The organism is Myxococcales bacterium (genome assembly GCA_016706225.1).
Taxonomy (GTDB): Bacteria; Myxococcota_A; Polyangia; order Polyangiales; family Polyangiaceae; genus JADJKB01.
Map to the genome: position 1 here is coordinate 172,716 of JADJKB010000008.1, position 57,671 is coordinate 230,386.

41 protein-coding genes and 1 pseudogene (1 of these 42 only partly in view) are annotated in these 57,671 nt (G+C 67.9%); 20 read left to right on the forward strand and 22 right to left on the reverse strand.

All coding sequences use genetic code 11. The features are described from left to right. On the forward strand, positions 1 to 538 hold the final stretch of the coding sequence (argH, locus tag IPI67_14855) for an argininosuccinate lyase (GenBank protein ID MBK7581475.1). Its footprint begins 794 nt before the window's first position; 538 of the gene's 1,332 nt are visible here — the last part of the coding sequence; its start codon lies off the left edge, out of view; its stop codon occupies positions 536 to 538. On the opposite strand, the gene IPI67_14860 is transcribed toward argH, so the two are convergent. Continuing rightward, on the reverse strand, positions 510 to 1,541 hold the full coding sequence (locus IPI67_14860; GenBank protein MBK7581476.1) for a hypothetical protein: 1,032 nt from the start codon (positions 1,539 to 1,541) through the stop codon (positions 510 to 512). The genes argH and IPI67_14860 overlap by 29 nt on opposite strands. Positions 1,542 to 1,619: 78 nt before the next feature. On the opposite strand from IPI67_14860, the gene IPI67_14865 reads away from it, so the two are divergent. The 4 genes from IPI67_14865 to thiL are packed head-to-tail and all read left to right on the forward strand — an operon-like array spanning position 1,620 to position 4,814. Then, entirely contained in the window at positions 1,620 to 2,348 is a 729-nt protein-coding gene (locus tag IPI67_14865) for a gliding motility protein (protein ID MBK7581477.1), read from the forward strand. Further along, on the forward strand, positions 2,345 to 2,869 hold the full coding sequence (locus IPI67_14870; protein MBK7581478.1) for a PocR ligand-binding domain-containing protein: 525 nt from the start codon (positions 2,345 to 2,347) through the stop codon (positions 2,867 to 2,869). Before IPI67_14865 ends, IPI67_14870 begins: the two co-directional genes overlap by 4 nt. A gap of 2 nt (positions 2,870 to 2,871) precedes the next feature. Further along, positions 2,872 to 3,756: a HAMP domain-containing histidine kinase gene (locus IPI67_14875; protein ID MBK7581479.1), complete on the forward strand. Its 885-nt coding sequence runs from the start codon at positions 2,872 to 2,874 to the stop codon at positions 3,754 to 3,756. Further along, the gene (gene thiL, locus IPI67_14880) at positions 3,753 to 4,814 is read left to right on the forward strand and encodes a thiamine-phosphate kinase (protein MBK7581480.1); all 1,062 of its coding nucleotides are present in this window, start codon (positions 3,753 to 3,755) and stop codon (positions 4,812 to 4,814) included. The genes IPI67_14875 and thiL overlap by 4 nt, the downstream gene beginning before the upstream one ends. 651 nt (positions 4,815 to 5,465) lie before the next feature. Here thiL and IPI67_14885 read toward each other — a convergent pair. From IPI67_14885 to IPI67_14895, 3 genes are all read right to left on the reverse strand, one after another. After that, positions 5,466 to 5,840: an acyltransferase gene (locus IPI67_14885; GenBank protein ID MBK7581481.1), complete on the reverse strand. Its 375-nt coding sequence runs from the start codon at positions 5,838 to 5,840 to the stop codon at positions 5,466 to 5,468. Positions 5,841 to 5,964: 124 nt separating this feature from the next. Continuing rightward, positions 5,965 to 6,498, reverse strand: coding sequence for a hypothetical protein (locus IPI67_14890; GenBank protein MBK7581482.1), 534 nt, complete (start codon positions 6,496 to 6,498; stop codon positions 5,965 to 5,967). A 211-nt stretch (positions 6,499 to 6,709) separates the two neighbouring features. Then, a complete protein-coding gene (locus tag IPI67_14895) occupies positions 6,710 to 9,940 on the reverse strand; it encodes a vitamin B12-dependent ribonucleotide reductase (protein ID MBK7581483.1) in 3,231 nt (1,076 codons plus the stop codon). Positions 9,941 to 10,523: 583 nt separating this feature from the next. Here IPI67_14895 and IPI67_14900 point away from each other — a divergent pair. After that, entirely contained in the window at positions 10,524 to 12,200 is a 1,677-nt protein-coding gene (locus tag IPI67_14900; GenBank protein ID MBK7581484.1) for a serine/threonine protein kinase, read from the forward strand. 24 nt (positions 12,201 to 12,224) lie between these two features. On the opposite strand, the gene IPI67_14905 is transcribed toward IPI67_14900, so the two are convergent. The 3 genes from IPI67_14905 to IPI67_14915 form a co-directional block, all read right to left on the reverse strand. Next, positions 12,225 to 13,886, reverse strand: coding sequence for an AMP-binding protein (locus tag IPI67_14905; GenBank protein ID MBK7581485.1), 1,662 nt, complete (start codon positions 13,884 to 13,886; stop codon positions 12,225 to 12,227). Between the two features lie 71 nt (positions 13,887 to 13,957). After that, the gene (locus tag IPI67_14910) at positions 13,958 to 15,550 is read right to left on the reverse strand and encodes a polyamine aminopropyltransferase (GenBank protein ID MBK7581486.1); all 1,593 of its coding nucleotides are present in this window, start codon (positions 15,548 to 15,550) and stop codon (positions 13,958 to 13,960) included. Positions 15,551 to 15,584: 34 nt separating this feature from the next. Then, positions 15,585 to 15,809: a DUF350 domain-containing protein gene (locus tag IPI67_14915; GenBank protein ID MBK7581487.1), complete on the reverse strand. Its 225-nt coding sequence runs from the start codon at positions 15,807 to 15,809 to the stop codon at positions 15,585 to 15,587. Positions 15,810 to 15,970: 161 nt separating this feature from the next. Here IPI67_14915 and IPI67_14920 point away from each other — a divergent pair, with 161 nt between their 5' ends. The 5 genes from IPI67_14920 to IPI67_14940 all read left to right on the forward strand — a co-directional run bounded on the left by IPI67_14920 (position 15,971) and on the right by IPI67_14940 (position 21,453). Then, the gene (locus tag IPI67_14920; protein MBK7581488.1) at positions 15,971 to 16,786 is read left to right on the forward strand and encodes a hypothetical protein; all 816 of its coding nucleotides are present in this window, start codon (positions 15,971 to 15,973) and stop codon (positions 16,784 to 16,786) included. Positions 16,787 to 16,839: 53 nt separating this feature from the next. After that, a complete protein-coding gene (locus IPI67_14925) occupies positions 16,840 to 17,865 on the forward strand; it encodes a hypothetical protein (protein MBK7581489.1) in 1,026 nt (341 codons plus the stop codon). After that, complete coding sequence (locus IPI67_14930; protein ID MBK7581490.1) at positions 17,849 to 19,159, forward strand: hypothetical protein; 1,311 nt, start codon at positions 17,849 to 17,851, stop codon at positions 19,157 to 19,159. The genes IPI67_14925 and IPI67_14930 overlap by 17 nt, the downstream gene beginning before the upstream one ends. A gap of 226 nt (positions 19,160 to 19,385) precedes the next feature. Next, entirely contained in the window at positions 19,386 to 20,831 is a 1,446-nt protein-coding gene (locus IPI67_14935; GenBank protein MBK7581491.1) for an FAD-dependent oxidoreductase, read from the forward strand. A 196-nt stretch (positions 20,832 to 21,027) separates the two neighbouring features. Continuing rightward, entirely contained in the window at positions 21,028 to 21,453 is a 426-nt protein-coding gene (locus tag IPI67_14940) for a four helix bundle protein (protein ID MBK7581492.1), read from the forward strand. A 50-nt stretch (positions 21,454 to 21,503) separates the two neighbouring features. On the opposite strand, the gene IPI67_14945 is transcribed toward IPI67_14940, so the two are convergent. After that, a complete protein-coding gene (locus tag IPI67_14945) occupies positions 21,504 to 25,070 on the reverse strand; it encodes a chitobiase/beta-hexosaminidase C-terminal domain-containing protein (GenBank protein ID MBK7581493.1) in 3,567 nt (1,188 codons plus the stop codon). Positions 25,071 to 25,430: 360 nt separating this feature from the next. On the opposite strand from IPI67_14945, the gene IPI67_14950 reads away from it, so the two are divergent. From IPI67_14950 to IPI67_14970, 5 genes and pseudogenes are all read left to right on the forward strand, one after another. After that, positions 25,431 to 26,552, forward strand: coding sequence for a hypothetical protein (locus IPI67_14950; protein ID MBK7581494.1), 1,122 nt, complete (start codon positions 25,431 to 25,433; stop codon positions 26,550 to 26,552). Positions 26,553 to 26,621: 69 nt separating this feature from the next. Next, a pseudogene (locus IPI67_14955) lies at positions 26,622 to 27,322 on the forward strand (CoA transferase subunit A). An 11-nt stretch (positions 27,323 to 27,333) separates the two neighbouring features. Further along, the gene (locus tag IPI67_14960; GenBank protein MBK7581495.1) at positions 27,334 to 27,987 is read left to right on the forward strand and encodes a CoA transferase subunit B; all 654 of its coding nucleotides are present in this window, start codon (positions 27,334 to 27,336) and stop codon (positions 27,985 to 27,987) included. A 267-nt stretch (positions 27,988 to 28,254) separates the two neighbouring features. Then, positions 28,255 to 28,698 carry a hypothetical protein gene (locus IPI67_14965; GenBank protein ID MBK7581496.1) on the forward strand — a complete coding sequence of 148 codons (444 nt, stop codon included), beginning with the start codon at positions 28,255 to 28,257 and terminating at the stop codon, positions 28,696 to 28,698. Positions 28,699 to 28,781: 83 nt separating this feature from the next. Further along, positions 28,782 to 31,502 carry an SUMF1/EgtB/PvdO family nonheme iron enzyme gene (locus IPI67_14970; protein ID MBK7581497.1) on the forward strand — a complete coding sequence of 907 codons (2,721 nt, stop codon included), beginning with the start codon at positions 28,782 to 28,784 and terminating at the stop codon, positions 31,500 to 31,502. A 23-nt stretch (positions 31,503 to 31,525) separates the two neighbouring features. Here the strand turns inward: IPI67_14970 and IPI67_14975 are convergent, their stop codons facing one another. Genes IPI67_14975 through IPI67_14985 form a run of 3 tightly spaced genes read right to left on the reverse strand, consistent with a single transcriptional unit; the run spans position 31,526 to position 35,911 of the window. Further along, complete coding sequence (locus tag IPI67_14975; protein MBK7581498.1) at positions 31,526 to 32,404, reverse strand: site-specific DNA-methyltransferase; 879 nt, start codon at positions 32,402 to 32,404, stop codon at positions 31,526 to 31,528. After that, entirely contained in the window at positions 32,397 to 33,251 is an 855-nt protein-coding gene (locus IPI67_14980) for a penicillin-insensitive murein endopeptidase (protein MBK7581499.1), read from the reverse strand. Before IPI67_14980 ends, IPI67_14975 begins: the two co-directional genes overlap by 8 nt. Next, the gene (locus IPI67_14985) at positions 33,248 to 35,911 is read right to left on the reverse strand and encodes a 1-acyl-sn-glycerol-3-phosphate acyltransferase (GenBank protein MBK7581500.1); all 2,664 of its coding nucleotides are present in this window, start codon (positions 35,909 to 35,911) and stop codon (positions 33,248 to 33,250) included. Before IPI67_14985 ends, IPI67_14980 begins: the two co-directional genes overlap by 4 nt. 52 nt (positions 35,912 to 35,963) lie before the next feature. On the opposite strand from IPI67_14985, the gene IPI67_14990 reads away from it, so the two are divergent. Both IPI67_14990 and IPI67_14995 read left to right on the forward strand, forming a co-directional pair. Further along, on the forward strand, positions 35,964 to 37,388 hold the full coding sequence (locus IPI67_14990) for a hypothetical protein (GenBank protein ID MBK7581501.1): 1,425 nt from the start codon (positions 35,964 to 35,966) through the stop codon (positions 37,386 to 37,388). A 19-nt stretch (positions 37,389 to 37,407) separates the two neighbouring features. Continuing rightward, entirely contained in the window at positions 37,408 to 37,953 is a 546-nt protein-coding gene (locus IPI67_14995; protein ID MBK7581502.1) for a DJ-1/PfpI family protein, read from the forward strand. Here IPI67_14995 and IPI67_15000 read toward each other — a convergent pair whose 3' ends face one another. The 5 genes from IPI67_15000 to IPI67_15020 all read right to left on the reverse strand — a co-directional run bounded on the left by IPI67_15000 (position 37,954) and on the right by IPI67_15020 (position 46,084). Continuing rightward, positions 37,954 to 38,964: an ABC transporter ATP-binding protein gene (locus IPI67_15000; protein MBK7581503.1), complete on the reverse strand. Its 1,011-nt coding sequence runs from the start codon at positions 38,962 to 38,964 to the stop codon at positions 37,954 to 37,956. It lies immediately after the preceding gene. A gap of 125 nt (positions 38,965 to 39,089) precedes the next feature. Next, entirely contained in the window at positions 39,090 to 40,100 is a 1,011-nt protein-coding gene (locus IPI67_15005; protein MBK7581504.1) for an ABC transporter ATP-binding protein, read from the reverse strand. A gap of 92 nt (positions 40,101 to 40,192) precedes the next feature. Continuing rightward, entirely contained in the window at positions 40,193 to 40,879 is a 687-nt protein-coding gene (locus IPI67_15010) for a hypothetical protein (protein ID MBK7581505.1), read from the reverse strand. A 97-nt stretch (positions 40,880 to 40,976) separates the two neighbouring features. After that, entirely contained in the window at positions 40,977 to 44,123 is a 3,147-nt protein-coding gene (locus IPI67_15015) for a VWA domain-containing protein (GenBank protein MBK7581506.1), read from the reverse strand. Then, positions 44,123 to 46,084 (reverse strand): VWA domain-containing protein, encoded by a 1,962-nt coding sequence (locus tag IPI67_15020; protein ID MBK7581507.1) that lies wholly within the window; start codon positions 46,082 to 46,084, stop codon positions 44,123 to 44,125. Before IPI67_15020 ends, IPI67_15015 begins: the two co-directional genes overlap by 1 nt. Positions 46,085 to 46,542: 458 nt before the next feature. Here IPI67_15020 and IPI67_15025 point away from each other — a divergent pair, with 458 nt between their 5' ends. Further along, on the forward strand, positions 46,543 to 46,737 hold the full coding sequence (locus tag IPI67_15025) for a hypothetical protein (GenBank protein ID MBK7581508.1): 195 nt from the start codon (positions 46,543 to 46,545) through the stop codon (positions 46,735 to 46,737). Between the two features lie 139 nt (positions 46,738 to 46,876). Here IPI67_15025 and IPI67_15030 read toward each other — a convergent pair whose 3' ends face one another. The 6 genes from IPI67_15030 to IPI67_15055 form a co-directional block, all read right to left on the reverse strand. Further along, complete coding sequence (locus IPI67_15030) at positions 46,877 to 47,773, reverse strand: DUF58 domain-containing protein (GenBank protein ID MBK7581509.1); 897 nt, start codon at positions 47,771 to 47,773, stop codon at positions 46,877 to 46,879. A gap of 3 nt (positions 47,774 to 47,776) precedes the next feature. Beyond that, positions 47,777 to 49,498: an ABC transporter permease gene (locus IPI67_15035; GenBank protein ID MBK7581510.1), complete on the reverse strand. Its 1,722-nt coding sequence runs from the start codon at positions 49,496 to 49,498 to the stop codon at positions 47,777 to 47,779. Next, entirely contained in the window at positions 49,495 to 50,619 is a 1,125-nt protein-coding gene (locus IPI67_15040; GenBank protein ID MBK7581511.1) for an ATP-binding cassette domain-containing protein, read from the reverse strand. Before IPI67_15040 ends, IPI67_15035 begins: the two co-directional genes overlap by 4 nt. 98 nt (positions 50,620 to 50,717) lie before the next feature. Continuing rightward, on the reverse strand, positions 50,718 to 52,817 hold the full coding sequence (locus IPI67_15045) for a hypothetical protein (protein MBK7581512.1): 2,100 nt from the start codon (positions 52,815 to 52,817) through the stop codon (positions 50,718 to 50,720). Next, entirely contained in the window at positions 52,814 to 53,854 is a 1,041-nt protein-coding gene (locus IPI67_15050) for an AAA family ATPase (GenBank protein MBK7581513.1), read from the reverse strand. The genes IPI67_15045 and IPI67_15050 overlap by 4 nt, the downstream gene beginning before the upstream one ends. A gap of 54 nt (positions 53,855 to 53,908) precedes the next feature. Next, entirely contained in the window at positions 53,909 to 55,720 is a 1,812-nt protein-coding gene (locus IPI67_15055; GenBank protein ID MBK7581514.1) for a hypothetical protein, read from the reverse strand. Between the two features lie 169 nt (positions 55,721 to 55,889). Here IPI67_15055 and panB point away from each other — a divergent pair, with 169 nt between their 5' ends. After that, complete coding sequence (panB, locus tag IPI67_15060) at positions 55,890 to 56,786, forward strand: 3-methyl-2-oxobutanoate hydroxymethyltransferase (protein MBK7581515.1); 897 nt, start codon at positions 55,890 to 55,892, stop codon at positions 56,784 to 56,786. Positions 56,787 to 57,671 lie beyond the last annotated feature (885 nt).

Sequence of the window (57,671 nt, forward strand, 5' to 3'; positions counted from 1 at the left end):
GCAGAAGAAGAACCCCGACGTGGCAGAGCTGGTGCGCGGCAAGGCTGCGCTCCTGATCGGAAGTGTGACGGCGCTGCTGGTCCTGGAGAAGAGCCTGTTCTTCGGCTACGGGCGCGATCTGCAGGAGGACAAACGCCCGATCTTCGACGCCTTCGACAACGCCATCGTCAGCGTCGCCGCTCTGACCGGTGCGATCGCGACGGCCAGCTTCAATCGTGAGCGCATGCGGGACGCCCTCGGTGGCGGCCACGTGTGTGCGACGGACGTGGCGGACTTTCTCGTCAGTCACGCGGGGCTGCCGTTCCGGGAGGCGCATCACATCGTGGGCGCCATCGTGCGGACCGCGGAGGCGCGAGGTGTGCAGATCGGCGAGCTTTCGCCCGAGGAGCTGGGCGCGGCCCACGCGGCGCTCGGAACCGACGCGGTGCGCTCGGCGCTCGATCCCGCGCTGGCCGTGGAGCGACGCAACGTGCTCGGCGGGCCGGCCAAGGCCCGGGTGCTCGAAGCGATCAGCGCCGCCCGCGAGAGCTGGGGCTGAAGCTGGCGTTCTGCTTCGGACCGTAGAACTCGAAGCGGGTGTTGCCGGGCGCGCGCTCGTCGAACGCGCCGGCTTGCCAGAGCACGCCGGTGGTCAACACGGCGGCCCCAGCGCCCACCAGCATCCAGCTCGCCCAGGCTGGAAAGCCTGGCTCCGGTGCGGGCTGAGGTGGCCCCGAGTAGACCGCGCCGTAGTGGTGTTTCCAGATGACGAGCGGGCCGCAGACGTTGTCGTGACAGGTGGCGATCTCGATTCCACCCGACGCGCTCGGTCGTGCGACCGCCCAGGCCGGACAGCGAACGTGGCTCGGCACGGAGAGCTTCTTCGCGCCGAGCCGGGTGCCTTCGAAGTCGTCCAGGCTGCACGGCAAGGGCGGTGGGACCGGCAGGGACAGTGCGCCAGGTTTTTCGATCGCGATCCAACCGGCCCACGCGAGGCGCCCGCGCTGCACGACGCGCACGTGATGCTCCCCCGCCCGGATCTGGAAGCGTTGCCGAACGCGTCTGCCATCGACGTGTACCTCGGCCGCCGCTTGCGCGCCGGGCAGCGTGACGGTCACGAGCTCGGGCGGGGTCGTGGTTGCGCCCGTTGTCTCGCCAAAGGCTGGTGCGCGCGGACCTTCGAGGGCAGTGGCCCTGCTGACGAACGCCTGCTCAGCGGTCGGGTCCGTGCGTGCGGCTACCTGGCCTTGCACGTTCAGCGCTTCCGCCATGAGCCAGGCCGACTGAGGTAGCTCCGGGTGGGCGCGCAGTGTGCGGTCGACCTCGGCGAGCCGCTCGCGGGCCGCTGCGTCGTCGAGGGAGGCCGCGGCGAGCCGCGCTTGATCGAGCAGCTCTTCGAGCTTCGAGGCCACGCTGTCGTCGTAACGGGCGCCCTCCTCCCGGTCGGGTGCCGGGGCCGAGAGGGAGGTCAGCCGCGCGCGCGCCCACGAGTCGAGGTCGGGCGTGTGGTCCGCCTGCTGGGCGGTGGCTCCGAGCCAGAGCAGCACCAGCGTGTGGCTCATGCTGTGGCCCCGGATCTCCCGAGGCAATTCTCGGGTGTCCTAAGATGAAGCGCTGCGCTAGAGTCCATCTCCCGCGCCATGCAGCTTGATTTCGCCGCTCGTGAGCTCACGATCAAGCTCGTCTACTACGGCCCGGCCCTGAGCGGAAAGACGACGAACCTCCAGGCGCTCCACGCCGCGGCAGATCCCTCGATTACCGGCCGGCTCATGACCCTGGAGACCCGCGACGACCGTACGCTGTTTTTCGATCTCTTGCCCCTGAGCTTCAAGGACAAGGGCGGCCTCTCGGTCCGGCTCAAGGTGTTCACCGTGCCCGGGCAGGTGATCCACGGCTCGACCCGGCGCCTGGTCCTGCAGGGCGCCGACGGCATCGCGTTCATCGCCGATTCGCAGGTGGCCGAGACCGAGAACAACGCAACGGCGTTCGTCGACTTGAAAGAGAACCTCAAGTCTTACGGCCTCACGCTCAAGCAGATCCCGCTGATCATTCAGTTCAACAAACGCGATCTGCCCGCGGTGCGCAGCGACGAAGAGATCGCATCGCTCGCGGCTCAGGGTCGTGAACCCGTATACCTGGCGGTGGCGACTCGGGGCGGCGGTGTGGTCGAGAGCTTCATGGGGTTGCTCTACCTGACCTGGAACGCCCTCGACGCGGAGCACGACCTGAACCGCAAGTTCGGCTTCGACGCCCAGGCGTTCCTCGAGTCCGTGGCAGCTCGTCTCGGTAACGATCGTCCCTTCTCTGAGGTGCTCGGCGCTTGTGTCGGTGGCGCCCTCGAGGTGTTGCGTCCGGAGGTCGAGCCATGACCCAGGGTGCCAGCACACTCGACGAGCTGACGATGGGTCGCGCCGTGGAGCTCGAGAGCCTCGTGGACCGCAAGGCCCTCGGTGAGCTGGCGGAGAGCGCGCGAAAGCTGTTTGGTGTCTCGCTGCGCATCTTCAGCAAGAGTGGAGCGCTGCTCGCAGACGCCAGTGTGCGTCCTTCGCTGTACGCCTACCTGGAAGAGTTCAAGCCGGGACAGGCGGCCGTTGCGTCGACAATTTCCGCGGTAAAAACCGTGGATCTCGAGGATGACCCGGAGCGCGAGCTCACGTGTGTGTCCGGCGCGCACTACGTCGTCAAGGGCATCAACTACGACGGGCGGCTGCTCGGTCGCCTGATCTTGGGTCCGTATCGCGATCCGGGCGACGCAGGCCCCAGCCCCGAGCTCTCGAAGCTGGAAGCACCGCTGGACGCGGCGCGGCTCGCGCGGGAGTGGACCGAGCTTCCAGGCGTCAGCAGAGAGCGAGCGCGGCGTCGCAGCCCATTGGCGGGGCGCTGGACCTGATCTTGTTCTCGGGCCACAAGGCGCTGCTCACGAGCAACATGCACCTGGCCAGCGTGCAGGAGAGTTATCGCGAGCTCGCGGACAAGAACGCGAAGCTCCAGCACGCATTCGATCGGCTCAAGGAGCTCGACCGGCTGAAGAGTAACTTCTTGGGCACGGTGTCCCACGAGCTGCGCACGCCGCTCACCAGCATCATCGGTTACAGCGAGATGTTGAAAGAGGGCATCGCCGGCGATCTGACCGCCGAGCAGAAGGACTTCGTCCTCACCATTTACGAGAAGGGGGAGCAACTTCTCGGCCTGATCAAGGGGCTGCTCGATCTGTCGAAGCTCGAGAGCGGGACGATGAGCCTGCGCAAAGCCGAGATCGACATCGTTCCGGTCATCCAGGACGTTGCTCAGACGCTGGCGCCGGCGGCGCGCAAGAAGTCCGTGGAGATCAGCGTCTCGGGCGAATCCGGCCTGCCCACGATCTGGGCGGACGCTGAGCGCCTTCGCCAGGTGTTGCTCAATTTGTGCGAAAACGCCCTGAAGTTCACGCCCGATGCTGGAAGCGTCCGGATCTCCGCTCGCATGTCGATGCTCGATCAGCGCGGCGACGACGAGGGCAGGGGACTGGTGCTGTTGAGCACGAAGCGCGCGGCGGTCGAGCTGCGGGTGGCTGACAGCGGGATTGGGGTGCCAGACGCGGAGAAAGAGCGCGTCTTCGACGCCTTCTATCAGGTCGACGGTAGCGCCACCCGTGAGCACGAAGGCACCGGGCTCGGGCTCTCCATCGTTCGGCGCTTGGTCGAGGCGCACGACGGTGTGGTGCGCGTCGAAGACAATACGCCGCAGGGCGCGGTGTTCGTGGTGACCTTGCCGTGCCGGCGCGCCACCATCGCGTGAGCGGGCGCGGCGCGCCGCCGACGGAGCTCGAAGCCATCGAGCTGCTCGGCCGCGTGCTCGGAAAATCTCGGCGCTCGACCCGGGTGAAGGTGGGGATCGGCGACGACGCGGCCGTCATTCAGTGCGGCGCGGAGAGCTTGGTGTGGACCGTGGACGCGTGCTTCGAGGGAGTGCACTTCGACCGGCGCTGGCTCAGCCTCGAAGACTTGGGGTTCCGGGCCTTGATGGCGGCGGCGAGTGATCTCGCGGCGATGGGCGCCATGCCCGTGGCGGCGCTCAGCCAGCTCGCTCTGCCGGCCGGCACGACCCGGAGTGAGATCGCGGCGCTGGGGCAAGGCCAAGCCAAGGCCGCCGCGCTGCTGGGTTGTCCCGTGATTGGCGGCAACATCTCGCGTGCGGGGGAGCTGTCGATCGTCACCACGGTCATCGGGCGGACGAAGCGTCCGCTCTTGCGCACCGGAGCCATCGTGGGCGATCGGTTGATGTTGGTCGGCAAGGTTGGGCGAGCGGCGCTGGGGCTGGCGATACTCGCCCGGGGACGGACTCCGAGGGACGTGAGCGAGCGAGCGTGCGTGGCGGCATGGCGACGCCCGGTCGCGTTGATCGAGGAGGGCCGGGCGGTCCGCTCGATCGCGCACGCGGCGATCGACGTCTCGGACGGCCTCGTCGGGGATGCGGCGCACCTCGCCCGAGCGAGCGGTGTGCGGGTCGTGCTCGACGAGCGGCGGCTGGTGCAGACTCTCGGGCCAGAGTTCGGGCGTGCGGCGGAGCGGGTCGGAGCGGACGCGCTCGAGCTCGCGCTCTCAGGAGGCGAGGACTACGCGCTGTTGATCACGGCGGAGCGCCGCCCGCGCTGTGCCACGGACATTGGTCGTATCGAGCGGGGTAGCGGTGTGTTCATCGAGCGGAGTGATGGCCGCCGCGAACGCCTCTCGGTTGGAGGGTTCGATCATCTGGGGCCCGGCAAACGGAAAGCGTCTCGGAGAGCATCTGGCAGCGGAGCAGACGGGCTGCGCAACCGCGGGCAGGCGGTGAAGTCGGCGCGGCGCTCGACGTAGGCGAGCGGGGCGGCGCGCTATTCCTGGGAAGGGTGGGCTGCGCTATTCCTGGGAAGGGTAGCTGCGCTATTCCTGGGAAGGGTGGGCGGCGCTATTCCTGGGAAGGGTAGCGGCGCTATTCCTGGGAAGGGTAGCGGCGCTATTCCTGGGAAGGGTAGCTGCAGCGGGGCGGCGCTATTCCTGGGAAGGGTAGCGGCGCTATTCCTGGGAAGGGTAGCGGCGCTATTCCTGGGAAGGGTAGCGGCGCTATTCCTGGGAAGGGTAGCGGCGCTATTCCTGGGAAGGAGGCGGCTAGCGGCGCTATTCCTGGGAAGGGTAGCGGCGCTATTCCTGGGAAGGGTACCTGGAAGGCGGCGCTTATTCCTGGGAAGGGTAGCTGCAAGGTAGCGGCGCTATTCCTGGGAAGGGTAGCTGCGCTATTCCTGGGAAGGGTAGCGGCGCTATTCCTGGGAAGGGTAGCTGCAGCGGGGCGGCGCTATTCCTGGGAAGGGTAGCTCGGCGCTATTCCTGGGAAGGGTAGCTCGGCGCTATTCCTGGGAAGCGGGAAGGGTAGCTGCAGCGGAACGGCTCGCTATTCCTGGGAAGGGTAGCTGCAGCGGAACGGCTCGCTATTCCTGGGAAGGGTGGCGCGGCCGGCGGTGCCGAGCGTGGTCAGCGGCAGGCTGCCGGCATGCTGGCGCCCTTCAGCGCGCCAGAGACGATGCCGGCGACGCTGGTCTTGCCCTGCGCGACGGCCGCGTTACACGCGGCAGCGGCCTGCATCATGTACATGTTCGTGGGCGGCGGCGCGCTGGCGGCGTTTTGCGCCAGGGCGTTGCAGCAGGCCTTCAGGCTGGCTGACGGTACGTAGGTTCCCTTCTTTGCGTCGGCGTCGGCGTCGGCGGCGTCGCCGTCGTCGCCCGCGTCCTCGACCTCGAGCACCAGTGGCGCGCTCGGCGTGCTGGCGGGCGCCGCGGACGGCAGAGGAGGCGGTGGCTCCTCCTTCTTGCAACCGGCATGGAACGCGATGCCCGCCGGCAGCAGCAAGCCGAGAGCGATGGGGGCGAGGAGCTTCTTGGTAATGGATTCTGAAGCTTTGATCATCGAGTCCTCCGAACGGTGCTGTCGAGTCAGACGAGAGTCAGGGCAAGGTAGTGGAAAGGTCGGGTGGTCAGCAACCGCCCGGGACTGGGACGCCTTGGAGCTGTGCCCGGATCGTGGTTCTTGCGGAGGCGGCGTTGGCCGCGCCCTTTTTTACCTGGGCGGCGATGCCGCCGCAGACCGCGGCTGCCGATTTGTACTTGTTGGTGTTGAGGCCGGGCTTCTTGGCCTCCGCCGCGAGGGCCCCGCAGCACGCTTCGATCGCCTTGGCGTCTGCGGCCGATGTCGTCGGCTTCACGGCCTCGGCGGCGTCGGCGACGCTTGCGTCTTTGGTCACGGTCGTACCCGCGTCCTTCACCACGACCCGGGGCGCGACGACCGTGGGTTTGCTGGGGTTGTCCTTGTCGGGTTCGGCGCTGGCGCTCGCCGCGGGCTCGGGCGTGGGCTCTGGTGTTTCGGGCGCGACGGTCGCGGGTGTGACTGGCACCTCGGTTGCGACCGGGGCGGGATCGGAGCTGCTCTTTTTGCACGCGAGCAGCGCAAGACCGACAACCGCGGTTACCAGTAACGTTCCCCTGGCGGAGGCCATCCTTGCCTTCAACATCGGCTCCCTTTTAGCGTAGTTTGGCAGAGTCCCCTTCTGATTTCGCCGGCACACGCGGGGCGAGCGCCGGCGCTTCTCGGGGATAACGCCTCGGATGCGCGTCAGCTTTCACGATAGGCCGTCGGGCCGATGGCCCCCACGACCCCAAGCCGACCGCTTGGGGTCCGTCCTCGTGATGCGGCCCACAGGGGTACCCGCGCTCGGGCTCGGCTCAGGAGCAGCCCATCGAGTTGCCGCAATTCAGGCACTTGTAACAAGCGCCGTTGCGCACCGTGATGTGCCCACACCCGTCACACACCGGTGCATCGCCCATCATCTCTTCGAGCTGAGCGTCGAGCGCGCCGCGGTTGTCTGCGGTGTGCGCCGGCGCCTGGGCCTGGGCCATGCTGGGCGGGGGCAGGGTCATGCTCTCCGGCGGTCCCTCCACCAACGGCGACGAGGGATCTTCGATGCTCGCGGGTGACTCCGTGGGTTTCACCTGGGCGAAGTCGTAGCGGCGCAGGTATTCGACGCCGAGCACGCGGAACATGTAGTCGACGATGCTGGTCGAGAACTTGATGTTCGGGTGTCCCGACACCACGCCGTGAGGCTCGAAGCGAGTGAACGTGAACTGCTCGACGTAGGTCTCGAGCGGCACGCCGTACTGCAGGCCCACCGACACCGCCATGGCGAAGCAGTTCATGAGTGAGCGGAAGGCCGCGCCCTCTTTGTGCATGTCGACGAAGATCTCGCCGAGCGTGCCGTCCTCGTACTCACCCGTACGCAGGAAGACCTTGTGGCCACCGACCGCGGCCTCCTGGGTGAAACCACGGCGCTTCTTGGGCAACCGCACCCGCGTTCCCTGGGGCCGAGTCACGGTGACGACTGCGCCCGCGGTACCGGTATAGTGGTCGTCCGAGGCCTGTTTGTCGTCCTTGTTCGAGGTCGACAGCGGCTGGCTCGCCTTGCAGCCGTCGCGATACAGCGCCACCGCCTTCAAGCCCAGTTTCCAGCCCTCCTCGTAGATCTCCCGCACGTCGTCCACGCTGGCGTCGCCCGGCAAGTTCACCGTCTTGCTGATGGCGCCGGATAGGAACGGCTGTACTGCAGCCATCATGCGCACGTGAGACATGGGCGCGAGGTAGCGCTGACCCGTGCGACCGCAGCGGTTGGCGCAGTCGAAGACGGCGTAGTGCTCCTCGGCCAGGTAAGGCGCGCCCTCGATGGTCATACGACCGATGATGACGTCGTTGGCCTCCTGGATTTCGGCGTCTTTGAAGCCGAGGTGCCGGAGCAGGTTGAACCCCGGTACCCCCATGCGCTCGGCCGTCACACCGAGTCGCTCGAACGTCTCTTTGCCGACCACCCACGGCGCGAACGCCAGGTGCAGATCGAAGACTCCCGGGATGGCCTGCTCGATCTTCGCCAGATCTTCGTCGGTCATGCCTCGTTGTTTGAGCGACGCGCGGTTCACGTGAGGCGCGCCCAAGAGGGTGTTCGTGCCGGAGACGTAGGCGACGATTTCGCGGATCTGAGCCTCGGGGTAGCGCAGGCGCCGGAGCGCCTCGGGCACCGATTGGTTCACGATCTTGAAATAACCGCCGCCGGCGAGCTTCTTGAATTTGACCAGGGCAAAATCGGGCTCGACGCCCGTCGTGTCGCAGTCCATCAACAGGCCGATGGTGCCCGTGGGTGCCAGCACCGTGGCCTGCGCGTTGCGATAACCGTGCTCTTCCCCGATGCGCACGGCGTCGTCCCAGGCGCCGGCTGCGGCTCGCCACAGCTCTGCCGGGCACTCGTCGCGATTGATGGCGTAGGCCGCCTCTTGGTGCAGGCGCATCACGCGCAGCATGGGCTCCCGGTTCTTCGAGAACCCAGGGAACGGCCCCTTGCTGGCCGCGATCTTGGCGCTCTGCGCGTAGGCACGACCGCACATGATGGCGGTGAGCGCCGCGGAGATGGAGCGGCCAGCGTCTGAATCGTAGGGCACGCCTTGCAGCATCAGGAGCGTGCCGAGGTTGGCGAAGCCGAGGCCGAGCGGGCGATAGTCGTGTGAGTTCTGCGCGATCTGCCGCGTCGGGTAGCTCGAGAAGTCGACCAGGATCTCCTGAGCCATGAAGAACACGTCGACAGCATGCAGGTAGCCGTCGACGTCGAAGCTGCCGTCGGCGTTCAAGAACTTGGTCAGGTTCAACGACGCCAGGTTGCACGCCGTGTCGTCCAGGAACATGTACTCCGAGCACGGGTTCGAGGCGTTGATGCGCCCCGAGTTCGGGCACGTGTGCCAGCGGTTGATGGTGGTGTCGTACTGCACGCCCGGGTCGGCGCAGCCCCACGCGCTCTCCGCGAGCATCGTCCAGAGATCCTGGGCTTCGTAGGTGTCGACGACGTCACCCGTGGTGCGGGCGATGGTCTGCCATTTTCCGCCTGCGAGGGCGGCCTTCATGAAGTCGTCCGTGACCCGCACGCTGTTGTTGCTGTTTTGCCCGCTGACCGTGCGGTAGGCCTCGCCGTTGAAATCGTTCTCGAAGCCTTGAGCGATGAGGGCTTGGGCCTTCTTCTCTTCGCGCATCTTCCAGCCGATGAAGTCGGCGATCTCCGGGTGGTCCATGTCGAGGCAGACCATCTTGGCCGCGCGTCGCGTGGTGCCGCCGCTCTTGGTGCTGCCGGCGGCGCGGTCGAACACCTCGAGGAAGCTCATCAGCCCGCTCGAGGTTCCCCCGCCGGAGAGCTTCTCCTGCTTGCCGCGGATCTGGCTGAAGTTCGAGCCGGTGCCGGAGCCATACTTGAACAGGCGCGCCTCGCTCTTCATGAGCTCGTAGATCGCCATCAGGTCGTCTTGCACGCTCTGGATGAAACAGGCCGAGCACTGCGGCTTCTCGTAGGCCGTGGCGGTCTCGCCGATGGTGTCGGTCTGCTCGCTGTACGCCCAGTTGCCGCCCGAGCCCTCGATGCCGTACTCGTGAAAGAGCCCGCAGTTGAACCACACCGGCGAGTTGAACGCGCCGTACTGGTTCACGAGCAGGAAGGTGAGCTCCGCCTCGAACGTCTCGGCGTCCTTCTTGCTCGCGAAGTAGCCCCCGAACTGCTCGCCGGCATTGCGGATGGTGTGGGCCAGGCGATGCACGACCTGGCGAACGCTGGTCTCGCCTTTGGCCTTGTCACCGTGCAGCCCCGCCTTGCGGAAATACTTGGAGACGACGATGTCGGTCGCGAGCTGAGACCACTCCGCCGGGATCTCGGCGCCCTCCATCTTGAAGACGACCGAGCCGTCCGGGTTGGTGATGACGCTCTTCCGGAGCTCGAAGGTCACTCCCTCGAAGCCGGTCTCGCCGGCCTGGGTGAAACGCCGCTCGACGACCACACCCTTCTTGCGGCGTGCCGTGGCCCGCTTCTTGGTGGGCTCCTCAGCCCCGCTCGGCTTCACGCTGCTCTCCTGACCCACGATCGTCGACTGCGCCATCCCTCGCTCCTTCACTTCCGGCATTGCTCTGTCCCCCGTGAGCGGCACCGGTCCGCGCACGGCAGGAAAATGACCCGAGTTCCTCGCCTGTTCCGGTCAGGAGCGGGCGGGGTATCTGGTCCCCCAAGCTGTCCAAGCCACTCTCTCGTATGCCGGCGAGCTGGCCGCGCCAGTTCGCCCCCTCAAGCCTTCGAAGTAATCACCCGTTCACTGCGCGCTTGGACTCGTTCTTGCTGAACGGGCGTTCGGGAGTGGAGCCCAAAGCTGGACTGCACCGACGAACAGCACTCGTCGCGGGTGGAGGGTCTTGTTACCCCAACCACTTGGGGTGGGGCAAGAAAAAACCACGACAGGTTGGTGAATTTGGCCTAAACGGTGGAAGGCACTGAACTTTCGCTCTCGTGAACACAAGATACTCCCGGCTTGTACAGGAGCAGCCCACAGGCGCTCCCCAGCTAGCCCCCAGGTGGGGGCTGCCGACCTTGCCGATGGGCCGAAAAACGGCGGGTCGGCTGCCCGGGCCGGCTTCCCTTGTGCGAAGGCCTCGGGTCTGCCAGGCTGCCTTGCACAAAGTAGCACCAAAATGAGGACGCTCGGGGAGATCCAGCCCGGTCAGACGGTGGGCCGGTACGAGTTCCTGGTGCCGATCGCACAGGGCGGCATGGCAGCGGTGTGGGCCGCGCGCCTCAAGGGCACGCGTGGTTTCAGCAAGACCGTGGCGGTCAAGACCATGCTGCCGACGATCAGCGACGATCCGCACTTCGAGCAGATGTTCCTCGACGAGGCGCAACTCGCATCACGCATCCGCCACCCCAACGTCGTCGAGATCCTCGACCTGGGCGAACAAGACGACCTGCTCTACCTCGTGATGGAGTGGGTGGACGGCGAACCGCTATCGGCCATCCGGCGCGTGGCGGTCAAGCGCGAAGGCATCCCGCGGCCGATCGCGGTCAAGGTCGTGCAAGACGCGGCAGCGGGGCTGCACGCTGCTCACGAGCTCAAAGATCCGCAGGGTGTGACCGTCGGCCTCGTTCACCGCGACATCTCGCCGCAGAACGTGCTCATCACCTTTGACGGCGTGGTGAAGATCGTCGACTTCGGCGTGGCCAAGGCCGCCGGCCGAACCGTCGAGCACACCAACTCGGGTCAGATCAAGGGCAAGCCCCCGTACATGTCGCCCGAGCAGGCGCTCGGCAAGGACATCGATCGCCGCACCGACGTGTTCGCGCTCGGCATCATCTTGTATCAGCTGACGACGGGTAAACATCCGTTCCGCGGCGAGAACGACATGATCACGCTGCAGAACATCGTGTCCGATCGGCCGATCATTCCGCCGCGCGCTTACGACAAGGACTACCCGAAACCCCTCGAAGCCGTGGTGATGCGCGCGCTCGACCGCGATCCGGAGAAACGCTTTCAGACGGCGGCGGAGTTCGAGGCTGCGCTCGATCGCGTGTTTCCGCCGACCATTCCCCGAGTTCGCACCGAGGACGTCGGGAAGTTCGTCAAGGCCATGCTCGGTGACCGTGGCGAGGAGCGCCACGTTGCGCTGCGCGACGCCATCAAGCTCGCTGATGAGCGCGCCGCACAAGCAGAAGCCGCGATCGCGGCAGGGCGCTTCCCGGAGCTGGGCACGCGCGTCTTGCCAGCGCCGCTCGGCTCGCCTTCGAACCCGGACAACTCGCGACCTTCCGTGACGGGGCTCACGGGTTTGACGGGACCGACGCCACACTCCGGTTCCTTCGCTCGGCTGTCTGCGCCGGAGCTGACGAGCGGTGCGATGAGCGCACCCGAGACTCCGTTCGGCACGCAGCTGCCCTCAGAGCCGCCGCCCGTGAAGAAGAGCAGGGGCGCGGTGTGGGTCGTGGGTGGGCTGTTCGTCGCCGCGCTTCTCATCGGCGGCGCCCTCGTGCTCACGCAGACCATCAAGCTGGGCGGTGACCGTGGCCAAGCCGCGCAGTCTCCGGTCGTGGCGCCGCCCAAAGAGAGCGCGAGCGCGAAGACGGACACACCCAAGGTCGCGCCGGAAAAGGGTGAGAAGATCGACGAGTCTGGAGCCATCGATCTGAATCAGCTCGCCGTCGAGAAGAACCAGGCGGCGAAGGGCGGACCGCTCAAGGCGCCAGAGAAAGATCCCAAGGCGGCGCCGGATCCCAAGGATCCAAAAGCCGCCCCGGATCCGACAGAGAAGGGGAAGAAACCCGAGAAGAAGCCCGGGGCCACCTTCGTGCCGCCGCCGGTGACCGACCCGGGGTTCTGACTCCCGGCTTCAGGCTCAGACGGTTCAGGCCCAGACGACGGGCTTCTTCTTGCCGTACCACTCGTCCGCGCGAACGCCGTACTTGTCCTCGATCGCCGCGCGCTTGAGCTTCATCGTGGGGGTGAGCAGACCGTTCTCGATGGTCCAATCGTCACTGACGACCACGAGCACGTCGAGCTGTTCATGCTGATCGAGTGTGGCGTTGACCTCGGCGAGGTGTGCCTCGAGGGAGCCAGTGATGGCGGCCTTCTCCGCCGCATCCTTCAAGCGCTTCTGGGCCTGTTCACTGAGCACCACCATGCCGTAGGGCTGAGGGAAGCCATTGCCGCTGACCAGTGCCTGTTCGACGTCGGAGTGCAAGAGCAGTTTGTTCTCGATCGGTGCCGGCGCGACGTACTTGCCCTTGCTGGTCTTGAACAGCTCCTTGACCCGCCCGGTGATCTTCAGGTGTCCCTCGGCATCGACCTCGCCGCGATCTCCCGTCCGCAGGAAGCCGTCTTCCGTGAACATCTCGGCGGTCAGCTCCGGCGCCTTGTAGTAGCCGAGCATCGTGCCCGGGCTCTTGACCAGCACCTCTCCCGCATCGCTGAGCTTGCACTCGACACCCTTGCAAGCCTTGCCGACGTAGCCGACCTTGACGTCGCCCGGCAGCGTCATGTGTGAGTAGCTGAAGTTCTCGCTCATGCCATAGCCCTCGAGCAGCTCGAGGCCGAGCGAGCGGTACCAGCCGATGAGCTCCGCTGGGATCGGCGCGGAGCCGCTGCCGGCGATGCGCACCTGATCGAAGCCGAGGCCGCCGAGCACCTTCTTCTTGATGATGCCGCTCAGGATGGGCACTTTCAGCATGAAAGCGAGCCGCTCTTGGGGCATCTTGCTGAACACGCCGAGCTGGAACTTCTGCCACAAGCGCGGCACGCTGACGAACAGGGTGGGTCGCGCTCGCTTGATGTCATCGATGAAGGTCTCGAGGCTCTCGGCGAAATAGACTCGGAAGCCCACGTTGAGTGTGCCCGTTTCGACCACGTAGCGCTCGAAGGCGTGCGCCAGCGGCAGGTACGAGAGCATGCGGTCCTCGCTGTTCACGCTGAGTGAATCGAGGAACATGCGGCCCGGGGCGAGCATCGTGTGGAAGCTGTGCATCACCCCCTTGGGCACGCCCGTGCTGCCGGAGGTGTAGACGATGGTCGCGAGATCGTCCTTGGGCCGACGGATTTCTCCGGCGAGGGGCTCGGTCTTTGCCACGAGCTCGTCCCAGCTTGGTGCGCTCAGCTTGGGACTGAGCGGCAGCGCGATGCGCGGCAGGCCGTCGGGAATGCCTGGCTCCATGGCGGCGAAGCCGTCGAGCTTGCCGATGAAGATCAGCTTCGCCTCGCTGTGCTCGAGGATCTGCCGGATCGTCTCTGCCGTGAGCGTCGGATAGAGCGGCACCGAGACGTGGCCGGCCATCCAGATCGCCAGATCACACAGGATCCACCAGGCCGTGTTCTTGGAGAAGAGCGCGATGTGAGACTTCGCTGGTAGGTCGAGGGATTTGAGGTGGGCCGCCATGCGCCGGGCTTCACCGACCGCCTCCTTGAAGGTGAAGTCGCGCAGCTGTCCGCCGCCGAGGGGCTGGGTGAACCAGATTTCGTCAGCGCGATCTCGTTCGAACGCTTGAACGCAGTCCAGGGTCGTCTCGAGCTTCATCTTCGTCTCTCCCCGCTCGCGCGGATTGGCCAGCGCGCCGCGTCTTCTAGCATGGCCTGCCAGCCGCGGGGCTACTCCCAGCGACTCCACTCCGCCAGGTAATACGAGACCAGCGCTTGGTTGTTGAGGCGGTTGGGCTCGGCGGGAACTTCCCGCACGTCCGTCGGCAAATCGAACAGCGCCGTGAGCGTGACCGGGTCGAGGTAACGCAGCTGAGCCGGGGGCAGACGCGTGGGGATGACGACGGGTTCGGTCTTTGCCAGGACGAATCCCCAATCGGCGAAGCTCGGGACGAACACGCGGTACGGCAGGACCTGGAAGCCGGCCTCGCGCAGGGTGTCCACGATGCACCAGAACGAGCGGCGGGCGAGCAGCGGCGAGGTCGACTGCACCGCGAGGGCGCCGCCTTTGGCGAGCCGCTCGCGAACGCGCCGATAGAGCTCGGCGCTGTAGAGCTTTCCTACCGCGTAGTTACTGGGATCGGGGAAGTCGAGCACGATGACGTCGAAGGTCTCGTGGCTCTCGGCGATCCAGACCATTGCGTCGGCGTTGATCACGGTGACGCGCGGATCGGCGAAGGAACCTTCGTTCTGCCGGACCAGCTCCGGCCGGGTCCGCGCGAGCTCGGTGACGGCGCGATCCAGGTCCACGAGCACTACCCTTTCGACGTCGGGCCAGCGCAGGATCTCGCGCACCGCGAGCCCGTCGCCGCCGCCGCCGACCAGGACCGTTCGGTGCGCGGCGGCTGCGCCCATCGCCGGGTGGACCAGCGCCTCGTGGTAACGGTGTTCGTCGCGGCTGGCGAACTGCAGGTTGCCGTTGAGGTGCAGGGCGAAACCGGCGCCGCGCTGCGACAGCACGATGCGTTGGTACGGTGAGGTCTCGGCGAAGAGCACCGGTCCGCCAAAAGCTTGGGCCTCCGCCAGCGCGGTCAGTCGACGGGACGACAGCAGCGCGAGTGCGAGCAGCACCAGCACGAAGACAGCGCGCAGCCGCGCGAGCGCCATGCCGCGGCGTTCTTCGGGCGTGTCGCCGCCAAGGGCCCAGGTTGAAGCGAGCCCAACGGCTGCGTTCAGGAGCCCACAGACCAGGGACGTGTTGACCAGTCCGAGTCGCGGCACGAGGAAGAAGGAGAACGCCAGCGAACCCACCAGCGCACCCGCGTAGTCGAAGGTGAGGGCGCGTGCGACCAGCTCCTTGAACTCGAGCTCGCGCCGGAGGATGCGCATCAGGAGCGGCAGCTCGAGCCCCACCAGCACGCCGACGGCAACGACGGTTGCGTAGAGGATCAGGCGAAAGGCATTCGTGTAGCTGAACGCCAGGAACAATCCCGGCGCGCTGAGGCCGCCGATCAGCGCGGTGCCGAGCTCGACATCGACGAAGAGCAACGCCAGGCGTCGCCCGGCAAAGCGCGAGAGCCACGCGCCCAGACCCATGGCCGAGAGATACACACCGATGACGGTGGAGAACTGGGTGATGGAGTCGCCGAGCACGTAGCTGGCGACGGCCGCCATCACCAGCTCGTAGACCAGGCCCGCGGTCGCGATGACCAGCACCATGCCGAGCAGCACGCTGGCTCTGGAGATCCGGCGCGTGGGTGCCTTGGAGCCGGGCTCCGGCCATGCCGAGGCCTCGGGCTCGATGTCGTCGTCCCGGTCCGTCATCGGGCCGACTCGCGTGGCTGCGAGCGCTGCCGCCTCAGCCGCCGATGGCGGAAGCGATGATGATGCTGAGCCCGAGAATCACGGCGCCGATGAGGATCCCGAGGGCGGTGTTCTGATCCTCTTCGATCTCTTTGCGGATCGAGAACGGTGTGACCAGCTTGATGACCAAGAAGCTGATCCCGAACATGACGATGCCGATCAGCGAATAGACGATCGAAGCGACCAGCGCTTTCACGAATGGGGCCCAATTGATGTCCATGTCGCGTTGCCTCTCCCTCGGTCGGGCTCGGGGCTCGGAGGAGCCCTACACCGTCTCCGTGTATCACGAACCCTGGGATTTTTGCGACCACAGCCCGTCGATGCCCCGGTTTTTCGGCCTCCCGAGCCAGGCCCTGTAACATCTGGGGCCTCGGGGAACCCATGCTTGTGCTGATTGGCCCTCCTTTCGGGGGTACGGACGAAGAGTACGGCCGCCTGGCTCAGGCGACCGGGCTCCTGCCCTACGATCTCCGGACCAAGCTGAAACCGGACTCCTGGGGCGTCGTCCGAGCCATCGGCAACCGCGGGGAGGCCGATGAGCTGGCGCGCAACCTGGGTGGGCAGGGCTTCCGGGTGGCCGCGGTCGATGCAAGCGTCGCGGCGGATCCGGACCGCGTGTTCGTCCCGCTCAAGGCCCTCGAGGTCCGGGAGAGTGACCTGGTCCTGCACCTCTCGGAGCGCTCGATGCCCATCCCACATCGCGCCCTCCTCGCCATCGTCCGCGGAGAGGTACAGGTCGGCGGCCGCAGCGGATCCAGCGCCGCGTTTCGGGCGGTGGTGCCGGGCGTGGGGGGCGACGTGCTCCGCGAAGCGAGCGCCATGCAGGTCGATGCGTTCGCTGCTGCGGATCTGCACTTTGCCACGGTTCAGTGGGCCGCACGCATCGATGCGAGGGCCTTCGATTTCTCCATTCTCGGCGATGCGGCCGGCGGAGCGCAGGACCTCGATCGCCTGGTGGACTACCTCGCCGCCACCACCGGTGTGCGGGTCGATCGAGCCCACCGCATCTCGAGCGTGGCGTCGTTCACCGGTGGGGTGGGCCCCACGCGGGCTGCGACGCCGATGCCGGGCCGCGCGGGCGTGCCGCGAAGAGAGGTTCCGGAGCGTTTTGACGCCTACTCGAGGCTGATTGCGGAGGCCGAACGGCTAGCCCCGAGGCACGCACGTCCTTCGACACGCCCGCCGCCGGCCCAATAGGCGGGGCGGCAAGGGTGAAAGCGGTGCTAGACTCCCCAAGGAAGGTTGAGAGGATGCGACTTCGACGCTTGGGCTCTGCGCTGACCCCCACAGTATTGGCCGTATGCCTGGCGCTCGGCAGCTCGACGCTGCACCCGGCCGTGGCGTTTGCCCAGAGCCCGGCGGAGCTCGCCAAGGCACGCACCCTCTTCAAGGAGGGAGTGAGCCTGGAGGCCGCCGGCGATTGGGCGAGTGCGCTCTCGAAGTTTCAAGAGGTCGGCAAGGTCAAGACCACGCCGGCCGTGCGTTATCACATCGGGCGCTGCAAGGAGCACCTGGGCCGCTTGAACGAGGCGTTGGGCGAATATCGCATCGCCGAGTACGAAGCTCAGGAGGCGAAAGCCAAGGAGCTGGGCGAGATCACGAAAGCCAAGACCGAGCTCGAAGCGCGAGTCCCGAAGCTGACGATCATCCGGGGCAAGGGGGCGGAATCCGCCAAGGTCGAGCTCGATGGCGTTGCGCTCGGCGAGGCCCAGGTGGGCAAGGAGGTCTCGACGGATCCGGGCCCCCATCGGGTCGTCGCCAAGGTGGGTGGCAGTCAGTTCGAGATGACCGTCACTCTGGCCGAGGGCGAGAGCAAGGAGCTCGAGCTGGTGCCGCCGGACGACTTCAACCCAAAGCCCGCCCCGCCGGACGAGCCGAAGCCGGATGAGAAACCCGACCAGGTGGCGCCGGTGAAGATCGAGAAGCGGGGCAAGGGTGCGCTGCCTTACATCATCGGTGGTGTTGGTGTGCTCGGGCTGGCGGGAGCCGGCTATTTCTACACGAAGAAGAAGGATTCTCAGAGCCAGCTGGAGGACTTCTGCCGCCCTGACGGCACCTGTCCGCAGTCGAAGCAGAGCCTGGCTGATGACGGCAAACGCTATGCGCTCTTGACCAATGTCGGGCTCGGCGTCGGCGTCGTGGGGATCGGTGTTGCGGCGGTGCTGCTCTTGAGCGGAGGAGGCTCCGCCGAGAAACCCAAAACTGCCGCTCGCGTTCAGCTCAACGTGCTGCCGGGGCCAGACCTCAAAGGAGTGAACTTTGTCGGTGCGTTCTGAGTGGGGGAGGCGGCTCACGCTCTCGGCTGCGGGCTTGCTCGTCGCCAGCTGCGGTTTTCCGGAGTTCACTTTCGTCGAAGACGGTCAGTTCTACGGGACTGGCGGGGTCGCGGGAGTCGGCGCGACGGGCGGTAGCAGCGTCGGTGCCACGGGCGGAATTGCTGGCGCGGGCGCGACCGGCGGTACGGGTGTGGGCGCGACCGGCGGTACGGGTGTGGGCGCGACCGGCGGTACGGGTGTGGGCGCGACCGGCGGTGGTGGTACGGGCGGCACCGGCGGCGGGGGTGGCCCGGAGAACTGCACCAACGGAGTGGACGACGACGGCGACGGGAAGATCGACTGCGAAGACACGGACTGCCAGGCCGGCTTCACCTGTGCACCGTCCTTGCCCACCGGCTGGGTGGGTCCGGTCGCGATGTTCGAGGGCGCGGCGCCGGCACCGGACTGCCTGCAGTCCGGCGGCTACCCGACGATCAAACAGAACGCGAACTCGACCATCAAGGCGGGCGCTGCCACTTGTCCGACGTGCGCGTGTGATCCCGCGACGGGCGCGCAGTGCACGGCTGACCTCTTCATGTACGACGACACGGCATGCCAAGGGAATTTCTGGACCACCAGCACGAGCCCACCCTACGCACCGACGGCCTTGGTCTCGAGCAGCGGCCAGTGCGTCACCTACTCGCTCTGCCACGGGGCTGACGACGCCGGCACCTACAAACCCACGAGCGTGAACTTCAAGAACCTGCAGGTCAGCGGGGGTACGTGCAGCCCCAAGACCACCGGCACGAAGAACATCGTTGCTCCGACCTGGGACAAGGCCGTGCGCGCCTGCGGGGACGCGTCGGGGGCGGGTAAAGGCTGCGGCACCACGGGCGCCTGCCTGCCCAAACCCAAGGCTCCGTTTGGTACCGGGCTGTGTGTCTACAAAACCGGCGATGTCGCATGTCCTAGCGGCGCGTACTCGCAGAAGAAGCTCAGCTACTTGAACTTCACGGACAACCGCGACTGCGACGCCTGCGCCTGCGGCAGCGCGTCGAGCGGGACGTGCTCCAACCCCAGCTTGAAAATCTACACCGACGCCTGTGTCACCAACGAGCAGACCGTGACGGCGAACGCCTGTGTGCTCGCGAGCAACGACCCGACGACCCAGTCCGGCGGTTGTGCAGGATTCCCGGCGGATACCCGGGGCGCGAAGCTCACGGCGACGGTCAGTGGCGCGACCTGTCCAGCTTCCGGCGGACAAGTGACCGGCAGCGCGGCGCCGACGGAGCCGGTCACGTTCTGCTGTCTGTGACCGCGCGAGCTCGAGTGACCGCGGCTGGCGTCCGCGCTATGGCTGGCACGGCGTGAGTGTTTCCCGCAGGCAGTGGCTGGCCCTGTGCGTCGGTGCGCCGATCGCGACGGCGAGCTGTCGGCGTTCGCCGCGGGAGATCCCCGGTGCGATCGTGGGTGGCAGCGCGAACGTCGGGCATCGTCTGCGCGAGGCGAGCGTCGAGCGCGCCACGGGCGAGAGCCAGCGGGTGAAGGTTGCCGTCGTCGGCTCGGGACCGAGCGGGCTCTCGGCCGCCTGGCGGCTCGAGCGCGCCGGGCTCAAGGACTACGTGGTGCTCGAGCTCGAGTCCCAACCGGGGGGCACCAGCACCTACGGAACCGACGGTGTTGTCCCACACCCGTGGGGCGCTCACTACGTTCCGGTCCCCACGAGCGCCAATCGTGCGCTCGTCGCGCTGCTCGACGAGATGGGAGCGCTCGACGCCCGTGGGCCCGACGGTGAGCCCCGGGGACGGGAGGAGCTCCTGGTGCGCGAGCCCGAGGAGCGTGTGTTCGTGGAGGGCCGCTGGTACGAGGGCCTGTACCCGAGCGCCATTGCTTCGCCCGAGGATCTAGCGGAGCTCGAGCGCTTCCAGCAAGAGATCGCGCGCTGGGTGAGGTTCCGCGACGCGCGGGGTCGGCGTGCGTTTGCATTGCCGCTGCGGCAGTCGAGCGATGACGCGGAGGTGACGGCGCTCGACAAACTGAGCGCCGAGCGCTGGCTGGCCGATCGCGGCCTGACCGGCGCGATCTTGCGCTGGTGGGTCGAGTACGCTTGTCGCGACGACTATGGGTTGTCCCTCGCGGACACGAGCGCGTGGGCGATGCTGTTCTACTTCTGCTCCCGGGTGCCGGCCGCCCGGGTCGAGAGCGCACCGTTCATCGCGTGGCCGGAAGGCAACGGCCGCATCGTGCGGCATCTGGCGGGAGTCGTCGGTTCGCGCCTCTCCACCGGACAGCTGGTGGCGGACGTGGTGCCGGGTGAGAGTGAGGTCGAGCTTTCGGTCTTCGACGTGGGCGCCGGCAGACTGCGCCGCGTCGTGGCAGAACACGTGATCTTGGCGCTGCCGAAGTTCGTCGTGGCGCGAGTGCTCAGGCCGTTCCGCGAGAGTCCGCCCGCGCATCTGGGCGCGTTCGAGTACGGCGCCTGGTGGGTGGCGAATCTACACCTCCGTCGCCGCCCGAAGAGTCCCGGGGACGGCACGGCTTGGGACAACGTGATCTATGGAGGGGCCTCGCTGGGGTATGTCGTCGCGACACACCAGCGCCTCGAGGACCACGGGCCCACGGTGTTCACGTATTACCAGCCGCTCGTGGACCATGAGCCACGTGTGGCGCGAGAGCGCCTGCTCGGCATGGAGCACCCGGCGTTCTGCGCCGAGGTGATGCGGGAGCTCGAGCCCGCGCACGACGGGCTCTCCGAGGCCATCGAACGCATCGACGTCTGGCGCTGGGGCCACGCCATGGTGCGCCCGCGTCCGGGGTTCATCTGGGGCCCGGAGCGCAGGAAGGCGGCCGAGCCGATGGGCCGGCTGCACTTCGCGCACTCGGATCTGTCGGGGGTGGGCCTGTTCGAGGAGGCGCAGGACCATGGGATCCGGGCGGCGGAAGAGGTGCTGCTTGCGCAGGGGCGGACGTTCGAGTCGATGCGTTGAGCAGGGGCAGGAAGAATCGGAGCGGGGGCACGAGCGGGAGCGGGGGCGGGGTGCCGGTTTGTGAACGCGATCGCGGTTGGTGAGTCGCTGGCATGCGCGTGCCAGCTGCGCTGGCGCTGGTGCGTGCAGCGCTCTTGGGAATGAGCTTGGGCGGGGACGCGAGCGATGTTCGGCGGAGGGAGTGTGGCACCGACTGTTGGCTTGGCACCTCGCGGCTGAGCTCGTGCGGCTCGTGTTCGAGATCCGCATCTCGGATGCAGATGACCGGCGCGAGGCGCGGCGGGCCGCCAAGAGCTGTGCACGAAACGTTGCCGAAGGGGCCGGGCGAACGTCTCGCGCTGATAAGGCTCGCGTGTACGCCATCGCTAGGGGCGAGTGCGGTGAGCGCGTCGCAAGTGTCGAGCTCGCCGCGGCCACCGGCGGGTGCTCCGCGGCCGACGTCGCGCGCGTGACCGCGCTCGGGAGTCGCCTCTCCGGCATGCTCTACCGGATGAGCTGGCTCGCCTCGACGTTTCCGCGCCGGCCTCGGCTCGGGGCTCCGCCGCTCCCGCCGCCGCGGCCCGCTCCGGCGGCCCGCTCCCCCCGCGTTTTCAGAACCCCAGACGCGTCTCAGGGAGCATGACTCTCTCGAGCCACGCTCCCTGCGACGACTTACTTACTCAGGTTGTCAGCTCAGAGAGCCTGAGACGAATTCGGCACAGCTGCACCGAGCAGCTCGACGAAGTACGAATCAGACCAGTTCGCCGAGGCGTTCGGCCACGTCGAAACGTAGGCGCTCGCCGCGGCGTTCTGCACGCCACCTGCCATCCACAACACGGTCGGATTGCCGATTGCGGCTCGGGAGAACGAGAACTCCACGTAGTCGCTGGTGCCGCCCGTGTAGCCGAGCGTGACCGGAACGGTCGCGTCGTCTGCCCAAGCGCTGCCCGACCACTTGCGGATCTTCGCAGTGCCGGTGTTGACCACCCACACCAGATGGTAGAGCGACTGGTGTACGACACCCGCGCGCGCTGGTCCGTCATCGGTGGTGGTGCCCGTCACGCCGAAGTACATGTCGACGGTCTGGGTCGAACCGAACGTGAAGCCCTTGTACCCGTAGAAGATGCTGGTGGCATTCCACGACAGGTAGCTGGTGAAGCCAGCACCAGCGGTGCTGAGCGCCTCAGCGGCTGCGGTGAAGTCGTTCGCACCATCGATGGTGATGGTGTGAGCGTAGGGGTTGAACGAGTAGGTCTTCTGCAGGGTCGACCAGGTCATGCCCGGTTTGCACGCGACGACCGAGACGTCGGTCGTGACGTTCAGGTTGGCGACGGGCTTGGCTCCACCGGTGCCGTAGTCCGTGCAGCTCCAACCGGTGCCCAGGTAGGTCATCAGGTTGGCGGCTCCACAGAAGTTCGGCTGAGGCGGAATGCTGGCAGCACCTTCCTTGTGACACAGGGTGTATCCACCACCGGCGATCGGCGCTGGGGTTACCGTCGCGGTCACGGCCTGCGGTGCGTTGTATGTCGTTGCCGGATCGGGTGCCAGCGTGATGGGTCCAACCTGGAGGTTGTACGTCTCGCTGGACAGTGCCGAGGCCGGCAGGCCGTTGTTGCTGCAGGTGACCATCTTCAGAGTTGCAGAGACCGGGATGAACGTCGTGCAACCTCCACCGCCTCCGCAGCCGACGATGGTCGAACCAAATCCGCAGGCCGTCGGCGTGCACGTCGGAGTGGTGCCGTCGAAGGTGTAGCAGAAGAAGTTCGTGTTCGTACCGTGGTACGCCGGGTGGTCGTTGTTCTGGATGGTGCTGGTCGGAGCGTTCTGCACCGTGCCAGAGACGTAGTCGTTGTACGTCCCGCCAACCGGAAGAATGACCGGAGCCTGCAAGAAGTACGAGTAGGTGAACGTGGCGACGTCCGACGGCGTCATCTGTGGCGAGCACGCGATGACCTTGATCGTCGTCTTGGTCGGGTCGACCATGTGGTACCCGGTTCCGAGCATCCCATTGCCACCACCCAGGCAGTCCGGGTTGGTGCCGTTGTTCGTCCAGTAGAACTGGACCGGGGTTGCCTGAACCGTGGCGGACTGCCAGGCGATGCTGGAGCCGATCGGTACCGAACCCGGGGCCGGCGAGCCGGTCGTCAGGGTCGGGGTCGCCACCTTGAGGACGTACGTCGCCGTGGTCGTGGCCGAGATGGTCTTGACCGCGCCCGGATCACAGGCCTTCGCCTTCACGCTCACGTTGGTGGCCTTGACCAGGTCGTTGAACACCAGGCTGTTGCCCGGGCCCGGCGACACGGCGACAGCGGCCGTGCAGGTCGTGGCCGCGTTGTTCGCCGCGCATGCTGCCGTGACCGACGGATCAGTGCCGTCCGTCGTGTAGCAGAGCTTGGCGGTGCGAGCCGTGTCCGAGTTCGCGATGGTCACGTCCACCCAGTCGTTCTGGGTGCTCGTGCCCGGCGTGATCACCGGAGCGGCCATGACGGACGCGGCCTGGTAGGCGGCGCTGCCGGGGGACGAGAGGAAGTTCGTTCCGCCCGTGCCGTCGTCACAACCAATGGCGGACAGCGTGCCGGGCGTCATGACGATGCCGTTGGCTGCGTTGCCGGCCACCTTGGTCAGACCCGAGGCGGTGCAGGTGCAGTCCGGCACGGCCGCGGTCTTGGAGTAGCAGATGAAGCTGTAGGCCTTGCCCGTGCTGCTCTGCGTGATGTTGACCGAGATGTTGCCGGTGCCCGAGTTGACCGGGGTGCCGGTCGGCGGGGTGAACTTCAGCGGGTCGAGCTGCAGCGTGTACGCCGGGCTGGTCGTCACGTCCGAAGCCACGTACTTGAGGCTGCAGGCGATGCTCTTCAGCACGGTGCCGGTCTTGTTGACCGTCATCGGGCTGCCAGCGGTGCCGGTGCACGCGCCTTGGGTTGCTCCACAAGCCGGGGTCGTGCCGTCTGCCGTGGTGCAGGTCCAGGGGGTTCCTGCGCCGGCGTTGGCCGAGTTGCCAATGACCACGGACTGGACGCTGTTGTACGACGCGCCATTCGGGGTCTGCGTCGGGGCAACCAGCTTCCAGCTGTAGTCGGCGGTGTAGATCGCCGAGCCCTTGTAACCAGCCTTGCAGGCGGCGAAGAGCCAGGTCTTGGCGCCGGTGGTGCTGGCGAACGCCCAGTTGACCGGGAGGTTGGCGCCGAGGTTGACGAGCGTGCCGCTGGTGCACGACGGCGGCGTGGCCGGGGTCGTGGTGAAGCGAGCCGTCACCGCGCCGGTGGTCGCCGACGAGAGCAGCGGGTTGTACGCCGTGCTCGTGGTGTCGAAGTCGTACTGGCCCGGGGGCGGTCCGTTCAGCTGCGGGGTCTCGACCTGCAGCGTGTACTTCTGCGCCGGCATCACGCCGTCTTTGGCAGTGCCCTTGCAAGCAACTGCGTTCACGGTCACTTCACCCGTGGCCGCATTGGTGACGCTGCCGTTGATCGGCACCTGAGTCTGCGAGTTGTAGGTCTGGGCCGTGCCCTGGCAGACGCCGTTGCTGCACGTCGGGGTCGAGCCGTCGAGCGTGAAGCAGATGGTCGCGCCGCCCGTGGTCGTGGTCAGCGACAACAGGAAGTCGTTGTTCTGCGTTCCGGCCGCCGGGTTGGGCGTGGGCGCTACGACGTCGGTACCTACCGGCGGCGTGATCGTGTACGTCTCGAAGGCAACCACGGAGTCCGTGAAGCCCGGAGCGTTACACATGGCGCGGATCGTGGTCGGCGCGCTGGTGTTGGTCACCGCGATGGCCGAGCTGTAAACCACGCTGTTCTGGTTCGGGTTCGTCCCGTCCGTCGTGTAGTAGATGGTCGCGCCCGCGGTGGTCGTCGAGATGACGACGCTCTGCGGGTTTGGATACGTACCGCCGACAGGAGCCATGGTCGGGGTCGCGCAGGGATTGTTCTGCGTGCCGCCCGTGCCGCCTGTGCCGCCGCCGCCCGAGCCGGCCACGCCGCCCGAGCCAGCCACGCCGCCCGAGCCAGCGATGCCGCCCGTGCCGCCGCCGCCCGAGCCGGCAATGCCGCCCGTGCCGCCGCCGCCGGTGCCGCCGCCGCCCGTGCCGCCGCCGCCCGTGCCGCCTACGCCCGTGCCGCCGGTGCCAGCATCCGGCTTCTTCGTCGTCGAAGAGCCGCCGTCATCGCCGCAACCGGTGGCCGCGCCACCGAGGGCCATGGTGCCCGCAACGGAGAGCGCGGCGAGAATCCGCACCTTCTCCAAACCCAAGAACGTTGGTTTCATTTAATCCCTGCCTCCATCGCGCGGCGGGCCCAGCTGCCAACCGCAAGCCGTCTACCACTAGTAGACAGCGCGGAGGCATACTGCGGTCTCGGCCACATCACAATAGACAAAGCGTCCGCAAATCTACCCGGTTGACTGGAGATGACCGGTGTCAAGTACGCGAAATGCATGGATCCGTAGGTTCGGGCGTGGAAGTTCCGTTGTTGAGCTGCCGTAACGGAAGCTCGCAAAATCTGGGGTCGTCGGCCGTGTCGCGCCCCAGATCATCGCGCTAATAGAGGAGCGGACCGATGCGACTGTCGACGCTTGCGCGGGGTTTCGAGGGCAGCTTCCGAGCTGAATGCGGGAGGCGAGACTGAATTGAGCGCCGCGATCCGAAACCCGGCCGCACGCGGCCTCTCGCCCGGGCCCTTCTTGTGGAGCCCAACCGCCGATCTCGGACTCTTCGGCGGCAGCGCCTTGTTGGCGTTCGGCGTCGTTGCCCTGGCGCGCTCTCTCGGTGTGGCCCCGGGGCCGCTCCCGGAGTGGGGCTGGCTGGTGTTCGTCGTTGCGGTCGACGTGGCCCACGTGTGGTCGACCTTGTTTCGCACTTACCTGGATCGCGACGAGCTCCGCCGGCACCGCGCGCGCTACAGCCTGATCCCGCTCGGCGCCTGGGCCGCGGGCGTGGCGCTGTATGCCCAGGGGCCGCAGCTCTTCTGGCGAGTGCTCGCGTACATGGCGCTCTTCCATTTCATCCGCCAGCAGGCCGGGTGGGTCGCCGTCTACCGTGCGCGCGCCGCGCAGCGCAGCGCCGTCGATCGCTACATCGACGACGCGGCCGTCTACGCGGCGACGCTCTACCCGACGCTCGTGTGGCACTCGCGGGTGGCCACGACGGATTTCGCTTGGTTCGTGAAGGGCGACTTCATCGATCTCGGCGCGACCGCCGCCAGCGTCTTGCCGGCGGCGCGCTGGCTCTGGATGGGCCTGCTCGTCGTGTTCTGTCTGCGCCAGCTGCTGCTCGCGTGGACGACCGGCGTCTTCCACCTGGGCAAGACCGTGGTCGTGCTCTCGACCGCGGCGGTGTGGTGGTTCGGCATCGTGCACACCAACAGCGACTTCGAGTTCACCGTGACCAACGTGATCGTGCACGGCGTGCCGTACTTCGCGCTGCTCTATGCCTATGCCCGGGCACGCAGGGCCGAAAAGCCGGAGCTCCTGGGCTCGCAGATTGTCGCGGGCGGTGTGGGTGCGTTCCTGGGTCTCCTGCTCTTGCTCGGCTTCATCGAGGAGCTGGCCTGGGACAAACTGATCTGGCACGAGCGCGCCTGGCTGTTCGATACGGGTGGGCTCACGCTGGGCTCGGTTGGCGCGGCGTTGATCGTTCCGCTCCTGGCGTTGCCGCAGGCAACCCACTACGTGCTGGACGGACTGCTCTGGCGCCGAGGCGACACCCGCTCGCGTCCGGCGCAGCGCCGCGCGCTGGGCTTCCCTGGCTGACGCGAATTCGCCGGCGTCTGCCCTCGTGTCTTCCGCTCACGCACGGGTGGTGGTACGCCAGCCCGCGCCATGGACAAGGTAGTGAAGAGCGCGCGCGACGCGGTAGCCGACATCGGGGACGGAGCCACAGTGCTGGCCGGTGGTTTCGGTTGTGTGGCATTCCGGAGCTGGCCATCGCGGCCCTCCGGGAAAAGGGCTCCAAGAACCTGACCTTCGTCAGCAACAACTGTGGCGTGGACGGGTTCGGGCTCGGCATCCTGCTCGACAACAAACAGATCAGACGCATGGTCTCGAGCTACGTCGGCGAGAACAAGGAGTTCGAACGGCAGTTCTTGTCGGGTGAGCTCGAGGTCGAGCTGGTGCCGCAGGGCACCCTCGCGGAGCGACTGCGGGCCGGCGGCGCCGGCATCCCTGCGTTCTACACGCCCGCCGGCTTTGGCACCAAGGTGGCCGAAGGCAAGGAGACCCGCGAGTTCGACGGTCGCATGTTCGTCATGGAGCGCGGCATCGTCGGCGACTTTGCCATCGTAAAGGCGTGGAAGGCCGATCGCTACGGCAACCTGTGTTACCGGCTCACGGCGCAGAACTTCAACCCGCTGGTGGCGATGGCCGGCAAGATCACCATCGCCGAAGTGGAAGAGCTGGTCGAGGTCGGGCAGCTGGATCCGAACGACGTTCACACCCCCGGGGTCTTCGTGCAGCGTGTGGTCGTCGGCAACGGCGCCCACGAAAAACGCATCGAACGCCGGACTACCCGCCAAGCGAGCTGAGGAGCCAGAAGATGCTGACGCGAGAACAGATTGCACAGCGCGCCGCCCAGGAGCTCCGGGACGGCTACTACGTGAACCTCGGCATCGGCATGCCGACGTTGGTCGCCAACTACATTCCGGCCGGCGTCGAGGTGATGCTGCAGAGTGAAAATGGGCTGCTCGGCATCGGCCCGTACCCGCTCGAGGGTGAAGAGGACGCGGATCTGATCAACGCCGGCAAAGAGACGGTGACGATGCTGCCGGGCTCGAGCATCTTCGACAGCGCCACCAGCTTTGCGATGATCCGCGGTGGCCACGTCGATCTGGCCATCTTGGGCGCGATGGAGGTCAGCAAGGACGGCGATCTCGCCAACTGGATGATCCCCGGCAAAATGGTGAAGGGCATGGGCGGGGCCATGGATCTGGTGCACGGCGCCAAGCGCGTGGTCGTGATCATGGATCACGCGGCCAAGAACGGCTCACCGAAGATCCTGAACCAGTGCGCGCTGCCCCTCACTGGCAAGGGCGTCGTGCACCGCGTCATCACCGACCTGTGTGTGCTCGACGTGCGCGACGACAAGCTGGTGCTGGTGGAGCTCGCACCTGGGGTCAGCGCAGAAGACGTGCAGCAGAAGACCGAGCCGAAGCTCGAGCTTGCGGCAGATTTGCGCGAAATGAAGCTGTGAACTCCGGCCTGCGGCAGACCGCTGGCGCACGTCGCACACACCGGCCGCACGTGTAGGCGAGCAGGTTCTGCCTCCGCACATGCAACGCGCTGCCGCGTCGGAGTGAGTGAACGTGTGCGCCAGGGCGCGACCGGCAGAACCTCGACTCGTGAGGGCGCTGGGCTGGAGAAGCGTTTGACGAGGACCGCGAAAATACCGTAGAGTTCTTCATAGTATCAGGCGATCTCGCCGCTCAACACGCAGTCATCAACGGAGACGACACCGACCATGCCGACCAAGAAGCTGACCAGCACTCTCGCCGCTGTTTGTGTGCTCACCCTGGCAGGGGTCGGCAGCTCGGCACCACCCAAGAGCGGCAAGGTGCGCATGCAAGACTTCGTCGAGAAGACGAACCTTTTGCTCGGCTACCCGGACGGTCCCCCCCAGACTCCCCCGGGATATTACCGGCGCGTCCTGGCAACGTTGCACTTGCATGGGATTGGTGGCCCGCTCTATCCCCCGAATCCGTGCAACAACCTGATCAAGGTGTACAACGTGATCATCGACAAGGTGCCCGAAGGGCCAGCTCGCCAGCACGCCACGGACGCGGTGCTCCGCAACATGGCGCGCAAGCAGTGCTGCGTGGATCTGGTGCGCGATGGCTCGGTGGACGAGACGCAGGAGCCGGCGACAATCCTGTCGCTGCGGCCGGTGCTCTGCAGCGCGCAGTAGGCGCCGACGTATCGGCATGACCTCGAGGCCCGCTCACGAGCGGGCCTCCTGGTTTTTGTGCGCTGGTGATAACCTCGACGGCGATGAAGCTCAAGAACGCCCGTGAGCTCGCCATCGAGGCGCTCGCCCGTGGGCTCATGAGCCCGGAGGAGCTCTGGGAGATTGCGCGGGCGTCGGATCCCGACGCGCCGGCGGAGAAGGTGTTCGCCGCAGCGTTGCCCAAAGACCGAGTCGTCGCGCTGACCGAACAGGCCGAGCGCGCCCCGATCGCTACCTTGCAAGCCTTCCCGGAGCTGGCACCGCCGGCCCCATCGGAGCGCCACACGGTGCGCGGGATGGAGAGCCGGGCGTCGGCGAGCGCTGAGCTCGGCACGGGACCGTCGAGTCGAGAGATCAGCAAGCTGCCCGGCCGCTTCGAAGGTCCGCGCTACTCACCGGTAGAGACCCTGGGCAGCGGGGGCATGGGCAAGGTCGTCGCGGCGCTCGACCGCGAGATCGGGCGCATCGTCGCGCTGAAGACGATGCAGAACCCGGAGCCGGATCGGCCGATGATCCGGCGCTTCCTTCAGGAAGCGCGCATCACGGCCCAGCTCGAGCACCCGAACATCGTGCCGGTCTACGACCTGGGCGCGCTCGAAGCAGACAAACCCTACTACACGATGCGCGTCGTCAAGAAGCAGTCGCTCGGCGACGTCCTGGATCGACCCGTGTTGCGCGAGCAGTGGCCGATGGTTCGCCTGCTGGGCGCGTTCGTTCAAGTGTGCCGAGCGCTGGCTTATGCCCATGCTCGTGGTGTGCTTCACGGCGACATCAAGCCGGACAACATCTTGCTCGGCGATTTCGGCGAAGTCTATTTGGCCGACTGGGGCCTCGCGAAGGTGCACCGGGACAGCGCCGTGCGCCAACAGCTGAAGGGCTCCCAACCGCCGCCGGCGTTCGGATCGCCCACCGGCGGCACCCCGGGTTACCTCGCGCCCGAGGTTGCCCTCGGGCATTGGAGTGAGGTCGACCAGCGCAGTGATCTCTTCGCGCTCGGGGTGATCCTCTACGAGATCCTCACCGGCAAACACCCGTTTGGTTTTGCGGCGGATGCCAAGACACTGATCGCGACGTACGAAAAGGGCGCAGTCCCGCCCCGGCAGATCGTGAGCAATTGCCCACTCCTGCTCGAAGACCTGTGCCTGCACTTGATGCTGACGGCGCCGGGTGATCGCCCGAAGACCGCACACCTGGTGGCGGAGCGGGTGGAGGAGTTCCTCGAGGGTGCGAAGGAGCGCGAGCGGCGACGCGAAGAGGCGCTCAAGCTGTGTGAGCAGGCGGCCGAACCCGTGCGGCGCTTTCAGGAGCTGGAGACCGAACAGCGACAGCTCAGCGCGGTGGCGAGGGATGTGGCCAAGGACATCCCGAGCTGGGAGTCCGTGGAGAAGAAGCGCGCCGCGTGGCGTATCGAAGATCGCGTGGCCGAGGCCGACCGCGAAGGAGCCCTGGCGCTGGCTCAAGCCATCGAGCTCTACACCAAGGCACTGGGCTACGACTCGGAGTGCGGGCCCGCGCACGCTGGGTTGGCGGGGCTGTACTGGTCCCGCGCCGTATCCGCGGAACGCGAACGCCGCCCCGCCGCGCAGATCTACTACGAGGCCCTGGTGCTCGAGCACGACAGCGGGCAGTTCGGTGCGTTGATCCGCGCGGACGCGCGGCTGGACCTGAGCTCGAACCCGCCGGGTGCCCAGGTATTCGCGCAGCGCTACGTCGAGCAAGACCGGGTTCAGGTCGCCGGGCCCGAGCGTTTTCTCGGGCGGACGCCCTTCTCGGACGTCCGGCTCGAGCCGGGCAGTTACCTGGTCGTGCTCAAGGCTCCCGGTTTTCGCGATGTGCGTTACCCAGTGTCGCTCGGAAGGGGCGGACGCCACGACGCCTACGTCACGCTGTATCGCGACGACGAAATCGGTACGGGGTTCATCCATGTCCCCGGCGGCACCGCCCCGCTCGGAGGAGATCCGGATGCCATCGATCCACTGCAGCGGCGCGACGTGGCGGTGGCGGATTTTGCCATCGCGGAGTTTCCGGTGACGCTCCGGGACTACTGCGACTACCTGGACGATCTCGCGGCGACCGACCTGGAACTCGCGCTCCGGCGGGCGCCGCACGACATGCGGGGTTCCGAAGGCATGGTCGTGCAACGCGGCCACGATGGAAGGTTCGAGCCAAACTCCGAGAGCATCATCGAGGGAGAGGCCCTCAAGATGTTTCCACCGGCGGACGGGCACCTGTGGAAAGTCCCCGTGCATTTGGTGGACTGGTTCGACGCCCGCGCGTACTGCCGATGGCTCGCGACGCGGCTCGGCGCGCCGATTCGGCTGCCGACGGAGGTCGAGTGGGAAAAGGCAGCCCGCGGTGTGGACGGGCGCTTTTTTCCTTGGGGTGATCGCTTCGACGCAACGTTCTGCAAGATGCGCGATTCGCGGCCGTTCTTGCAGCAGCCAGAACCCGTGGGGTCGTTTGCGAAGGACGTGTCCCCGTACGGTGTGCGTGACATGGCCGGCGGGATGCGGGAGTGGGTCGGCGACATCCACGGCGAGAAGTCCGCGTCGGACCTCGACCGGGAGGTGGAGCCTGACCCGAGCACCGGCCGCGGGGAGTCCGGTTTCCGCATGGTGCGCTCGGGGCTCTGGAGCGGAGACGCGAGCTGGGCTCGCGCGGCGTCGCGCGGCGGCTTGTACGCCCTCACCCGTGGTACGGGCCTGAGCTTTCGCATCGCGAAGGATCTGCCGCGGCGGAGCTCGAGCTCGCGGCCGAAGGTCTGAGTCTGGATCGGAAGGCGGGCGCCTCAGAGTCCCAAGCGTGCGCTCGCCACTTTGATCGCGATCGGGCTCTGATCGACGCCGACCCAGCGTCGCCCCAGGCGCTCCGCGACTGCCAACGTGGTGCCGCTGCCGCACATGGGATCGAGCACGCGGCTTTCTTCGTCGGTCGTTGCCCGGACGATGCGCTCCAGCAAGCGTTCGGGTTTCTGCGTCGGGTAGCCGGTGGCCTCCGGATCGAGCGGGGTGTTGGCGCGCATCGCAGGGCAGTCACTCCACACGCTGCCGAGGCGCCGACCCTCGTCTGCGTAATAACGGTAGGTCTTGCCGCCGAGCGTGCGCTCACGAAACGCGCGACCGTCCGCGTCGAGGTTCGAGAAATGCATGCTCAGGCTGGTCTTCGCGAATGGCTCGCGCAAGAGCGGGTCAGAGGCGTTCCAGCGCATGTCCTTGCCGCGGGCATAGACCAAGATCGTCTGGTGCGTGACGCTCGGGCCGCGGCGGCCGCGGGCGCCGTTGCCGGGCACCCACACGATCTCACCGCGAAACGCCGGGCGCCCGAAGACTCGGTCGGCGAGCACCTTGGCGTCGTGCACCCCGCGATGATCGAGGTGCAGCCACAGGCTCCCGGTTAGCGCGAGGACCTCGCGAAACGCCGCCAGCCTCGGCTCGAGCATGCCGAGAAATGCGTCGAGCCCGCCCCAGGCGTCGGAGTACGCCGTGTTCCCTGCCACGCGTGCTCCGCGCTGGTTTCGGGCTTTGTGGGCGACGCCCGTGTTGAAGGGCGGGTCGACGTAGATCAGATCGAACTGATCGGACGGGCGAGTGACCAGCGTCGGCACCAGGGCGAGGCAGTCCCCCGCGAGCAGCACTCCGCGCTGCGCGCGCCGTCGCGGTTCAGACATCGCCGCCCGGCGCGGCGGCGCCTTCCGCAGCCGGAGTCACCCCGAACGGGTCGTCCTGGGCGATGGCGCGGAGCGATTGCGCATCGAGCTCCGGCAAGCTCAGCGAGGGCTCGAGCCACGGCCAGCGGGGACCGCCGCCCTCACAGCCGTCGACCTCTTCAGCGGCGGTGCAGGCGAGGCGAACGTGCACGTGGTCGTCGTGGGGACTCGAGTCGCCGGGCTCGAGCAGCAGGGTCTCGGCGCGCCACACGAGCTCGAGCGGCTCTCCCCGTGCGCGGGCGTAGTCGATGAGCAGCGCCTCCACGCCGCGGCTGGCGAACAACCACTGGACCTGTGCGTCCTTCGAAGCCACCAGCGTGCGGATGAGCAGCCAGTTGCGCTCGACGTCGAAGTGGACGAAGTGGTCGCCTTCCACCTGTGCGAGCCCGTCAGTGCCCACCTTGACGAAGCCCGGGCTCGGGACCGGGGCGCCGGACGGCGTGGTGACGAAGAACAGCAGATCTACGTCGCGCCCGGTGCGATGCGAGCGGTGTCCGGGGATCTTTGCGCCGTGGCGCGCGGAGAGATCCCCGACGACCAGGGGCTCACCGCCCGGCAGGGTCTGTTTCACTGTCCGGGCAGCGGCCGAGATGCTCTGCACCAGTCGTGGGTTGCCCCAGTAGTTGTCACTGGTCCGCCTCAGGCGGACGAAGCCTTCGCCCCGGACGGGCAGCTGCTTGGCGCCACGCTGCATTCCGGCGTGTGGCACTCCCATCGAACCGTCGAGGTTCGGCGCGAGGGGAGTCGGGATGCCCATGCAGCCGGTGGTGGCGACACACGCCACGATGAACGGAAGCGCGCGCCTCACTCGGAGTCCTCACCCAGGTAGAGCGCGATCTTGCTCTCGATGGTGGCGACCGCCTGCTGCGCGGCGAAGGTGTCGGTGAGCTGCAGCTTGCCGTCGTGTTTATGGAGGTAACCCTGGTCCAGGAATGAGCGCACCGCGTTTTCGACGAGCGGCTTGCTGACCGACTCGCGTCGCGACAGCTCGCCCGCGAAGAACATGCGATTACCGAGCGCCAGGCTCTTTTTTACCAGGTCTTTCTCGGTGGCAGGACCCTTCAAGAGCAGTGCAAGGCCGCGGGCGGCGACGCGATAACCCTCGAAGAAATTCGTCACCAGCGAGGCGTAGAGCTCGAGCCACTCCGGGCCCGACCAGCCGCCACTGCCCGCGCCCGGCCCGAGCGCGCCGGAGGCGTCGCGGCTGAGGGCGCCGTCTTCCTGCATGGCGAGCAGCGTCTCGTCGAAGATCGCGTCGAAGGGAGCGTCGGCGCGGAAGCGGAACTCGTGCTTGAACATGCGCGAGAGCGCACGCACTCGCTCGCGCAAGGTGTCCTCGTCGACGCGGGGCCCCGGCGGGACTCGCGCCGCCACCGCCACCAGGGAGCGCTCCACGAAGAAGTGGATGATGATGTTCTTGGAGTTGTCGAGCACCAGGCGCTTTTTTTCGACCGGGGTCAGGATCGATTCGTCCTCGATGGCCCGCGAGCGTTTCTCCTTCACACCCTCGCCGAGCGGTGTGTGTACGTCCACGAGCTCGGCGTCGGCGTACATCTGCGCGGCCTCGCGGATGGCCTCGGCGCGCAGTGTGCCCGACGGCGTGACGGCGGTGGCCGTGGCGCGAGCGCCGACCGCGAGCAGCACGCTCAGCAGTTGGCGCGAGCGGTCGACGAGGTCGGTGAAGGCCATGCCGCGCCGCGGGTGGCAGAGCAGCGCCATGGAAGTGAGGGCGCCGGGCGTCACGGCCGTGACCTGGTTGATCTCGTCCATCACGCGATTGCCGAGCCGGGTCACCAGCGCTCGGCGTTTCGCCGGCGAGCTGATGCTTCCTAGCTCGGTGCCGAGCTCCCGGGCGATCTCCGAGAGCGACAAGATCTGGCCGAACTGCAGGTTGATCCGCCCGTAGCGGTGGCGCAGCACCTCGGGGGTGCGCAGCAGATCGGTGGCGTCTTCTTTCTTCTTCTCGCCACCGGCCATCTCGTCGACGTAGCTGCTCGACTCGATGATGCGCTCGTAGCCGATGCTGACCGGTACGAAGTAGGTCGTGCGCTGGGGTACCGCCAGCGCAGAATCGACGATCATGTTGAGCAGCCCGAACTTGGGGGAGAGCAGCTTGCCGGTGCGGCTGCGCCCGCCTTCGAGGAATAGCTCGATCGGATAACCATCGCGGATCAGGCGCCGGATGTAGGCGTCGACGACCGCGGTGTAGAGTTTGTCGCCCTTGAACGAGCGCCGAATGAAGAACGCGCCGCTGCGGCGGAAGATGGCGCCGATCGGGAAGAAGTTGAGGTTTTCGCCGGCGGCGATCAGCGGCAGTTGCAGGTTCGACTCGTTGAAGACGTAGCTCAAGATCAGATAGTCGATGTGGCTCTTGTGGCTGGGCAAGAGCACCAGCGAACCCTGTTTGGCCGCGTCGCGGATGCGTTCGATCTCACTCTTTTCGTACTCGATGCCGGCGTAGATGCGGTGGAACACCCGGACGAAGATGGCCTCGAGCGCCTTGATGGCGGCCATGTCGGGCGTGGCCTGAAGCTCGCGCAGCATGCCCAGCGCTCGCGCCGTGATCACGTAGCGGTCGCTGCGTTTTTCGCCGGCCAGATCTCGGATGATGGTGCGCAGCCGGGGTGAACGCAGGATCTCCATGCGCACGCGATCCGGGGATTTCTCCGCCGGGCCGGTGACGCTGCGACGCTCGCGCTCGAGTCGGCCGAGCATGGCGTAGGTGATGCGGCGAACGGCGACCTCTTCGCTGGGCGCGTTCGCGTCGCGTAAGAAAGCGGCGAGGTCCAGCGGTGCGCCGGATTTCAGCGCGACGTGTTTGTAGTTGTAGAGGAACTGCCCGACGGTGCGCATGGGACTCGGCCACTCGCGGGGGCCGAGCACGAAGTCGAAGGAACCCGTGCCCCGCGTGTCTGGCTCTTTGCTCCAGACGAAGACCTGCGGCACGAGCAGGATGGGCCGCTCGCGCTCGCGCTGCACGCGCATCAGGGTGCGGACGAGATCGTCGCCCTCGGTCAGTCCGCGGCCGTGGCTGCCGCCGGCCGCCACGTCGAGCACACCGGGGGGACGTTTCAGGAACAGCAGCGCGGAGCCCCCGCGGGTGAGCGCGTCGGCGAGCTCGTCGGATGGTTTGAGGTCCCGGCGCGGGAAGATGGCGTTGAGCCAACCCTTGCCCATCGGGTTGAGGATCCACAGGCCGAGATCCTGGGCGAAGCGGATCTGTGGTAGCGCGAAGCGCTTGGTCAGGTGGTCCAGCGCGAGAAAGTCGATGAAATTGAGGCTGCGCAGCACGTAAACGACGCTGCCTTCCGAGGCCAGGCTGCGCACACCCTGTACCCAGGCGTCATCCACCTGGATGCGATCGAAGAACCGCTTGTACAGCGCGCGGAGCGCAGGATTCGGTTCGTATTCTCGGGTCAGCTCGCGCTTCGGCATTCGCTGGCACACGCCGTCGGGGCGAGGCATCATGCGCCGCCGGGCCATGCTTTGCAATTCGCGTCGAACCTGCCACCTCGCCCTGATGCTTTCGGCCGCGCTCTTGGGTTTCTGGGGCTGTAAACGGCGTACTCCGGAGGTGGCGCCGAGCGCCCAGCCGACGCCCTCGGCAGCGCCCCAGCCCATCACACCTCGCTGCAGTGAGCCCCACCCGGGCCTCAGCTTCACGGTGGGCGAGCGCAAGAGTGTGCCCGCCGCGGCCGGGGAGGCCGACGAGGACGACGATGGCGTCGACCAACCGGCGCTCCCGTTCGCCGTGGCGCTCGGGCGCGGCGTGGCGTTCGGCGACGGGTTTGCCGTATCCGCCATCTCGACCGTTGGCAAGAAGACCTCTGCGGTCGTGGCGCTGATCGGCAAGGATGGGGGCTCGGGTCGGATCGCGACCCTGGCACAGCTGCACGCGGATCCGGACCCGCCGGAGCTCAGCGCCGACGGCAGCGATCTGATCGCGCTCTTGCACGACACGGACGCGGGGGGGGAGCTGCTCAGGCTGGCGGCCATTCGTCCCGGCTCGGACAAGATCGACGTGGTGCTGGGGGCGGAGATTGCCGAGAGCCGCGACGAGTCCCGGGCGGCAGATCTCGAGCTGGGCCCCGAGCGCGGCGTCGCGGTCTGGGACGAGTGGAGCCGCGCCGACAAACACGGGGTTGTCGTGAGCGCCAGCTTCGCCCGGGCGGACATCAGCAACGTCACGAAGAAGCGCATCGTCTCGAGCCCGACGGAGGACGCCGAAGCGCCGCGCATCGTGCGCCGGCCCGGCGGATTTTGGGCGGCCTGGATCGCCCGCACCATCGTGCCGAAATCAGCGCTGGCCCCCCGGATGAAACCGGCAGCCGCGCCGAGCGCGGCGCCGCGACCGAGCAGCGGCGAGGAGCCGCCGGAGCCACCTTTAGTCCAGCTTGGAGAGCGATACCTGAGCGCAGTGGCGCTCGACGCCAACGGTGTTGCGCTGTCCGAACCGAAGGCCGTGAGCGTCAAACACGCACACGTGCTGGTGTTCGACCTCGCGAGCGGGCCCGATGGTTCGGCCCTGCTCGCGTGGCGTGATGACGACACCGCGCCGGGAGCGGAAGAGCGACGGGTGTACCTGGGGACCCTGCGTGCCGACGGCAGCGTGGAGCGGCACGTGGTCGAGGACGAGGGGGTGGGAGTCGGCGCGCCAGCCTTGCTCATCGACGCGGCGGCAGGCGCGGTGGGGGGGCCGCTCGGGTGGTTGACCCTCGCCAGCATCAGCGACGCCACCCGGATCGGCGCGGTCGGTCCGAGCGGACTCATCGACAACCTCGGGACCGAGCCCGCGATTCGCAGCGCGGAGCTCCTGGCGGTCGCACGCGGCCGCTTCTTGCGCGCGCGGCCAAACGGTCTGGCGATGGAGTTATCTGTGGTGGAGTGCAAACCGGGCTCGGCTCCCGCGCTGCCGACCCCAGCGCCGAGCGCCTCGGCCGAGTGAACGCGAGAGGTTCGACGAGATGCCGAAGATATTGTTGCTCCTGGCCCCCGGCTTCGAGGAAATCGAAGCGGTGACCTTGATCGATGTGCTCAGGCGGGCCGAGATCACCGTCACGGTGGCCGGTCTGGACGCGACGCCCGTGCGCGGCTCACACGACATCGAGGTGAATGCCGAGTGTCTGCTCGATGACGTCGAGGGCGAGGACTACGACGGCATCGTGCTGCCCGGCGGCATGCCCGGTGCGGCAAACCTCGCCAAAGATCCGCGTGTTCGACAGCTGCTCGTCGAGCTTTCGTCCGCTGGCAAGCTGGTGTCGGCGATCTGTGCAGCACCCACGGTGCTCGAGGCCGCAGGGTTGCTCCGCGGCCGCCGGGCCACGGGGTATCCGGGGTTCTTGCTGCCGAGCGCCGAGTACGTCGAGGAGGCCGTCGTCGAGGATGGCAACCTGGTGACCAGTCGTGGCCCCGGCACGTCACTCGCGCTCGCGCTCAGCTTGGTCGGGCGCCTGGTCGGTCCGGAGCGGGCGCAAGAGCTGGCGGCGCGCATGCTCGTCAGCGGTGGCTGATCACAGATACGGATTGTGACAGGCCACGCGGTGGTGGCTGCCCGCTTCGATTTCCTGGAGCAGCGGCACCTCGACGTCGCACTTGCCCTTCTCCGCGCGCGGGCAGCGCGGATGGAAGCTGCAGCCGGATGGCGGGTCGATGGGGCTCGGCACGTCGCCTTCGAGCAGGATCCGCAGCCGCCGCCGCGCCGGGTCCGGCACCGGGATCGCCGAGAGCAGCGCACGCGTGTAGGGGTGGTGGCGTTTTTCGTAAAGTGACGCCGACGCAGCGACCTCGACGATCTTGCCGAGATACATGACGGCGACGCGCCGGCTCACGTATTCGACCACCTTGAGGTCGTGGGAGATGAACAGGTAGGACAGCTTGAACTCGTCCTGCAGATCCAGGAGCAAGTTGACGATCTGCGCCTGGATCGACACGTCCAGGGCGCTGACGGGTTCGTCACACACGATGAAGTCCGGCTGGACCGCCAGCGCGCGCGCGATGCCGATGCGTTGGCGCTGCCCTCCGCTGAACTCGTGCGGGTAGCGGTGCATCGCCTCGGGGCGTAGCCCGACCCGCTTCAGCAGGGCTTCGACCTTTGCGTCTTCTTCCGAGCGTCCACTGGCGAGTTTGTGGATCCGGAGCGCCTCGCTGACGATGGCTCGCACGGTCATGCGAGGGTTGAGCGAAGAGTATGGATCCTGAAAAATGATTTGCATCCGGCGCCGCAGCGGTCGGAGCTGCCGTTGAGACATTGGCGTGATGTCTTGACCGTCGAAGACGATGCGACCGAAGGTCGGCTCGATCAGGCGCAGCACGGAGCGTCCCAGCGTGCTCTTGCCGCAGCCGCTCTCTCCGACCAGGCCCAGGGTCTCGCTGGAGCGCACGTAGAACGTCACGCCGTCCACGGCGCGCACCAACTTCGTGCGGCCCAGGATGCCCTTCTTGACCGGGAAGAACTTGGCCAGGCGTTCGACCTGGAGCAGCGTCTTGCGTTTTTCGGGTGAGGCGTCGGTCGGCGCCGCCACCGCGCCGTTCGTGTCGGGAGCTTCGGGCGGTGCCCAGAGCGCCGCGCTGGCGAGCTCCCCGGCGTCCCTACTTTCGCCCGTTTCGTCCGGCGGGTCATCGGCGCCGCGTTCGTCGTCGCTGTTCGTCACGCGTCGGCCTCGGCAAAATGACAGCGCACCGTTCGCCCACCGCGGCGCGGGCTCACCTCGGGTTCTTCCTCGGTGCAGCGGGCGCTAGCTTCGGGTTTCTCCGCCAAGAGGCCGCAGCGGTCGGCGAAGCGGCAGCCCTTGGGCAGCGCCGCCAGATCCGGCACCACCCCTTCGATGGTCGGCAGCCGCCGGGGCCGCCCATTGTCGCGTGACGAGTCCATGGGCGGCACACTGGCGAGCAGTCCCCGGGTGTAAGGATGGAGCGGGCGCTGGAAAATGTCTTCCACGCTGCCGGACTCCACCACGCGCCCCGCGTACATGACCACGACGTCGCTGGCAAACTCCGCCACCACCCCGAGATCGTGTGTGATGAACAGGATGCTCATGCCGAGCTCTTCCTGAAGGCGCCGCAGCAGATCGAGGATCTGCGCCTGAATGGTCACGTCGAGGGCCGTCGTGGGTTCGTCCGCGATCAAGAGCGCGGGCTCGCATGACAGCGCCATGGCGATCATCACACGCTGTCGCATGCCGCCGGACAGCTGGTGCGGGTAGGAGTCGATGCGTTCTTCCGGGCTCGGAATGCCGACCAAGCGCAGCATCTCCAGCGCGCGGGCCCGGGCGGCACCTCGGCTCAGCTTGCGATGGATCCGGATGGCTTCGACGATCTGCGAGCCGATCGAGTACACCGGGTTCAGCGAGGTCATCGGCTCCTGGAAGATCATCGAGATCTGGTCGCCGCGGATCTTGCGCATGTCCTTGTCGGAGAGCGCGACCAGGTCTCGGCCCTGGAACTCGATCTTGCCCGCCTCGATCGCGCCGGGGGGTGAGGGGACCAGCTGCATGATCGAGAGCGCGGTGACACTCTTGCCGCAGCCACTCTCGCCGACGACCGCCAGGGTCTTGCCTTGCCGGACCGTGAACGAGACGTCGTCCACGGCGTAGAGCGCCCCGCGGTCCGTGTGGAACGCGGTCTTCAGGTGCTCCACCTGGAGCAGCGCTTCGGACATCGGGGCCGACGTTATGGTGGTTTTCGCTCCGATGGAACTGCCGTGGGCTCGAGCGTTCGACTGTGAGGCCCCGACCCGCGCCATTTCACCCGTCAACGCACGTAGAGCTCGAGCCTAGGGCTCCGACCGCCGCTCGAGCCGGTGGCATAACTGGCGCCGGCCCCCGCGCCGGGGCTCGCTCGAAGGGCGAAGCCGAAGTCGCTGTGCGGATGTTTTGCCAGGTAGGTAACGAGGGCCGTCACGTCGACACGCAGCGGGCTCGGGGGTGAGGAACGGGCAATGCCCTGGCTGCTCGGTGGAGCGAGCTCTGGCAGATGCGCTGGGGCGAGGGTGTCGGCGCTCCAGGGCTCGCGGACCCGCCAGACCTCCACCGTCACGTCCTCCGTCGAGCCGAATGACGCGGGCATGGGTTCGAGCAGCAAGAACGCTGCCTCGATGCGCTTGGCCTCGCGCCAGGCGCGGGGGAACTTCAAGTACAAGGTCACCTTGCCGCTGGCCCCGCCGCCGAACGTGACCGCGACGGGCGCTGCCTGGGGCTCACCCGCGCCGACCACGGCCAGCGCGTCGGGTTCGAGCACCAGACGCTGGCTGTCCTCCGAGACCGGTGCGCCCCCGGCGACGACGCAGCGGTTCGCCAGACACTCCTGGCCTTCGGGACACGTGCCGGCGGACGCGCAGGGTTCGGGCCCGCGCGAGCAGCTCGGCAGGCATGCGAAGGCCACGAGCAGCCACAGCTCGGGCCGGAGCAGCGGCGCGGGGTGACGGACTCGAAGAGGCATGGCGGGGGATGGGGCTGGCGGACGAGGCCGTCGCCGAGGCTTCAGCTGGCGTGAATACGACGATTTCGCCGCAGACGCCACGCGAGCGTGGCGGCGCTCACGAGCGCCGTCCGCGCCGCTTTGCCAGCAAGATCTCCGCCGCGCTCATCCCGCGCGCGGAGGGGGTGGGACCGGAAGCGTCGGGCTCGGGGGCCCGATGGGACGTCCGAGGGGCGCTGACGGCGCTCGGTCTGCCAACAACCGGGCGTGCCGCCGGGGACGCGTGCCCGAAGTGCGGCACGCTCGCCGGGGGCGCATCCGTCGTCACGGTGGGCCTTGGCAGGTCGGCGCCGCGCTCTTGTTTTCGCTCGCGGAGCGCGCCGAGCGTGGCGCCTGCCGATTGGGCTTCGCTCAGCTTCGCTTCCCGAGCCGCTTCGGCTCGGGCACCCCGAGCCTGCAGCCGCGCCCGCAAGCGGGTTGGAAGGTTGGAGAGGCGCTCCGGCAGCGCCAGCTTGCGCGCGCCCACTCCGAAGAGGAGCGTGAGCGCCGCCAGGAGCAGCAGCGGTGGCGTGAGGCTCGTGTACGCGAAGCGTTTTACGCTGCGCTCCTGGAAAATCCCCGCCAGCGTGTCGCGCACGCGACCGCCCGTGATCTCCGTGAGCCGTGTGAGCAGGCCGCGGTCCGTGCCCGTCGGACGTAGCTCTTCCCCGGCGCTCAGCACGGCGCCGGTGGTCGCGACCGGATCACCGGCCATCTCGTCGATGGCGGTGGCGATGTACGCGCCCGGGCGTGAGAGGGGCAAGGTCGCCGAGTAGGCTCCGGCGCCGACGGCCTCGAGGGGGACCTCCCGCGTGAACCCGTCGGGCCCGCCCACCTTGACCTTCAAGCGCCGGAAGCTCTCGGCGCGTCCGTCGTCGCCCACCAGATTGGCGCGGACGTGCAGCTCTCCACCCGCTGCGTCGGCTTCCAGGCGCACGCGCGGGTCGTCAGCGCGGCGGGTGATGTCCCGGGCGAGCTGACCGAACAGGCGCGCGGCTTCCGGCGAGCTCGTCCAGGCTTGGCCCCAGCGGTCCTTGAAGTCACTGGCGAAGGCCGCGGCGCGGCCAATGCCGATCGACCAAGTCGCCAGGATCGGATCTCCCTCGGGGCCCCGGAGGTGGACCTGCGAGCGACCCTTCGGGATGGTCACCACGTAGCCGGTGAGCTGCGGTAGCGCCGACAGATCGATGCCCCGGACCGCAGGCCCCGGTGAGCCGGCCTGGACCTTGAACGTGACCTCGCTGATCGAGCTCTTGGCAGCCAGCACCGTCTCTTGAGCGAAGATGCTGGGGAGCCGGCCGGCGTCCTCGACCAGGTAGAAACGTCCGTCGCCCAGGCGCGCCATCTTCTCCAGATCGGTGGAGTCCGAGCCACGCCCCAGCGAGATCACGCTGGTGGTGATGCCGCGCGCCTTGGCGCCCGCGACCAAGCCGAACGCGCCGGCCCGCTCCTCCGCGTCCGACCCGTCAGCGAACAGGAGCAGATGCTTCAGGTTCACTTTCTCTCGGTCGAGTGCCGCGTAGGCCTCGCGTAGCGTGAGGTCGACGTAGATGCCGCCACCGCCCGGGCCCACCGCGCGAATTGCCTTGGAAATGGCCGCTTTGTTCGTCACTGGTGCGAGCGGCACGGTCCATTTCACGACCGTGTCGACGTGCATCACACCGAGGTGGTCGCCGCTGCCGAGCAGCTCCGCTGACCGCGCTGCCGCCTCGTTGGCCAGCTCGAGCTTGGTGTTCTTCCCCGCTCGCATCGCCATGGAACCGGAGTAATCGATGGCGATCACCTCGGAGAGACTGGCCCGCCTTCGCTCCTGTTTCAGATCGAAGGACACGGGGCTGACCTCTTCGAGCGGCGTCTTGCCGTAGCCGCCCGGGCCCATGGACTTGTCACCGCCCATGAGCAGCAGGCCCCCTCCGAGGTCACGAACGTAGCTCGCGATGGCGTCGATCTGGGTCGAAGACAGGTCCGGCGCCGGGATGTCCGAGAGCACGAGCACGTCGTAGGAGGCGAAGCCCGCGATGTCCGCCGGGACGCTGCTCGGACCCACACTGTCGACGTGGAAGGCCGCCGCCTCGAGCGCGCGGACCATCGCCTGGGCCAGCTTCGGATCGCCCTCCATGACCAGCGCCGAAGCCTGCCCGCGAACCCTCATGAAGGTCGACCCGGTGTTGTCCTCGGGCCGGACGTCGAGCTTGGGGTCGAGCGAGGTGATCTCGACGTCGTAGCGGTGGAGCCCCGGGCCAGGCGCCTGCTCGCGCAGCCGCAGCACGTCCTCGCCGGCGGCGACCTTCGCGTTGCCCTTGCGCAGTGGCACCCCGTCCCGTGAGATGCGCACCTCGATCGGCGTCTCGGCGGTGGCAGAGGTGACGATTCGCATCTCGATGGTCTCACCCTCGCTTGCACGCGACGGCATGCGCAGCGCGGCGACCCGCACGTCGGGCACCTTGGCCTGATCGAGCGGGACCACGTCGATGGGGACGCCCGCCGCTACGGCTGCGGCCGCTGCCTCCTGCGGGTCCCCGCGGGTCGAGACGCCGTCCGAGAGGACCACGATGCGTGCGGCCGAGTCCGCTGGAACCTCGGCCAGAGCCCTGCGAATTGCCCCGGAGAGGTCCGTCCCGTCGCGACCCAGCTCGACCTTCTGCGGCGCCGGCAGGCGCGTGCGCGGCCGGAGTGGATCTTCTACCGAAGCCTCCGCGGCGAAGGCGATGGTGCCGATGCGATCGTCGTCTCGCATCGCCAGCTCCGCCACCTGGAGCTCACCGCGCACGCGGGCGTCGGCGTCCGGCACCAGATCGATGCTCCGGCTGCGATCGATCGCGACCAGGATCGCCAGCCGATCGAGGGGTTTGCCCAGCTCGGCGCCGCTGACGGCAAGCGCCGCAGCCAGCGCCGAGGCCATGATCAGCAGCTCGGTGAGTCCCCGGCGAAGCCGACCCTGTCGCGAGGACAAATCGAGCAGCCGGTGGGCGATGATGGCCACCACCACCGCGGCCGGGAGCGTGAGGATCGGGCGCTCGAACCGCAGGTAGTGTTCTTCGACCAGGCGCGCCCAGGTCAGCCCCAGATAGAGCGCGGGCAGGGCAGCGAAGACGCTGGCGCCGAGGAGCACGCGGCGCCGCGCGAGACCTCGGCTCCGGATCGCCCAGACCAGGTAGGCCGACCAGGCGAGCACCCCTGCCGCGAGCGCGATCCAGGGAAGCTGGGCGGTGAGGGCGGGAGGCATCAACGTTTGCCTCGCGCGAGCGGCCGGTCGGGAAGCCGGGGGGCCCCCGCCGTAGCCAGGGTGGTGACCCGCGGTTTTCGGGTCAGCCACCAGGCATCGAAGGTGATGAAGGCGAGTGCGAGGGCCGCCAACAGCCAAGCCCAGTCCGTGTGGGAGTCGGCGACTGCCGCTGCGTCCGAGACCTTGACGGCGGCGCTGCCGGTCGCGATGGCCTTGGGCGAGATGTCACTCTCGGCCTCGCTCGTCAGGTTGGCAGAGACCAGCACGCTGCCGGCGCGGTCGCCCTTCCAGCTGACGAAATAGAAGCCGGCGTGGGCAACCTCGGGGACCACGGTCAGCCCGGATTTGGCGGGGATCACCAGCTTCTTGCCAGTTGGATCCTCGACCTCGACGGAGCTCACGTCGGGGGGCACTCGCACCGTCATCGGCTCGCCCGTGCGCGCGGGACCCGTGACGCCGCGGGCGCGGTGGGAGCGTGCAAGCTCGACGATGTTGCGCACGAAGAGCACGAAGGATGCTCGGAGAGGCCAGTTGCTCTCCCCGACATCGAACCCAACGAGGGTGCCGCTGCGACCCGGGGACGACACGTCGCTGATGAGCACACCCTCGCGTGTCTTCACCAACGGGTCCCCGGGGCCCTCTGTCTCGATTTTGCGCGCCTGGGTGAGCTCGACCCCGTCCAGGGTCAAGAAACGCAAGCGCGGGTCTGCCTCGCTCCAAGAAGTGATGCTCGGTCGTTCGACCGTGTCGCCGACGGTCGCGGTGCGGCACTTTCCGGCTGGTGGGTTCAGGAGCAAGAGATCGCCTCCTGGCAGGCCCGAGGGGCAAGCGCCGTCGACCACCACCAGCGCATCGTCGGGCACCCCGGCGGCGGAAAGCCCTGCCAGGCTCGACCCGAGGAGCTCGACATCGGGGTCAGCAGACAGGGCTCGCCGCACCCACGGAGCCCCCTCGCTCGGCGCGAGCACGACCGGGATCCTGCGCCCCATGGGGACCCGCGCGTAGGCGCGGTCGTCCGTCGCGAGGGCGTCCTCCGGCGAGAGCTCGACCACGAGGCCGGTGCCGCGGTCGCCTGCGGTGGGTTCGAACGTCAGGACGACGGGTGCCCGCTCGCCCGGGGCCAGGGTCAGCTTTCGGGATGCGAGCGGCTCCGTCACGTTGCGCTGCCGCAGCGTCACGAACAGGTCGCGGCTCTGTTTTCCGTAGTGCGAGAGCAGGACGAAAGCCTGGACTTGATCGCGTTTTGTCGCTGGATCCACCCCGCTGCGCACGTCGATGCGGACGATGGCGGTGTTGGATGCGTCGCTGCCGACATCGACCACGTCCACCGGAAGCGAGACAGCCGAAAGCGACTCCGGATCCGTGAGCGCCCGATCGGTCACGACCACGATGCGTTTCTGACCTGGGAGCTGGCGCAGCCGGTCGACGGCAATGGCCAGGGATCGCCCCAGATTGCCCTCGATGTCGCCGGGCTCGAGGCGCGCGATGGCGGCCTCGAGGCGGCGGCCATCACGGTCGAGGGGGGAGGCGATGCGTGCCTCGCGCCCCGCTTCGATGATCAACGCATCGGCGCCGGGTCCGAGCGAACGAACGACGTTGCGGGCTGCCTCCCGCGCCGCCTGCATGCGGGTCGTGCCTGAGGCGGTACGCGCGCCCATCGACGCGCTGGTATCGACGATCACGGCGACGTGGTCTCCGACGATGGCGCCGCCGCGGGTTGCGGGGCGCGCGGCGGCCAACGCGAGCAGGCCGAGCGCGAGCAGCTGGAGCAGCAGCGGGATCTGCAAGAGCAGGCGTTTGAACGGGCTTTTTGCCAAAAGATCCCGCTCCGCGACGGCCCACAGCCAGGTCGATGCGACGCGCAGCTGCACCCGTCTGATCTTCAAGACGTAGAGCAGCACCAGTGGCGCAACGAGGCCGAGCAGCCAGAGACCTCCGGGGCTACGCAGCTCGAACGGCATGTGGGTGGGAGCTTAGCTACTTATGGTCCGGCGGTCTGCCGAAGGACGCGGGCGAGCGCCTGCCTCGGCGGAGAACGGAGCAAGAACGAGCTCGCCGTGGGGCTGGAAATCGAGCGGTCGCGGCGGCGAAAAAACCCGGTCTTTTCTCGACAAAACCCGGGATTTTCTGCTCGGGCGGGAAGCCCGATTTCGGCGCCGGGAGAGCGCGCGGAGTGCGCCACGAAAATCGCTCTCGGGCGCGGTCGCGCACGTCCCTCGCGCTCGCGGTCGCGCGTGTCGATCGAGTGTGCACTCGGACGTCGGTACGTGACGCCGTCGTCGCTCGTGAGCGCGCCGCTGCGCGACGTATCGACGTCGTTGATCACGACGCGTGAAAAGATCGTCTTGACGAACTCGGTATGAATGGATGAAAGTGTGTTCACCCTGCTCATACATTGAGCTGATACGGAGAACAGATCATGGCGGCTAAGAAGAAGGCATCGAAGAAAGCAGCAGCTCCGGCGGCAGCGCCCGCAGCAGCAGCACCGGCAGCGGCTCCGAAGAAGAAGGCGCGTCGCAAGAAGAAGGCGGCCAAGAAGGGCGCCAAGAAGGCAGCCAAGAAGGCAGCCCCGGCAGCGAAGGCGAAGAAGAAGGCGCGTCGCAAGAAGAAGTGAGCTCGTCTCGGTGCCGAGCCGCTGGGTTCGCCCGGCGGCTTGGTGCAGAGGGGAGCCTGCGGTACAGGGCGCGATGGCCACTGGCGTCGCGCTCCTACCGTATCTCACGTTCGGTCGTCCGTGGCCTCGCGGCCCGCGATCAGTCGATAGAGCGTGAGACGAAACGCCTGACGGCACCTTCCAGTGCTTCGTCGGTGCCGACCCGCACGTAGCTGGCACCGTGGCGACGCGCCCACGCTCGCAGCTCTTCGACCAGACCTGCGAAGCGCAGCACGTAAGCTTCGATGGTGCTCGCGTCCATCGTGATGTTCAGCGTCTGGCCCGACTCGGCATCCAGGAGCTCGTAGTCACCCTCGAAATCGGGCTCAATTTCCCGGCGATCGACGACTTGCATGAGCACGACGTCGTGGCCTGCAACCACGGCCCGTGTCAGCGCTTGGGTCACTGCACCAGCGTCGAAGAAATCGCTCAGCACGACCAGCATGCCGGGACGCGCCGACATGCTGAGCACCTCGTCGACCGAGCGGGCGAGCTCGACGCGACCAAGGGGTGTGTCTTGGCCGAGGTCCTTCAACAATCCAGCAAGCCCGCCGCGCCCGCGCCGCGCCGTGGCTCGACGGGACACGCCGGTGGTGCTCTCGCGCCCGCCTGCCACCAGCACCTGGGCTCGTTGTGAGCCGGCCAGCGCCATGTAGCCGATGGCCGCGCCCAGCCGGCGAGCCACCTCGATCTTGGGTGGGTCGCCGAACTCGAGCGAGGCCGAAGCATCGACCAGCAGTCGAACCACCACGTCCTCTTCGGCCCGGAAGAGCTTGACGACGGGCTGACCGGTGCGAGCGAACGCCAGCCAGTCCACGCGACGCAGATCGTCCCCGGGTTCGTAGTACCGATGCTCCTGGAACTCCGCGGAGCCACCTCGGCGCTTGGCGGCGTGCTCACCGGACGCGCCGGAGCGAGCACGCACCTCGAGCCTGCGGCGCAGCGCCTCGAGCTCGCGGACGAACTCCGGATCGAGGAGGCCTGCCGAGACACTCACGGGTCAAGCCTCCACTCGGTCGCCGGCTTCCGCGGGCGGCGCATCCGAGGCCTGACGGTTCGCGGACTGATCCTCGGCCGCGAGCATGGCGTCCAGCTCGCGCTGGGACTTCTGATGCTCCCGAATGATCTTGCGCGTGCGGCTGGCGGCGCCGCCGAAGAGGCCCAAGCCGAGCAGCGCCCAGCCGGCGGCGCAGGCCGCACCCGCGGCCAGCACCAGATCCCGCTCGACCGAGGTGCTGCCGATTTGTTTGAGCATTACGAATACATACGTGGGGGACGGGGAGGCGAACACGAACGCGCTATCGCTGCCGTCGGTGAGCACGCCCGCCACGGCCATCAGCAACCACGGGCCGGCGGTGGTCAAGAACAGCACGGCCACGAGCAGCGCGCGGGGCACGCTGGTCGTGGAAGAGCGGGCGCGGGAGAAGGCGCCGAAGCCAGCGAGGAACAGGCAGTAGGCCGCCAGGTAGCCGCCGAACGTGATGACCCGCAGCGCGTTCTCTTCAGCGTCGGGCGCCCCGGCGTGGAGCTCGAGCACCACGCCAACGGCCACTTGCAGTGCCAGGGCGCCAGTGCCCATGAACATCAAGAGCGACGCGGCGCGAGTGACCCCGGGCCCGAGGTAACGCCGGACCGGTCCGATCTTCTGCCGGTCCCAGTGGATCAGGACACGCCGGGACGGACCGAGGGGCTCACCGGCGAAAACGAACGCCATCACGATCAGGAACACGAACGTCAACGACAGCGCGATGGCGACCGCGGCCCACTTGTCGGTGGGGACGGTGAAGGCCGGCACGACGCTGGCGACAGCAAACACCGGCGCTGCAACCAGGAACCAACGGCGTACGCCGCTCGACCGGTCGTCGCTGACGCCCGCCATGTTTGCGACCGTGATCTCGTAGAGGAACCACGCCGGCAGCGCGACGGTGGCGAGCGGTGCCACAACCAGGAAGGCCAGGTACTCGAGACCGAAGTCGGCGCGCACGTAGGCGGTGGGCAACCAGACCGGCGCGCCCCGGGGGATGGCCGGCCAGAGATCGTGCACCGCGACCGACAACGCCACGCCACCCAGGAGGTAGATCAACAGCGAGAGCGGGATGGCGATGAGCAGCGTGACCACGATGGCCACCGCGGTGCTCGAGAACTGCGAGCTGATGCTGAGCCCAAAGGCGACCGACAGCACCCCAAAACAAAACAGCAGGGCAAACGCGGCCAGGACCTCGGTGGCGCTCACGCCGCCGAACAAGAAGGGCAGCGCCCCGACCGGGACCAACATCACGATGTAGAGCGAGATGTAGCTGACCGAGGCCAGGAACTTCCCCTGGGCGATGGTCGACGCTCCGAGCCCCGTGAGCGACAGCGCCTCCCAGGTGCGGCCCCCGCGTTCGCTGGCGATGGTGCTGGCGGCCACGGCCGGCGCAATCCAGGTGACCACGGCGAAGGCCAGGGAGAAGAAGGTGTGAAACAGCGCCACCCCGACCTTCGCAGGCTCGGTCGACACGCTTGCGACGCCGCCCACGGCGCACATCAAGAGCGCCATCAGGCCGGTGATGATCGCCAAGATGATCGGGGTGCGACCCAGGCGGGCCGCCTGCCGCATCTCGCGCATCCAGATCGGGTTGGGATCGTTGCGGAGCCGCTCCATGCGGATGCGGGCGCGGTCGATGCGTCGCGACGAGGGCGGGGCGTCCGCCAGCGCGGCACGACCAGTCTGGGCGCTCACTGCAGATCTCCCTTGGTGACTTCCAGGAAGATGCGCTCGAGCTCGTTGCGTTCGGGCTCGACGCCGACGATGCCAACGCCGCTCGCGACCAGGTGGCGTACGACGTCTGCGACGAAGCGCTCGTTGCCGACGTAGTAGACCGTGAGCAGGCCCCCTGGCCCGGGTTCGACCCCGAGGATCCCGGTGCCTCCAGCGATCAGCGGTACGACCGCGCGCGAGTCGCCGAGCACCCGCAGGCGCAGGCGTTTGCGCGTCGAGGACGGGATCTCCGCGCCGCCGGCGGTGATCACCGGCTGGTTGATGGCGGGCATCGGGAAAGGAGCCGCGGCGTCGGCGCTGGTTGGAGCGCCCGCGCTCGCGCCGGGATCGGTCGCCTCGCCGGCTGCGCCTTGCATGGGAGCCCGGACGGACGCGGGTGCTGGCACGAAGGCCTGGACCGTCCGCGGCACACTCTCGTCCCCGGGGTTCAGACCGACGGCCCCGGCGCGCCGCTGCTCCTCCAGGCGTTCGGCGATCTCCCCGATCGGCCCGGCGATGACCAGCCTGCCGCGTTCCAGGATGCCGACGGAGGTGCACACGTCACTGAGCTCGGTGAGGATGTGGCTCGAGAGGAAGATGGTCTTGCCGAGCTCCCGGAGCTCCAGCAACAGATCGCGGATCTCGATGCGCGCGCGGGGATCGAGGTCGCTAGCCGGTTCGTCCAAGATCAAGATCTTGGGATCGTGGAGCAAGATGCGGGCGAGCCCGAGGCGCTGTTTCATGCCCTTGCTCAGGGCGGCGACCAGGCGATCTTGCAGGTTGCCGAGGTCGGTCAGCTCGATCACCGCGTCGACGACACCGATGTTGGCCACGCGGTAGGCGTCGGAGAAGAACTCCAGGTACTCGCGCACCGTGATGCGGTCGTAGACCCCGGCGTGGTCCGGCATGTAGCCGATGATTTTTCGCACCTCGTCGGGATCGACCGAGACGTCGGTGCCGTCGATCTCCACGCGACCGGCCATTGGATCCAGCAACGTCGCCATGATGCGAATGGTCGTGGTCTTGCCGGCGCCGTTCGGTCCGATGAAGCCGAAGATCTCGCCGTGCCCCACCTCGAAGCTCACGTCCCGGAGCACGTCCATCGAGCCGTAGCGGTGCCACAGATGGCGCACTCGAATCGCGGGCGGGTCGTAGAGTCCGCCGCCCGCGCTCGGTCCCGGAACGATCAAGCTGGCCGAGGTCACGGAACCCCCCCGACCCCGACCACACGGATCAGCACGCGGTCCATGTCCATGGCGAGGCCCGAGTCGCGCGTCTTGCCTTCGCCGCCCTCGAGCTGCCCGATGAGGATCGGTGCGTCGTCGGGCCACCAGTTGACGTTGTTGTCGATCAGCTCGTCCAGGGCCTTCCAGGCCTCGCCCGCGCCCTTCACGTCCGACTCGATGGTGGGGGCAAACTCGATGGCGTCGAGATCTCTGAGGTTGAGCGTGCCGAGGAATCGGCGACGGCCAATCTTCTTCGGCAACGGGCGCCCTGCCGACGCAAGCACACTCTCGCCGTCCTTGATGCGGGGGAAATAACTCACACCCTCGACCGGGCGCCAGACCAGCACCCCGATCAGATCCCGGGCCGTGCGGTTCTTGACCTCCACGTCCGTGCCGCGCTCGACCAGGCTCACGCCGCCTCCCAACGAGGTGAAGCCGTCCTCGCGCACGATCAGCGTCTGCCAGGGTTTGGCCTGGAACTTCTCCAGGCGTGCGCCGTCACGGTCGACCACCAACTCGCGAGAGGTCTCGCTGGCGTCGTCGCCGGCCACGTCGAGAACGTTGCCTCGATCCGAGGCACGCACCAGCAACTGCTCGGCGGCCGAGGCGTAGAAACCTCGGAAGCGGGTGATGCTGCCGCGGGTCATGCCCGCGCCGACCTCGATCAGCGACAAGTGGCGCGCGCGTCCTGTGACCCCCTTGGCGAAGGCGCCGAGCACGACGATGGAGGCCATCGTGGCGCCGGACCAGATCGGCAAGTGCCAGAGCGCGCGCAGCGGTCGACCCTTCTTCGACGCGAGATAGAAATTCAGCGGCCCTGCCAGCATCGCGTAGACGATCAACAGCAAGAGGGCGACGACGATGGCCCAGCGGGCGCCTTCGTTCGGATCGAGTTGTTTGCGGATGCCGTCGACCGCGCCGGTATCGAGGGCGGTGGCTGCGTGGGGCAGCGCGATGGAGACCTGGCGATCCCAGGCGTGGCGGACCAGCTCGGCGATCTTGAACCGGGCCCACTCGTCGCTCGCCGCCGGATCTCTCGTCGCGTCGAAGCCGAGCAGCGTCAGCTCGCCGAGGCCGTAGCTGGCCGTAGCGCCCCACGGGCTCGGGTGAAGATTGCCGCCGCTGTAGCCCACGAGCTTGGCCTTGACGTCGTCGCTCGGCGCCGCGCGCTTGAGGATGTTGCGGGGCGCGTAGCCGTAGCTGCCGCCGGAGTCCATGGGCACGACGAACTCGGCCTCGGCGCCCAGCCGCGCCGGCGCCGCGGTTGCCTGGATCACCGCGCCGACCATGGCAGCGAGGCTCGGTGAGCGAAGATCTTCCGGGCGCGAGATGGCCACGGCAAGCGAGCCGCCACCGATCACCCAGTGGGTGAGGGCGTCGAGCTCGGAGCCCTGCAGCGCGGCGAGCTGGTCGCTCTTGCACAGGACCAGGGTGGCCGAGGCGTAACCCGCGGACCGATCCGGCAAGATCGGCTCTCCCGTTGCGCCATTGACCTGCGGCGACGAAACGCCGAGGGTCGGCGAGCTCGAGCCGTAACCCGAACGCAGGCTCGAGGTGTGTTGTGCGGCGATGTGCATGCCGCGCACGCCCGGTCCAATTCGGGTCGGCAGGGTCAGATCGAGCAGCGTGGGCTCGAGGGGGCGCGGATCCGGCAGGTCGACGAACCCGAGCACCGCACCCTTGGTGTCGAACGCCTTGAGCCGAAGCTGGGGTGGCGTCCCCATGAAACCGTGGGTCGGAAGCTGGAGCGTGACCCGCGCCTTGCCTGCGATGGCAAACGGAGCGCGGGTCCGCAGGCGTTGTTCGGCGCGGCTCCACGCGAGCTCGCTCGTCAGCTCGACATGACCCTCGATTTGCTGATCCGTGTTGTTGACGATGCGGACCACGGTGGTCAGCCAGCGTTCGCCAGCGGGTGACCCGGGTCCGAGTAGCGGAACGGCGTCGAGCAAGAGCGCGGGAGCGAGCGTGGGGCCGGGGGGCTCGCCGGATGCGGTCGGCGCCTGGGCATGTGCAGTCAGGGTCGAGAAGAGCAGCGCGACCCAGCACAGAAGTGCGCGAACCGAGCGGAGCGTCATCGACTGCCTTGCACGGCCTGCTCGACCGCACCGGGCCGTGTGGGGACACAACGCGTCAGCTCTTCCACGATTTGATCCGTCGTGACGCCGTCGGCTTCGCCTTCGAAGCTCAGGATCATGCGGTGACGAAGCACCGGTGGCGCAACGCGCTGAATGTCGGTGAACGCGACCTGAGCGCGCCCCTCGAGCAACGCGAGCGACTTGGCGGCGAGCACCAAGGACTGACCACCGCGCACGCCGGCGCCGTAGCGCAAGCCCCGCTTGACGATCTCCGGCGCGGCGGGCGCGTCCGGCACACTCGCGGCGACGAAGCGAGCAGCGTAGCGCAGCACCGGCTCCGCCACGGCGATGTCGCGGCACAGGGCCCGAAGCGACAACACCTCGTCTCGGTGCAGCACACTCCTCGGCGGCTCGACCTGGTGGCCCGTCGTGCGGGCCAGGATCGAGGTCATCTCGTCCTCGGAAGGGTTCGGGACCAGGACCTTGAGCAAGAAGCGATCGAGCTGCGCCTCGGGCAGCGGGTAGGTGCCCTCCATCTCGATGGGGTTCTCGGTAGCAAGGACGAAGAACGGCTGGTCCAGCACATGCCGTGTGCCTGCGATGGTGACGGCGTGCTCTTGCATCGCTTCGAGCAGCGCGCTCTGAGTCTTGGGGGTCGCGCGGTTGATCTCGTCGGCCAAGATCACCTGACCGAAGATCGGTCCCCGGTGCAGCTCGAAGCGTCCGGTGGCGCCTCCCGTCGAGTCCATCACCAGCACGTTGGTCCCCGTCACGTCGCTTGGCATCAGATCCGGCGTGAACTGGATGCGCGAAAAATCGAGCTCCAAGCTCGAGGCGAGGGTGCGAACGAGCAAGGTCTTGCCCAGCCCCGGCGCGCCCTCGAGCAGGACGTGACCGCCCGCGATCAGGCCCCAGAGCACCTGGTCGACGACCGCATTCTGGCCGACGATCACGGTGCCGATGGCCTCGCGCAGCCGAGTGGATGCCTCGCGGGCTTGGGCGAGGCGCGCCTCGAAGCTCTGGATCGGGTCTGTCATGGCCGGGACTGAAGGCTAGTCGGATTCGCCGCGGACGTCCCCTCGTGTCGAGCCCTACGGCTGGAAATATCGGCCGACTTGCTCGCGGTATTCCTCCGGAACTTCCGAACCCTCGACGCCGCCGAGCTCCGAGGGCCCAGCCTGGCCGAGGGCGCCGGTGCCAGCTTGGTTTGCGGTCTCACCCGGACGCGCCGGCGCCCGGCCGAGCGTCGTGCCCTGCATCGGTGCACCGGGATTGAGCTTGGCGCCGGCCTTCGAGCGCAGTCCCTTTGCCTCCAGCTTGGCGGTGTTGCCCGCGTGGTCGCCGGTGCCTTCGTCCTTGTGGCTGCCCGGTCCGCCCTTGCCGGCCTTGTCGCCTTTGCCCGGTCCGCCCTTGTCGCCCTTGCCGGCCTTGTCGCCTTTGCCGAGGCCTTGTCCGCCCTCGCCCTCGGTCGGCACCGGCGTCATTCCGCCGAGCCCGCGTTCGGCCTCGGCGCCACCGCGATCCGCGTCGCCGAGTCCCTTCTCTCGCTCGCCCTCTTTGCTCGCGTCGGGTTTCGCCAGCTCCTTGAGCTGCTCCTCGAGTTGTTTGCGTCCCTCCGGCGTGCCGAGTCGTTTTGCCAGATCTTCGATCTGGTCCTTGCTCATCGGGTTGCCGCCCTGTTGTTCTTCGAGCTGTTTGCTCAGGCGCTCCGCGAGGCGCTTGCGCTCGTCGTCGCTCATGCCCTCGAGGGCCTTCTCCAGGGACTCCGCCAGGCGCTTCTGAGCCTCGGGGCTGCCGCTTTGCCCGAACTCTTCCAGATCCTTTTGTGCCTGTTCACTCAGCTTGCCGCGCATGGCCTTGCCCAGCTCGCGCAACGCCTCGGCCTTGGCCTCGCGTTTGTCGAACAGCTTCTGCTGCTCCTCGAGGGCCTTGGCTAGATCTTCCGACCCCTTCTCGCGAGCGGCCTTCTCCGCCTCTTTCAGCGCCTGCTTGGCCAGCTCGCGATCCTCTTTTTCGGCTCGGTTGGCGAGCTCCTGCATCTTCCTGTCGAACTCGACCAGATCGCCGTCGCCCAGGGCCTTGGCGGCGTCCTTCGTGCTCTTGTTCTCGGCGAGCTTCCCGACCGCGGCCTCCAGACCCGGGCGGTTCTTTTGATCACCGAGCTTCAGTCGCTCCGCCGCGACGTCATCTCGCAGCTTGGCGATCTTGGCTTGGGCCTCGCGCTTCTCCATGCCCTTGCCCAGATCGGCGCGCAGCTTCTTGGCCTCCTCCGCGATTTGCTTCAAGCGTTCGCGCTGTTCAGCGCTGCGCGCGTCGAGCCGCTCGAGGTTCTCGATCTTCTCGAGCCCTTTCAGATCCGCGAGCTTGATCAACGACGAACCGGGCGGGGGTGGTGGGGCAGGGGGGGCTGGCGGTAGGGGGATCAAACACAAAAAGACCAGCGCGCCAGCGCCGAGCGGAGCCAGGGCGTGGATCCAACCGAGCACGCGGGGGCGCGCGCGTTTTGGATCACCGCGATCGAGGGCGTTCGCCGCGTCGCCGAGCACCACGGCCCGCGCTTCGTCGGCGGACTCAGCGCCGGCGCGCAGCTCGAGGGCGGTGCTGATCGCCTCCTTCGACTCGAGGCGCGCGTCGAGATAGAGCGCGACGTCGGTGTCACTCCAGCGCCGGCGATTCGTGACCAAGAGCGCGGCGAGCACACCCACGAGGCCGAGGGCGGCGGCGAGTGGCCGGAACGAACCAAAACGTTGCCACCACAGTCCGGCGGCAACGACCGCGGACAGGAGCGAGCCGATCGCGAGACCGGTGAGCATCGAGCGGGCCGCGAGCCTGATTCGTACGCGGCGTGCCCAGCGCTGGAACAGCCGCTGAAAGCGGCCGAGGTCGGGTTCGGCTGAGGCCATGAGGTCCTATTCTGGGGTCTTCCCCCGATTCTTTCTACGCACGAGGAGGGGACAAGCGTCCCGCGGCTCGATCGGCCTTCTGGCCGATGGCCGTTTGCAGGGGTTTTTGCGCCATTGCGCCGAGTTGGGCCCGCCCTCGTCGGCGCGGCGTTAGGCTGCCGCCGCCGCCATGAAACCCCCCGACAAGGTCACGGTCCCCATCCTGCGCGCCCGCAAGGGCGCGGGGCCGAAGATCGCGATGGTCACCGCCTACGACGCCACCCTTGGACGACTGCTCGACGAGGGCGGCGCCGACATCCTTCTAGTGGGCGACTCACTCGGCATGGTGGTGCAAGGGCACAGCAACACGCTGGGTGTGACGGTCGAGGAGATTTGTTACCACGGCCGCGCGGTGGCCCGGGCGGTTCGGCGCGCGCACCTGGTCGGCGACATGCCGTTCATGAGCTTTCAAGTGTCGCCGGAGAAAGCACTGGAGAACGCCGGGCTGATGCTCAAGACCGGTGGCTTCGAGGCGGTGAAGCTCGAGGGCGGTGCGGTGGTGGCGGAGCAGGTGCGGCGGATCGTCGAAGCGGGCATCCCCGTGATGGGTCACGTCGGGCTCTTGCCGCAGTCGGTCCACGCGATGGGAGGGTTCCGCGTTCAGGGCAAAGGTGAAGACGCTGCGGCGGGTGTGCTCGCCGACGCAAAGGCGCTCGAACAGGCGGGTGCTTACTCCATCGTGCTCGAAGGGCTGCCGGCTCCGGTCGCGCGGCGCATCACCGAAGCGGTCGGCATTCCCACGATCGGGATCGGCGCGGGGCCGGACTGTGATGGGCAGGTCCTCGTCTGTTACGACTTCCTCGGCATGTACCAGGACGTGCAACCGAAGTTCGTCAAGCGCTTCGCGGAGCTCGGTGACGCGGTGGTGGCAGCGATGCGTGACTACGTGGCCGAGGTTCGATCCGGCGCGTTTCCGAGCCCGGCTCACAGCTTCGGGATGGGCAAATCGCACGCGACAGGCGAGGCGACCGGTGCACGCCCGGTGGTGGTCTCGGAGCCGCCCGGTTACGGCCCGACAGAAGACTGAGGCTCGCATGCGGCCATCCCGCGACGCCGATCCGAGTCACGCCGAGTACCTCCGGCAGCGCCCGGCGCTGTTTGGCGCGTACGAGCGGCGCTCGTTCTATCTCGAGATGCGCGATGCCACGCGGATCGCCATCGATGTCTGCCTCCCGCGCGGGCTGGGTGGTGAGCGCATCCCGACGATTCTGCGTCAGACCCGCTACTTTCGGCGCTTTCGCGTGGCGCCTCCGCTCAGGCCGCTGCTCGATGAGCTGACGCTCGATCCGATGAACGGCTCGATGCGCCGGCTGTTCCCTCGGGGGGCCCCGGGGGGGGGGCGGGGCCCGGGGCCGTTGGGGCGGGGGGGGGGGGGGGAAAACGGGCGGGGCGGCGCCCGGCGCCGCGACGGGGGAGCTCGTCGAGGAGAGGGGCGCGCGCGCGGCGGGGGGGCGGCGCCGGGGCGGGGCCGACGCAGGCGCGGGGGCGCCGGCGACGGCGCCCACGCGGCGCCGGGGGGGCGGGCCGGGCGGGCCGCCGCCCCGGGGCCGGCCCCCGGGCCGGCGGGGGCCCGGCGGGCGCGGGGGGGGCCACAGAGGGGGGCCCCCCCCGCCGGGGCACAAAAAGGAGAAGCGCCCCCGGGCGCAAACCCCGGGGGCGCGGGAGCCGAGGGCCCCGGGGGGGCCCGGGAGGAGAGAAGGGCCCCGCCGGGGGGGCGCGCGGGGGCGGCGCGCGGGGGCTGGGAGCCCCGGCGCGCCCGCCCCCGCCGGGGGGGGCGGGCCGCCCGCGCGGAGGGGACGGCCCGGCGGGGCCCCCCGCGGCGCTGCGCCCCCCCGCGGGGGGAAAAGGAGGGGCGGGCGGGGGGGGGCGGGCCCCGAGAACGCTCGGGAACGGAAAAGAGAGCACCCCCCCC

Coding starts and splice junctions, on each gene's coding strand:
- IPI67_15040 (MBK7581511.1), bottom strand. CDS start 50,619: ATGGACGTGCTCCGGGACGTGAGCTTCGAGGTGGGGCACGGCGAGATC.
- IPI67_14925 (MBK7581489.1), top strand. CDS start 16,840: ATGCGACTTCGACGCTTGGGCTCTGCGCTGACCCCCACAGTATTGGCC.
- IPI67_15005 (MBK7581504.1), bottom strand. CDS start 40,100: ATGTCCGAAGCGCTGCTCCAGGTGGAGCACCTGAAGACCGCGTTCCAC.
- IPI67_14970 (MBK7581497.1), top strand. CDS start 28,782: ATGAAGCTCAAGAACGCCCGTGAGCTCGCCATCGAGGCGCTCGCCCGT.
- IPI67_14915 (MBK7581487.1), bottom strand. CDS start 15,809: ATGGACATCAATTGGGCCCCATTCGTGAAAGCGCTGGTCGCTTCGATC.
- IPI67_15025 (MBK7581508.1), top strand. CDS start 46,543: ATGGCGGCTAAGAAGAAGGCATCGAAGAAAGCAGCAGCTCCGGCGGCA.
- IPI67_14890 (MBK7581482.1), bottom strand. CDS start 6,498: ATGTTGAAGGCAAGGATGGCCTCCGCCAGGGGAACGTTACTGGTAACC.
- IPI67_15055 (MBK7581514.1), bottom strand. CDS start 55,720: ATGGCCTCAGCCGAACCCGACCTCGGCCGCTTTCAGCGGCTGTTCCAG.
- IPI67_14965 (MBK7581496.1), top strand. CDS start 28,255: ATGCCGACCAAGAAGCTGACCAGCACTCTCGCCGCTGTTTGTGTGCTC.
- IPI67_14910 (MBK7581486.1), bottom strand. CDS start 15,550: ATGACGGACCGGGACGACGACATCGAGCCCGAGGCCTCGGCATGGCCG.
- IPI67_15050 (MBK7581513.1), bottom strand. CDS start 53,854: ATGACAGACCCGATCCAGAGCTTCGAGGCGCGCCTCGCCCAAGCCCGC.
- IPI67_14985 (MBK7581500.1), bottom strand. CDS start 35,911: ATGATGCCTCGCCCCGACGGCGTGTGCCAGCGAATGCCGAAGCGCGAG.
- IPI67_14900 (MBK7581484.1), top strand. CDS start 10,524: ATGAGGACGCTCGGGGAGATCCAGCCCGGTCAGACGGTGGGCCGGTAC.
- IPI67_15015 (MBK7581506.1), bottom strand. CDS start 44,123: ATGCCTCCCGCCCTCACCGCCCAGCTTCCCTGGATCGCGCTCGCGGCA.
- IPI67_14975 (MBK7581498.1), bottom strand. CDS start 32,404: ATGTCTGAACCGCGACGGCGCGCGCAGCGCGGAGTGCTGCTCGCGGGG.
- IPI67_15045 (MBK7581512.1), bottom strand. CDS start 52,817: ATGACGCTCCGCTCGGTTCGCGCACTTCTGTGCTGGGTCGCGCTGCTC.
- IPI67_14990 (MBK7581501.1), top strand. CDS start 35,964: ATGCTTTCGGCCGCGCTCTTGGGTTTCTGGGGCTGTAAACGGCGTACT.
- IPI67_14905 (MBK7581485.1), bottom strand. CDS start 13,886: ATGAAGCTCGAGACGACCCTGGACTGCGTTCAAGCGTTCGAACGAGAT.
- IPI67_15010 (MBK7581505.1), bottom strand. CDS start 40,879: ATGCCTCTTCGAGTCCGTCACCCCGCGCCGCTGCTCCGGCCCGAGCTG.
- IPI67_15020 (MBK7581507.1), bottom strand. CDS start 46,084: ATGCCGTTCGAGCTGCGTAGCCCCGGAGGTCTCTGGCTGCTCGGCCTC.
- IPI67_14920 (MBK7581488.1), top strand. CDS start 15,971: ATGCTTGTGCTGATTGGCCCTCCTTTCGGGGGTACGGACGAAGAGTAC.
- IPI67_14960 (MBK7581495.1), top strand. CDS start 27,334: ATGCTGACGCGAGAACAGATTGCACAGCGCGCCGCCCAGGAGCTCCGG.
- IPI67_14895 (MBK7581483.1), bottom strand. CDS start 9,940: ATGGCGCAGTCGACGATCGTGGGTCAGGAGAGCAGCGTGAAGCCGAGC.
- IPI67_14860 (MBK7581476.1), bottom strand. CDS start 1,541: ATGAGCCACACGCTGGTGCTGCTCTGGCTCGGAGCCACCGCCCAGCAG.
- IPI67_14870 (MBK7581478.1), top strand. CDS start 2,345: ATGACCCAGGGTGCCAGCACACTCGACGAGCTGACGATGGGTCGCGCC.
- IPI67_14995 (MBK7581502.1), top strand. CDS start 37,408: ATGCCGAAGATATTGTTGCTCCTGGCCCCCGGCTTCGAGGAAATCGAA.
- IPI67_14945 (MBK7581493.1), bottom strand. CDS start 25,070: ATGAAACCAACGTTCTTGGGTTTGGAGAAGGTGCGGATTCTCGCCGCG.
- panB (MBK7581515.1), top strand. CDS start 55,890: ATGAAACCCCCCGACAAGGTCACGGTCCCCATCCTGCGCGCCCGCAAG.
- IPI67_14865 (MBK7581477.1), top strand. CDS start 1,620: ATGCAGCTTGATTTCGCCGCTCGTGAGCTCACGATCAAGCTCGTCTAC.